This is a genomic window from Synechococcus sp. LA31 (genome assembly GCF_018502385.1).
Lineage (GTDB): Bacteria > Cyanobacteriota > Cyanobacteriia > PCC-6307 > Cyanobiaceae > Vulcanococcus.
On sequence record NZ_CP075523.1, the window covers coordinates 761676 to 818422 of the forward strand.

The 56747-nt window shown below is 61.7% G+C and carries 56 protein-coding genes and 1 tRNA gene (2 of these 57 cut by a window edge); 11 read left to right on the top strand and 46 right to left on the bottom strand.

The window, feature by feature from the left end:
* Window positions 1-1354, top strand: partial view of a glycosyl hydrolase family 18 protein gene (locus tag KJJ24_RS04070; protein WP_214343279.1) — the end only. The gene continues 1697 nt to the left of window position 1, outside the view; only the last 1354 of its 3051 coding nucleotides appear in the window; the start codon falls outside the window, past its left edge; it ends in the stop codon at window positions 1352-1354.
* A 13-nt stretch (window positions 1355-1367) separates the two neighbouring features.
* On the opposite strand, the gene KJJ24_RS04075 is transcribed toward KJJ24_RS04070, so the two are convergent.
* From KJJ24_RS04075 to KJJ24_RS04105, 7 genes are all read right to left on the bottom strand, one after another.
* The gene (locus KJJ24_RS04075; protein WP_214341396.1) at window positions 1368-2462 is read right to left on the bottom strand and encodes a type III polyketide synthase; all 1095 of its coding nucleotides are present in this window, start codon (window positions 2460-2462) and stop codon (window positions 1368-1370) included.
* Window positions 2453-3604 (bottom strand): NAD(P)/FAD-dependent oxidoreductase, encoded by a 1152-nt coding sequence (locus tag KJJ24_RS04080; protein WP_214341398.1) that lies wholly within the window; start codon window positions 3602-3604, stop codon window positions 2453-2455. The genes KJJ24_RS04075 and KJJ24_RS04080 overlap by 10 nt, the downstream gene beginning before the upstream one ends.
* Window positions 3604-4323, bottom strand: a complete 720-nt coding sequence (locus KJJ24_RS04085; RefSeq protein ID WP_214341400.1) for a class I SAM-dependent methyltransferase — start codon at window positions 4321-4323, stop codon at window positions 3604-3606. The genes KJJ24_RS04080 and KJJ24_RS04085 overlap by 1 nt, the downstream gene beginning before the upstream one ends.
* A 74-nt stretch (window positions 4324-4397) precedes the next feature.
* Window positions 4398-4847: a hypothetical protein gene (locus KJJ24_RS04090; protein ID WP_214341402.1), complete on the bottom strand. Its 450-nt coding sequence runs from the start codon at window positions 4845-4847 to the stop codon at window positions 4398-4400.
* Window positions 4848-4904: 57 nt separating this feature from the next.
* Entirely contained in the window at window positions 4905-5714 is an 810-nt protein-coding gene (locus KJJ24_RS04095; RefSeq protein WP_214341404.1) for a prohibitin family protein, read from the bottom strand.
* Window positions 5715-6071: 357 nt separating this feature from the next.
* Window positions 6072-7163: an alanine/ornithine racemase family PLP-dependent enzyme gene (locus KJJ24_RS04100; RefSeq protein WP_214341407.1), complete on the bottom strand. Its 1092-nt coding sequence runs from the start codon at window positions 7161-7163 to the stop codon at window positions 6072-6074.
* The gene (locus KJJ24_RS04105; RefSeq protein WP_250544906.1) at window positions 7160-8242 is read right to left on the bottom strand and encodes a DUF1611 domain-containing protein; all 1083 of its coding nucleotides are present in this window, start codon (window positions 8240-8242) and stop codon (window positions 7160-7162) included. The genes KJJ24_RS04100 and KJJ24_RS04105 overlap by 4 nt, the downstream gene beginning before the upstream one ends.
* A gap of 403 nt (window positions 8243-8645) precedes the next feature.
* Between KJJ24_RS04105 and KJJ24_RS04110 the strand changes: the two genes are divergently transcribed.
* Both KJJ24_RS04110 and KJJ24_RS04115 read left to right on the top strand, forming a co-directional pair.
* On the top strand, window positions 8646-9395 hold the full coding sequence (locus KJJ24_RS04110) for a phytochelatin synthase family protein (RefSeq protein ID WP_250544907.1): 750 nt from the start codon (window positions 8646-8648) through the stop codon (window positions 9393-9395).
* 150 nt (window positions 9396-9545) lie between these two features.
* Window positions 9546-9986, top strand: coding sequence for a 4Fe-4S dicluster domain-containing protein (locus KJJ24_RS04115; protein ID WP_250544908.1), 441 nt, complete (start codon window positions 9546-9548; stop codon window positions 9984-9986).
* 449 nt (window positions 9987-10435) lie between these two features.
* On the opposite strand, the gene KJJ24_RS04120 is transcribed toward KJJ24_RS04115, so the two are convergent.
* The 4 genes from KJJ24_RS04120 to KJJ24_RS04135 form a co-directional block, all read right to left on the bottom strand.
* Window positions 10436-10621, bottom strand: coding sequence for a hypothetical protein (locus tag KJJ24_RS04120; protein ID WP_214341416.1), 186 nt, complete (start codon window positions 10619-10621; stop codon window positions 10436-10438).
* 153 nt (window positions 10622-10774) lie between these two features.
* Entirely contained in the window at window positions 10775-11032 is a 258-nt protein-coding gene (locus KJJ24_RS04125) for a hypothetical protein (RefSeq protein WP_214341419.1), read from the bottom strand.
* A gap of 140 nt (window positions 11033-11172) precedes the next feature.
* Window positions 11173-11466 carry a DUF1651 domain-containing protein gene (locus KJJ24_RS04130; protein WP_214341423.1) on the bottom strand — a complete coding sequence of 98 codons (294 nt, stop codon included), beginning with the start codon at window positions 11464-11466 and terminating at the stop codon, window positions 11173-11175.
* A gap of 3 nt (window positions 11467-11469) precedes the next feature.
* Window positions 11470-11748: a galactose oxidase gene (locus tag KJJ24_RS04135; RefSeq protein ID WP_214341426.1), complete on the bottom strand. Its 279-nt coding sequence runs from the start codon at window positions 11746-11748 to the stop codon at window positions 11470-11472.
* 184 nt (window positions 11749-11932) lie between these two features.
* Here KJJ24_RS04135 and KJJ24_RS04140 point away from each other — a divergent pair, with 184 nt between their 5' ends.
* The gene (locus KJJ24_RS04140; protein ID WP_214341429.1) at window positions 11933-12247 is read left to right on the top strand and encodes a hypothetical protein; all 315 of its coding nucleotides are present in this window, start codon (window positions 11933-11935) and stop codon (window positions 12245-12247) included.
* A 157-nt stretch (window positions 12248-12404) separates the two neighbouring features.
* Here KJJ24_RS04140 and KJJ24_RS04145 read toward each other — a convergent pair whose 3' ends face one another.
* From KJJ24_RS04145 to KJJ24_RS04180, 8 genes are all read right to left on the bottom strand, one after another.
* Window positions 12405-13085, bottom strand: coding sequence for a hypothetical protein (locus KJJ24_RS04145; RefSeq protein ID WP_214341432.1), 681 nt, complete (start codon window positions 13083-13085; stop codon window positions 12405-12407).
* 481 nt (window positions 13086-13566) lie between these two features.
* Window positions 13567-13640 (bottom strand) — tRNA-Met (locus KJJ24_RS04150).
* A gap of 55 nt (window positions 13641-13695) precedes the next feature.
* Complete coding sequence (locus tag KJJ24_RS04155; protein ID WP_214341434.1) at window positions 13696-14730, bottom strand: M23 family metallopeptidase; 1035 nt, start codon at window positions 14728-14730, stop codon at window positions 13696-13698.
* 134 nt (window positions 14731-14864) lie between these two features.
* Window positions 14865-15341: a tRNA (cytidine(34)-2'-O)-methyltransferase gene (locus KJJ24_RS04160; RefSeq protein WP_214341451.1), complete on the bottom strand. Its 477-nt coding sequence runs from the start codon at window positions 15339-15341 to the stop codon at window positions 14865-14867.
* Window positions 15341-15922, bottom strand: coding sequence for a bifunctional adenosylcobinamide kinase/adenosylcobinamide-phosphate guanylyltransferase (locus KJJ24_RS04165; protein WP_214341454.1), 582 nt, complete (start codon window positions 15920-15922; stop codon window positions 15341-15343). The genes KJJ24_RS04160 and KJJ24_RS04165 overlap by 1 nt, the downstream gene beginning before the upstream one ends.
* Window positions 15912-17051, bottom strand: a complete 1140-nt coding sequence (gene pxcA / locus KJJ24_RS04170; RefSeq protein WP_214341457.1) for a proton extrusion protein PcxA — start codon at window positions 17049-17051, stop codon at window positions 15912-15914. The genes KJJ24_RS04165 and pxcA overlap by 11 nt, the downstream gene beginning before the upstream one ends.
* A gap of 7 nt (window positions 17052-17058) precedes the next feature.
* Window positions 17059-17742 carry a photosystem II repair protein Psb32 gene (gene psb32 / locus KJJ24_RS04175; protein ID WP_250544910.1) on the bottom strand — a complete coding sequence of 228 codons (684 nt, stop codon included), beginning with the start codon at window positions 17740-17742 and terminating at the stop codon, window positions 17059-17061.
* Between the two features lie 33 nt (window positions 17743-17775).
* Entirely contained in the window at window positions 17776-18210 is a 435-nt protein-coding gene (locus tag KJJ24_RS04180) for a hypothetical protein (RefSeq protein ID WP_214341460.1), read from the bottom strand.
* A gap of 68 nt (window positions 18211-18278) precedes the next feature.
* Between KJJ24_RS04180 and KJJ24_RS04185 the strand changes: the two genes are divergently transcribed.
* Entirely contained in the window at window positions 18279-18941 is a 663-nt protein-coding gene (locus tag KJJ24_RS04185; protein WP_214341463.1) for a cofactor assembly of complex C subunit B, read from the top strand.
* Here the strand turns inward: KJJ24_RS04185 and lptC are convergent.
* Entirely contained in the window at window positions 18874-20037 is a 1164-nt protein-coding gene (lptC, locus tag KJJ24_RS04190) for an LPS export ABC transporter periplasmic protein LptC (RefSeq protein WP_250544911.1), read from the bottom strand. The genes KJJ24_RS04185 and lptC overlap by 68 nt on opposite strands.
* 10 nt (window positions 20038-20047) lie before the next feature.
* On the bottom strand, window positions 20048-21616 hold the full coding sequence (gene metG, locus KJJ24_RS04195) for a methionine--tRNA ligase (RefSeq protein WP_214341466.1): 1569 nt from the start codon (window positions 21614-21616) through the stop codon (window positions 20048-20050).
* Window positions 21617-21696: 80 nt separating this feature from the next.
* Between metG and KJJ24_RS04200 the strand changes: the two genes are divergently transcribed.
* Entirely contained in the window at window positions 21697-23418 is a 1722-nt protein-coding gene (locus KJJ24_RS04200) for an FAD-dependent oxidoreductase (RefSeq protein WP_214341468.1), read from the top strand.
* A 155-nt stretch (window positions 23419-23573) separates the two neighbouring features.
* Here the strand turns inward: KJJ24_RS04200 and KJJ24_RS04205 are convergent, their stop codons facing one another.
* The 6 genes from KJJ24_RS04205 to rpmG all read right to left on the bottom strand — a co-directional run bounded on the left by KJJ24_RS04205 (window position 23574) and on the right by rpmG (window position 29837).
* Window positions 23574-24923: an FAD-binding protein gene (locus KJJ24_RS04205; RefSeq protein WP_250544912.1), complete on the bottom strand. Its 1350-nt coding sequence runs from the start codon at window positions 24921-24923 to the stop codon at window positions 23574-23576.
* 1109 nt (window positions 24924-26032) lie between these two features.
* Window positions 26033-26680, bottom strand: a complete 648-nt coding sequence (locus KJJ24_RS04210) for a hypothetical protein (RefSeq protein WP_214341470.1) — start codon at window positions 26678-26680, stop codon at window positions 26033-26035.
* Between the two features lie 25 nt (window positions 26681-26705).
* A complete protein-coding gene (locus KJJ24_RS04215; protein WP_214341477.1) occupies window positions 26706-27185 on the bottom strand; it encodes a nucleoside deaminase in 480 nt (159 codons plus the stop codon).
* Window positions 27186-27308: 123 nt separating this feature from the next.
* Window positions 27309-29267: a ribonuclease catalytic domain-containing protein gene (locus KJJ24_RS04220; RefSeq protein ID WP_214343288.1), complete on the bottom strand. Its 1959-nt coding sequence runs from the start codon at window positions 29265-29267 to the stop codon at window positions 27309-27311.
* Window positions 29268-29352: 85 nt separating this feature from the next.
* Window positions 29353-29574, bottom strand: coding sequence for a 30S ribosomal protein S18 (rpsR, locus tag KJJ24_RS04225; RefSeq protein ID WP_010308434.1), 222 nt, complete (start codon window positions 29572-29574; stop codon window positions 29353-29355).
* A gap of 68 nt (window positions 29575-29642) precedes the next feature.
* On the bottom strand, window positions 29643-29837 hold the full coding sequence (gene rpmG, locus KJJ24_RS04230) for a 50S ribosomal protein L33 (protein ID WP_214341479.1): 195 nt from the start codon (window positions 29835-29837) through the stop codon (window positions 29643-29645).
* Between the two features lie 116 nt (window positions 29838-29953).
* On the opposite strand from rpmG, the gene pheT reads away from it, so the two are divergent.
* Window positions 29954-32416, top strand: coding sequence for a phenylalanine--tRNA ligase subunit beta (pheT, locus tag KJJ24_RS04235; RefSeq protein ID WP_214341482.1), 2463 nt, complete (start codon window positions 29954-29956; stop codon window positions 32414-32416).
* Between the two features lie 21 nt (window positions 32417-32437).
* Here pheT and rlmD read toward each other — a convergent pair whose 3' ends face one another.
* On the bottom strand, window positions 32438-33820 hold the full coding sequence (gene rlmD / locus KJJ24_RS04240; protein ID WP_250544913.1) for a 23S rRNA (uracil(1939)-C(5))-methyltransferase RlmD: 1383 nt from the start codon (window positions 33818-33820) through the stop codon (window positions 32438-32440).
* Between the two features lie 87 nt (window positions 33821-33907).
* Here rlmD and KJJ24_RS04245 point away from each other — a divergent pair, with 87 nt between their 5' ends.
* Complete coding sequence (locus KJJ24_RS04245; RefSeq protein WP_214341484.1) at window positions 33908-34402, top strand: allophycocyanin subunit alpha-B; 495 nt, start codon at window positions 33908-33910, stop codon at window positions 34400-34402.
* Window positions 34403-35459: 1057 nt separating this feature from the next.
* Here the strand turns inward: KJJ24_RS04245 and KJJ24_RS04250 are convergent.
* A complete protein-coding gene (locus KJJ24_RS04250; RefSeq protein WP_214341487.1) occupies window positions 35460-36527 on the bottom strand; it encodes a J domain-containing protein in 1068 nt (355 codons plus the stop codon).
* A gap of 25 nt (window positions 36528-36552) precedes the next feature.
* On the bottom strand, window positions 36553-38163 hold the full coding sequence (locus KJJ24_RS04255; RefSeq protein ID WP_214341490.1) for a DUF3370 family protein: 1611 nt from the start codon (window positions 38161-38163) through the stop codon (window positions 36553-36555).
* 205 nt (window positions 38164-38368) lie between these two features.
* Between KJJ24_RS04255 and KJJ24_RS04260 the strand changes: the two genes are divergently transcribed.
* Window positions 38369-38551 (top strand): sigma factor SigF, encoded by a 183-nt coding sequence (locus KJJ24_RS04260; protein WP_214341494.1) that lies wholly within the window; start codon window positions 38369-38371, stop codon window positions 38549-38551.
* Here KJJ24_RS04260 and KJJ24_RS04265 read toward each other — a convergent pair.
* The 6 genes from KJJ24_RS04265 to KJJ24_RS04290 form a co-directional block, all read right to left on the bottom strand.
* Entirely contained in the window at window positions 38508-39245 is a 738-nt protein-coding gene (locus tag KJJ24_RS04265; RefSeq protein ID WP_214341496.1) for a sigma-70 family RNA polymerase sigma factor, read from the bottom strand. The genes KJJ24_RS04260 and KJJ24_RS04265 overlap by 44 nt on opposite strands.
* 35 nt (window positions 39246-39280) lie before the next feature.
* Window positions 39281-40147, bottom strand: coding sequence for an ATP adenylyltransferase (locus tag KJJ24_RS04270; RefSeq protein ID WP_214341500.1), 867 nt, complete (start codon window positions 40145-40147; stop codon window positions 39281-39283).
* The gene (locus tag KJJ24_RS04275; RefSeq protein WP_250544914.1) at window positions 40147-41028 is read right to left on the bottom strand and encodes a SpoIID/LytB domain-containing protein; all 882 of its coding nucleotides are present in this window, start codon (window positions 41026-41028) and stop codon (window positions 40147-40149) included. Before KJJ24_RS04275 ends, KJJ24_RS04270 begins: the two co-directional genes overlap by 1 nt.
* A gap of 71 nt (window positions 41029-41099) precedes the next feature.
* A complete protein-coding gene (locus KJJ24_RS04280; RefSeq protein WP_214341506.1) occupies window positions 41100-41984 on the bottom strand; it encodes a PhzF family phenazine biosynthesis protein in 885 nt (294 codons plus the stop codon).
* On the bottom strand, window positions 41984-42913 hold the full coding sequence (locus tag KJJ24_RS04285) for an NAD(P)H-dependent glycerol-3-phosphate dehydrogenase (RefSeq protein WP_214341509.1): 930 nt from the start codon (window positions 42911-42913) through the stop codon (window positions 41984-41986). Before KJJ24_RS04285 ends, KJJ24_RS04280 begins: the two co-directional genes overlap by 1 nt.
* A 7-nt stretch (window positions 42914-42920) precedes the next feature.
* On the bottom strand, window positions 42921-43328 hold the full coding sequence (locus tag KJJ24_RS04290; RefSeq protein WP_250544915.1) for a DUF2237 family protein: 408 nt from the start codon (window positions 43326-43328) through the stop codon (window positions 42921-42923).
* A 106-nt stretch (window positions 43329-43434) separates the two neighbouring features.
* Here KJJ24_RS04290 and KJJ24_RS04295 point away from each other — a divergent pair, with 106 nt between their 5' ends.
* Complete coding sequence (locus KJJ24_RS04295) at window positions 43435-43662, top strand: hypothetical protein (RefSeq protein ID WP_214341512.1); 228 nt, start codon at window positions 43435-43437, stop codon at window positions 43660-43662.
* Window positions 43663-43723: 61 nt separating this feature from the next.
* Here KJJ24_RS04295 and KJJ24_RS04300 read toward each other — a convergent pair whose 3' ends face one another.
* Genes KJJ24_RS04300 through KJJ24_RS04310 form a run of 3 tightly spaced genes read right to left on the bottom strand, consistent with a single transcriptional unit; the run spans window position 43724 to window position 48609 of the window.
* Entirely contained in the window at window positions 43724-43999 is a 276-nt protein-coding gene (locus KJJ24_RS04300; protein ID WP_214341514.1) for a DUF4090 family protein, read from the bottom strand.
* A gap of 60 nt (window positions 44000-44059) precedes the next feature.
* Complete coding sequence (metH, locus tag KJJ24_RS04305; RefSeq protein ID WP_214341517.1) at window positions 44060-47692, bottom strand: methionine synthase; 3633 nt, start codon at window positions 47690-47692, stop codon at window positions 44060-44062.
* The gene (locus KJJ24_RS04310; protein WP_214341520.1) at window positions 47692-48609 is read right to left on the bottom strand and encodes a branched-chain amino acid transaminase; all 918 of its coding nucleotides are present in this window, start codon (window positions 48607-48609) and stop codon (window positions 47692-47694) included. The genes metH and KJJ24_RS04310 overlap by 1 nt, the downstream gene beginning before the upstream one ends.
* A gap of 92 nt (window positions 48610-48701) precedes the next feature.
* Between KJJ24_RS04310 and cobN the strand changes: the two genes are divergently transcribed.
* Window positions 48702-52403, top strand: a complete 3702-nt coding sequence (gene cobN, locus KJJ24_RS04315) for a cobaltochelatase subunit CobN (RefSeq protein ID WP_214341523.1) — start codon at window positions 48702-48704, stop codon at window positions 52401-52403.
* On the opposite strand, the gene KJJ24_RS04320 is transcribed toward cobN, so the two are convergent.
* The 7 genes in view from KJJ24_RS04320 to uvrC are tightly spaced (at most 48 nt apart) and all read right to left on the bottom strand, a layout consistent with a single transcriptional unit that may run on beyond the window.
* Window positions 52400-52915, bottom strand: coding sequence for a hypothetical protein (locus KJJ24_RS04320; RefSeq protein ID WP_214341526.1), 516 nt, complete (start codon window positions 52913-52915; stop codon window positions 52400-52402). The two genes, cobN and KJJ24_RS04320, sit on opposite strands and share 4 nt — an antisense overlap.
* Window positions 52916-52943: 28 nt before the next feature.
* The gene (locus tag KJJ24_RS04325) at window positions 52944-53594 is read right to left on the bottom strand and encodes a PHP domain-containing protein (protein ID WP_214341529.1); all 651 of its coding nucleotides are present in this window, start codon (window positions 53592-53594) and stop codon (window positions 52944-52946) included.
* A gap of 4 nt (window positions 53595-53598) precedes the next feature.
* A complete protein-coding gene (gene hemJ / locus KJJ24_RS04330) occupies window positions 53599-54195 on the bottom strand; it encodes a protoporphyrinogen oxidase HemJ (RefSeq protein ID WP_214341532.1) in 597 nt (198 codons plus the stop codon).
* A complete protein-coding gene (locus KJJ24_RS04335) occupies window positions 54192-54425 on the bottom strand; it encodes a DUF2811 domain-containing protein (protein ID WP_214341535.1) in 234 nt (77 codons plus the stop codon). The genes hemJ and KJJ24_RS04335 overlap by 4 nt, the downstream gene beginning before the upstream one ends.
* Before the next feature lie 48 nt (window positions 54426-54473).
* Window positions 54474-56024, bottom strand: a complete 1551-nt coding sequence (locus tag KJJ24_RS04340; protein WP_214341538.1) for a cryptochrome/photolyase family protein — start codon at window positions 56022-56024, stop codon at window positions 54474-54476.
* Window positions 56021-56302: a hypothetical protein gene (locus KJJ24_RS04345; protein ID WP_214343294.1), complete on the bottom strand. Its 282-nt coding sequence runs from the start codon at window positions 56300-56302 to the stop codon at window positions 56021-56023. Before KJJ24_RS04345 ends, KJJ24_RS04340 begins: the two co-directional genes overlap by 4 nt.
* Window positions 56303-56328: 26 nt before the next feature.
* Window positions 56329-56747, bottom strand: partial view of an excinuclease ABC subunit UvrC gene (gene uvrC / locus KJJ24_RS04350; protein ID WP_214341541.1) — the final stretch only. It continues 1615 nt past the right edge of the window; 419 of the gene's 2034 nt are visible here — the last part of the coding sequence; the start codon falls outside the window, past its right edge; it ends in the stop codon at window positions 56329-56331.

Genomic DNA, 56747 nt, shown 5'->3' on the forward strand with positions numbered 1-56747 from the left:
TGCCTATTTCGAGGAATGGGGCATCTACTCCCGCGATTACCTTGTTCAGGATATTCCAGTTGGCGATCTCACTCACATTAACTACAGCTTCTTTGATGTGAAGGCCAACGGCGATGTAACCCTGTTTGATCCCTGGGCGGCTACCGACAAACGCTTCACAGCCGCAGAGCAGGTGACTCGTACCTTCAGTGCCACTGCCTGGTCTGAACTGAGTGATGAACAACAGCAGACCTACAGCTCAGGACAGACCTTCACCAGCCGCAGCAATGGGGATGGATCCGTCACGGTGAGCGGTGTTCCTGTTGGATGGGAGAACACCGACGCGCTTGCCGGCAACCTGGGACAGCTTGATTTGCTCAGCCAATTACACCCGGAGATCAACCTTGGCCTCGCGCTAGGCGGCTGGACCCTCTCAGATGAATTCAGCCTGGCACTCGATGATGCCAGTGGACGCGAAACGTTTACCGACAACCTGATTACCACACTCAAGACCTACGACTTTTTCAACACCGTTGACTTTGATTGGGAATACCCAGGCGGTGGTGGCCTCGATGGCAATGCTGCCAGCAGCCAGGATGGTGTGAATTTTGCCGCGACGCTGCAGCTGCTACGCCAAAAACTCAACTTGCTCTCGCGTGAAACGGGCGAGCAGTATGAAATCTCCGTGGCAACAGCTGGCGGTGCGGACAAGCTGGCCAACCTGAATCTGAGCGGGTTGGATCCCTACGTGGACTTCTACAACGTGATGGCCTATGACTTCCACGGCGGCTGGGAGAACAGCACGGGCCATCAAGCGGCAATGACCGCCGACCCGGGCGGCTACGACGTTGTGACCGCCATTGACCAATTTCGCCAGAACGGCGTTGCCTTGGACAAGGTTGTCCTTGGTGCGCCTGTCTACACGCGGGCGTGGGGCGAGGTGTCCGCAGGCGATCGATATGGCCTTGGCCAAAGCGGCAGCGCCAGTGCGGCACCGGGGTCGTTCGAAGCTGGAAACTACGACCAGAAAGACCTCATCACCGGCATCGAGAATGACTCTTTTGATCTGATCTGGGATGACGAGGCAAAAGCCGCGTTTGCTTACAACGACAGCAGCCGTCTCTGGAGTTCGGTGGAAACCGCGGCCACCATTGCCGGAAAGGCTGCCTATGTCAATGAAGCTGACCTTGGCGGGATGATGTTTTGGGCTCTTTCCAATGATGCAGTTGACGATCAAAGCTTGATCGCTGCTGCCTCGGATGTGCTGTCGGGTTCCATGACCGCCGAGCTGGTCGCGCAGCGTGGCCCGGAGTTTGATGCGGTTCTTGGTGGCGATGGCGCTTTCGCCATGAACGATTTCATCGCTCTTGCCTAACGGGTTCGAGCGATCAGTCGGCGGTCAGGCGCAATAGTGCAGCTTCGGCGCAAAGCCCTGGGCCGAAGGCCAGCGCCAGGCAGGGTCCGTGGCTGGCGGAGTGGCGGAGTCGTTCGAGAATGAACAGGATCGTGGCACTCGACATGTTGCCGTGCTCATGCAGCACGGCTCTGGAACACTCGAGTTGATCTGGTTTCAATCCCAGCGCCTCGCCACAGGCCGACAGGATTCGAGGGCCGCCTGGATGCATGGCCCAGCTTGTGATCGCCGCTGGATCGAGCCCCCTAGGGCTCAGCCAGTTGTCCAACCAGGGGCGAAGGGCAACGGCCACGGTTTGCGGAACCCGTGGCGAAAGGCCCATGGAAAAGCCGTGGTCGTCGATTCGCCAATGCATCAGATCGGCCGTGCCGGGAATCACGGTGGAGCCGTTGGCCTCCAGAACCAGAGCGGGCTTTGGCCCCGACCGTTCAGCGGAGGCCACCACGGCGGCAGCCCCATCTGCAAACAGGGCGTTAGCCACAACCTGCTCAGGATTGCCGTCGTATTGAAGATGCAGGCTGCAGAGCTCCACGCAACAGATCAGCACCACGGCATCGGTATCCGACTCGGCGAAGGCACGCGCCACGCGGAGCCCATTGAGAGCGCCATGGCAGCCCATAAAACCAACATGGGTTCGCTGCACCCCAGGCGTCAGTCCCAGCTGATCGATCAACGCCAGATCAACGCCTGGAGCATCGAAGCCGGTGCAGCAGACCGTCACCAGATGAGTGACGGCTCCCACCGGCAGGGCTGCATCGGCAAGGGCGGCGCGACATGCTTTCAGTGCCAGGCCTGCGGCTTGGTCATGAAAGACCCGCATCCGCTCAGCCGTGGATGGGCTGCTGTGGCCGTAGAAGGGCACACGGTCGAGAAACGAGGGCTCACCCTGGTCTTCGGCGATCAGCACACTGCTTCGGCTGCGCACGCCACTGCGTTGGTGGATGCGGTGCAACAGCGGCAATGGCGTGCTCGCCGCGTCGCTGACGTGGCCGGACAGGACGACCGCGTCATCGAGGCTGACGCTGCCAGGGGGAACAGCTGTGCCGATGCCGTGCAGGGTCAAAGGCATGGGTAGAGGTCCGCTGTGGGCAGCTGCACATGATTGAGTCTGGCCACGATTCGCTCGGGCAGCTGCGGCCATCGCCTGCAGAGGCTGAACAGCCCCTCGGTGAGCATGGGACGACGCAGCACTGATGCGAGGGAACGGCAGATCCGTTGGCGGCGCACAACCAGTCGTTCGAGGGTTTGCTGCCAGCGCTGCTGGAGATCAGGGGACCAGTCGGCCTGCGCCTCGATCACGAAGGGGGCGGCAGCCGCCCCGGCCGTGAGCGCCCATGCCATCCCCTCACCTGTGAATGGCTCGACATAACCTGCCGCATCGCCGATCAGAAGACAGCGAGAGGTCGCCAGCGCGGGTGGACGGCGTGTCAGCGCAGGGGTGAGCTGCCAGCGGGAGTTCATGAGATCCGTTGGCAGTTCAAATCCGGCTGAACAGATCAAAGAACTGGCGGCTGCAGCAGCACCTCCTCGGGCGCGGAGGAGTGAGCGATCAAAAGCGGCCGCGAGGTTGAGAGCACCGTCCTCTCGCCGGACCAGGCCGACATAGCCACCGGATCCCACCGCCATATGAATCACGCTCTCGGCGTAGGCGTGTGCCGCTGCAGGCAGAACACAGCCGGCACCGATCCGCGACGCGCCGGTATGACCCAACGAGCGTTGCTCGGGGATGCATTGGTTGACGAGTCCTGCAGCTACCAGCACCACCCTCGCCTGCACCACTTCAGACGATCCACCCGAGGTCGAAAGCAGGCGAACGGAACGGGCGTTCAGGCCCACGTCCTCAAGCTGTCCGCGCGTTTGGAAGCGAACCGTCGCGCCTGCCTGCGACGCGGCCTGCAGCAGAGCCTGATCGAAACGCTCGCGGGAGAGCACCCAGCCCCCGGATAACGACAGATCGGCGTTTCGACCATTGAGTCCGATGCGCAGTCGCCGAAGTGGATGAGCACCGCACCGTTCCATCAGATCACCCTGCCCAACGGCGTCTAGGACCGCCTGCGCCTGGGCGTTGAAACAGCAACCACACACTTTCCAACGCGGAAAGGAACGTTGTTCCACGACGAGAACATTCAGACCCTTTCGGGCGCAATCGAGCGCGGCCAGCCCACCGGACACGCCGGCTCCGATCACCACCACATCCCAGATCATGGCCATCACGCCGAAGGACTCCAGGTCAAGCGCTGTCGCTCTGGCCAGAACCGCACGAGACGGGCTGTGCTCAGGCCCGCCTGTTCAGCAAGGCGGCGCAGCTCTGCCGGCGTGAAGGCAGCCCGCACGGAGAGTGGCCCATCGGTGTGGACAACCCAGGATCGGCTGAGCAGTCGCGTACCACTCCAGGCGAGCGCGTAACCCAATCTGCTGCGGATCAGGTCATCCACTACCACAAGCCGCCGCGCCCTGGCGGCCATCACCCGCAGCAGCTTCACCACATCACCATCGTCGAGATGATGGGCGAACAATGTGCAATAGACCACATCAACCCTTTCGGGCCCAGGATCCTCGAGCGCATCGGCAACGAAAAACTCCACCGCTGATGCCCTCTGGAGAGCGTTGCTTCGCGCAATGCGGATGGCCTCTGGATTGAGATCGCAGGCGCGGATCGTGAGCTGTAACCCTCGCCGGCTGGCCATCCGCTCCAGATCAATGGCGGTATCACCACCACCACAGGCCAGCTCTAGAACACTGAGGGGAGCATGATCCTCAAGTGCAGGCAGTGCCAGAAGCGATGAGAACACGCCGGCAGAACTGCGACTGATCGCATTGATCCGACGCAGACCGTGCAGGGCGCGTTGGTGATCAGCCGGATCCAGTCCCGGCTGATCCATCACTTCAGGCTGACGATCGCGATGATGCAATGCCTGGCCCCAGCTCATGCAATTTCCAGGTGATGAATTAGCGGTGTGTAGGCAGTGATCATCCTAATTCAGCTGCCGCTGAGCATGACCAATCACGAATCGAGGCGTATGGGTGCTGATCCAGGCAGAAGGTGAAAAAATCTCGTGAGATACAAGACAAAACAAAGCGTGCCATCAGCTCGCCTCTCGATGACCCACTCCTCTCCAACCACAGCTTTAATCACGCTGCAGTCCGAGGCAGGATTGCCGCGATAGCGAGCTTGCCAATACACGGTGCCTAAGGCTTGAACGCGCCAGGGATTAGCACACAGGGTTGTGAGCTTGAAATCACCCATCTGATGCGATTCATCGGTCCATCGTCGATGCAGTAATCGGTGATACTCTAGAGAGAACGCTGTACCATCAGGCGCATGAATGCGCGCTTCGGAATCAGAGAACAGCCTGGAAAGGGTGATAGGTGATTCATCGGATGCGACGCCACGGAACCAGACATCTGCAAGAGCTAAGACTTCTTCCAGCGTGATGCAATGGGGATCCGACACGGATGAAACACCTATGGTGTTACTGCCACATCACACTAGCCACAAGTTCGTCGTCGTTCAGCGCCGCCCGTTCACGATCACCGACTGACCACCAGCCTGGGCGGAACTTGGTAGAGCAGGCACAACAGAAGTTTGGCCATCCCACTTATCGAGGAACAACTTGTACAGCACCTGGTCGTCGAGGCTGGAATTGAGTGTTTCATAACGCTTGGCCTCTTGTTCCGCGATCAGCACCTCCGTTTGCGCCCGAAGTAGCTGCTGTTCAGCGATCTGCTTTTGCTCAATGGCGGCGCGGTATTCCTCCGCGATTTGCAGACCCGTGAGGTCAAGACCTTGAACTGTGACGTAATCGAACTTACGGAGTTCATCGGCAACCTTCTCCTGCACCAGCTCGGAGATGGAGTTCCACTCTGTGGCAATGGTGACGAGCTCGTATTGCGAAAAGACCGATTTGAGAGCCTTCAATAGCGACGGTTGGATGACACGTGGATAGATTTGCTGATCGTCGGTGGCGATCGTTTCGTAAATCCGCCCGGCTTCGGTCGACTTCATGGCGTACTTCACCGTTGCAGTGGCCTGAATGACTTGCAGGTCTTTGGTGAGGGTGGAGAACTGTTCGGGGCGCACCTGCGTTCGCACATCAAACAATGAGGTGTTCTGCACCAGAGGAGCTTTGATGTTGGCACCAGGGTTGCGCGGTAAACCGGTGACTTTCCCCAAGGTGGTGACCACCGCCACATTGCCTGCGGGAACGATGAACACGGTTTGGCTCAGCAGAATTGCTAAGCCCAGAGCAATCGCAATGATCAGGCTAAGGGACGCGCTCGGCCCCTCTGGACTGCCGGCGGATCGAAGGGGCGACTGCATGGCCATCACTAGAGCGTTCAACAATCCTAGGAAGGTTGATGGCTGATCGAGGCCTCAAGATTGCGGTTTTGAAGCGATAGGTAGTGAATCACGCGTTCAAGTCTGGCGGCCACAACGTGCGACCTACAATCTTCAGGCTGACCCCATTGCGCACCGAGATACATAGGGGCCTCCAATTGATGCTGTGATGTCTTTGCACTTCCTCATCATTTACTCGTTTTGTTCCCAACCCCAAGAGAGCAGGCTCTCAATCACTGAGTTTGGCAATAAACTCAGTGGAGATGGCGACCTACCCTGCTCTTAGACTTCCACAAATGATGACAAGTCTGAGCTCAAGTAAACAAGCAGCTCAGCGAGTTAAGACTCATCACTGACGAAACAATGACTCACAAAGGGAGATGTCATGGCTCGCAACAGGGCGCTGTAGCTGAGCTGATAGCGCTGTTCATCACCAACCTGTGGCCTCACACCCTGGCATCCCACAATCAGATGATCACTGGAGGCGCCGTGGATAAGGACACCATTGGGTGGGCTCAACCCTTGTGGGTCAACGTCCTGTTCGCCCAGCGCTAGCAGCACCCGATGTTCATAACCTGGCGCGGCTGATGTTGGCTTTGGCTCTGGCTCTGGAACTGCTGCCGCAAAGCTTGTGCGTTGGCGTTCGCCCCAGGGTTGGTTTGGTTTCAGCTTGGCTTCGATCACTTCAGCCACCAACGTGATGGCATTGGTGAACAGGCCCGGGATGGCTGTGCGCCTGAGGGGTTCTCGGCCGAGCAGCAGGGCCTCTCCCAGGCGCAAGTGATTGAGGCGTCCGGGTTCTCCTCCGGCGGCCAACCAGGGCAAATTGGCAGAATTTCCGCCCGAGCACCAGGGCAAATGCAGGCCAAAGCGACGCTCCAGGGCGTTCGTGAGCCGGGAGAGTTCAGCCATGTTCAGCGCATCGGGGACAACCCCGTGCTGACAGCCCAGATTGGTGCCGATTCCCATCAACTGCAGATTGGGCAGGGCCAGGGTCTGTTGCGCCATCGCTTCGAGATCGTGAGCCAGGATTCCTTCCCGCAAGTCGCCCAGCTCCACCATCAGCAACACCCCATGGCAAAGCCCTTGGCGCTGGGCCGCTGCAGACAAGGCCTGCAGCACGCTCAATTCGCTTTTGCAGCTGATGGCCGCGTGGGCCACCACGCGTTCCACCTGGCTGAGCATGGGGGAGCGGATCAAGAGCATGGGCACGCCAACCCCAGCCGCTGTAAGGCCTTCGATGCTCTCGATTCGGGATTCACCAATCGTGGCCACCCCCGCATCCACCCAGGTGTGCACGATTTCAGGAAGGCCCAGCGTCGCCTTACTCACACCCGTCACTGCAATCCCCTGCAGGGCAAGACGGTCCACCAAGGTTTTGGCGTTGTGGTGCAGTCGCCCGAGATGGATCTCGAGCCGCGGTGCACTCACGCGCTCAGCAGTCGTTCAACGCTGAGTTGCGGGAAGGCACGCACCACCATCGACACCAGGTTGGATCCGGGGCGACTGACTGCATCGGTCACCGGAATGGCGAGCTCGGCCTCGTAGAGGGCGATGGCGGCTGTGAGTTCAGCATCATTCATGCCTTCATGGTTAATGGTGAGACCGATCACACGGGTGGGCGCAAAGGCCTCAATCAGCCGAATTTCACTGGCTGGTGAAGGCATCGGTAGAAAGGGAAAATCACTCAGATGCCGTCGAGCCGGCGCATGCTGCAGGATCACGGCCTGGGGCTGAGATCCGCGCAGGATGAAACTCGAGGAGAGGTAGGCGGGGTGGCTTAGAGCACCTTGGCCCTCGATCACGATCACGTCTGGCTGCTCACTCTCGTAGGCCTCCACAACCGCCGCCTCAACCTCGCCAGAGCAAAACTGCGATGGGATGGCGTCAAGGGGAACGCCAAAGCGCCCCCCCTGGATCAGCCCTGTCTGGCCAGTGCTCACCAGCACTGCGTTGATGCCATGAGCTTGTAGCGCCTGCACAAGCAGGGTTGCGGTGGTGCGTTTCCCGATCGCGCCATCGGTGCCCAGCACAGCGATGCGCAGGCAGCACGCCCGGCTGATCGAACCATTGAACAGCTTGAGATCTTTGAGTGGAGCCGGTCGTCGCACATCCCGGATCGTGACCTGATGGCGGGCAGCTACTGCCACAAACTCAGGATCGTCCGTCAGAAATTCGCGCATGCCACTCACAAGATTGAGGCCTGCGGCCATCGCATGTCGCAACACCTGCCGATCCTCCGCTCGGTAGAGGCCGTCGGCAGGGGCCATTCCGTAGATGAAGGTGTCTGGAGCGTCGCCGGGCAGATCTTGGGCTTCCTCCAGGCTGCAAACAATGGGTATGCCGCTGAACACGCCATCAAGCAACAGGCCAGCATCCATTCCGGCGCAGTCACTATCAATCACAGCGCGAATTGTGTAGGCCTCACAGTGACGAACCAACCCGTGGGCTGTTTTGCCGTCGAGTCCAGCGAAATGACCTTCGCAGTAAACGATGGCCGCTGGGCGCACGGTTGGGATCAACCGGTGCGTAGCGATGGGATTCAGGTCAACGACCTGAGTTGGAAATGCCAAAAAAGCCAGACCACTCCGGCAGCACAGTCGTGGCGGCTGGATGGCGTGGGTGCTTCAAATCTAGGCGGGATTGTCTTCAGAAGGGGGTCATGATCTTGCGCTCGCTGGCCAGGACAATGTCTCACGGGTGGGCGTCATGACGGCGGGTGCAAGGTCCGCACTCTGGTGCTAAACAGTGCTTGGGCTTGGACGCACGAGCTGAGTCATGCGCCTGACCCGTCCTGCAACCGCATGGAGGCCATTTGTGGTGATCAGGCTTCTGAGATCGGTGGGTACGACTGTTCAGCCCAGGCCAGTGGTGGTTCGGTCGCGGTTTGCAGTACCGAGCCCTGCTCCAACAGTGCGCAGCCCTGACGCCTGGGCATTTCTGCATCCACGCCGGTGGATCGGCCCTGGGTTGCTGTGTTCAGCGCTGGCATGGGAGCTCACCACGGCGGTCTTCGCCAGCAATGCGCTCACCCCCCTGGCCGAACCCGCTGGCCTCGAGCTCCTCAGCAGTAGTCGCCAGCGGGCCGATTACGGCGCCTTGGCCGAGACCTTTCTCACCCAGGCCAACCTCACCTACTGCGGCGTAGCTAGCAGCGTGATGGTGCTCAACTCCCTCGCGCTGCCGGCCCCGGCGGCACGTGGCTACGGCCGCTACCGCTTCTGGACCCAGGACAACCTGTTCAGTTCAGATGCCACCCGCGCTGTCCTGCCGCCGGAGCAGGTGGCCAAGCGCGGCATGACGCTGCAACAGCTGCAAGCTCTACTGGTGAGTAACGGCGCCAGGGCCCACGCCATTCATGGCAGCAGCCTGGATCTGGCGGCATTCCGAACGCTGGTGATGGCCAATCAGACCAATCCCCACGACCGGTTACTGGTCAATTACCTGCGCAGCAGCATGGGGCAGGAGGGTGGTGGACATATTTCGCCCGTCGCTGCTTATCACGCCCCCAGCGACCAGGTGCTGATCCTGGATGTAGCGCGCTATCGCTACCCCTCGGTATGGGTGCCGTTGCCGGACCTGTGGCGGGCGATGCGCACCACCGATGGTGACTCCGGGCTCAGCCGAGGCCTGGTTGTTGTGCAGCGGCCCATAACACCATGAGACCTGCCTGAGTCAGCGGCGTGTCCGGAGTTTGGGGCCAGAACTGTCCAATAAAAGGCACCCACTTCAGTCAGAGTTGCGGAGCTCATTCGCTCATGGGGCTATCCAGCCTAGGCATCAACCAATCTCAGCCCAGGTGCAAGCAGCGAGGTGTTGCATGTCCCCATAGCCATCAGCGCTGGATTAGGTCAGCTTGGAAAACACGGATCGATCATCACTGCTGAATATGGATCCAATATTCGATTAGCCACTGTTTTAACCGATTTGCCTCTTACAAGTGACAAGCCACGTGATATCGGGGTCGACGACTTCTGCACCAATTGCAAAGTCTGCGAAACAAATTGCCCACACCATGTCATTTACTCTGAAAAGCAACTAGTCCGTGGCGACCGGCGTTGGTACGTTGACTTCGATAAATACATCCCGTACTTCGCAGAGACCAGAGGCTGCGGCATTTGCATTGAAGTCTGCCCTTGGAGTGAATCAGGAAAAGGTCAGGCGCTGATGCTGGACCTTCTTGCCAAACGGAGGGGAGCAACCTCCAACAAGCTACAGGCCGAGAGCAGCAATGCCGAAAGTATTGAGATCTGATCGATAAGCAATCAAAAACCCCCGAGCGATGCCCGGGGGGCCTGAACCAATCAACATTCCAATGGCTGTAGATGGTCGAAGCTGCTGGCGTTGGCGCCTGGGGCCGAACGTTCCAGGTGTGGGTTGTTTGCTCTCCTGGGGCACCTGTGGCGGTGCAAACGGAGTGTCGATCAGTCAGGCGCACAGGTTGAGGCGGCTGTTGATGCAGTTCCTCCTCTTGCCCGGCTGAACGACCTGCCCACGTTTGGGTGAAGACTGTTGGAGCAGGGGCCTGCAGTCAGCGTGCTTCTGGCTGGTAGCGGGGTGGCGTGTCGTCCATCCGGGCGCCTCCTTGGTTGATGCATACACATTCGCCCCGCCGCTGGCGCTGAGCAATCGGCGTTTACACGCATTGCCTTGGTGGCCGAGTGGGAGCAAGGTGGCCTTTGGCTTGTGCCTCTGGCCTGGGTCTACGTGGTTAGAGCGCGCTCCAGTAGACAGGCCGCGAGATTGCTCAGCGAGCGACCCTCCTCAAGGCTGCGGCTTTCAAGGTCGCGGAAGGTGCTGTAAGGGATCGTGATGGTGATCCGCTTGCTCGCTCGACTGGATCGCGACTCTCCGCGACAGTCAGAGGGATTTGCGTAGGCCAAGGACAACCTCCATGGCTGAAATCTTTACTTTGTTTTCCGGTTGAGCCCATCACGCCTGTGGCTTCACAAAAGGTCTCGCATCTGATGCATGGTGGCCCGATCCAAACAGGTGATCGGAGTTACGGCAGCGATGCAGCAGAGCGCTGCAGTCTGCAGCCTTTATTCAGACAGAGAGGGTGCATCATGCGATCGAACATCCTCGACAATCTCCACGCAGGACTGAGAAAGAATGTGCTCAATCAGTTCTGGCAGTGAGCGATGACTGCGCCCTGCCTGCCGCATCAATTTCTCCAGCAACTCCTCAGGAAGATCAAGCTCAAGCCGCTGCGGCATACGGCTTGGATCGAGTTGAAAGCGAGGATCCTGTTCGCTTGCAGCTGACTGGGATGGAGGCATTTCTATGGAGGCGTAGGCCATTGGTGGAGATCAGCTGGCTATAGCAACGGCTGCAGTCCTTATTTTTGGAGCACGAAACTAAAACGTGACCAATGCTCTTCAATGGCGCGCTATGAGTTTCTTAACGCTCGGGCTTAGGCGGTGCACGCGGTGTCGCGTGTTCAGCGTCCCCATCTCGGCTCCAGCGGTGGCGGTGGTTGCCATTGCGGCGTGCACGGTTTCCACCCCTCAGCCAAGCGCTGACGCCAGAGCTCAACCGCTCGCTCGCGGCTCAGCCGCACACGCCGCTGCAGCAACGGCACTGCTTGATCCCGCAACACCTGGCCACTGGTGATCTCCAGCTCCTGCTGCCACTGATTCCAGATCGCGGGCTTGAAGTGCAGCACTTGGCGGCCATCACTCAGCCAGCCCTCAGCCGGAGCTGACGGGATCTTCTGACCCTTCTGAACGAACACCCCTCAGCCCACCTCCGGCGCCCAACCCCGTTGGCGAACCATGTCATCCGTCCAGCCCTGGCAGCGGCGGATCAGGTGCTCGCCCTGGGCGATCTGGCCGCGGTGCAGCTGGCAGGTGAGCACGGGGATGCACTTAGCACCGGCGTGGTGCCTGAACCAGTGGCAGGTCATGCAGACCTTGCGGCTGCGGCTGGGGCGCAGCACGCCCTCATCCAGAAAAGGCCAGGCCTCACAGTCACTGCTTGCAGCCACCGTGGTGGGCCGGATTCGAGACGCAGCCATCAACCCTCTCCATGCGTACACCTGCACTAGCAGGGATTGGGTGGGTTGGCTCGGGCTCTTTGGGCATCGACTGCCCCTATCAGCCACGCCCGCTGACGACGTCGGAACCCTTCTGGGCCTCACGCCATCCCCTTTGCTCGCCTTCTTCCGATCACTTCTGCCTCTAGTCCCAACTCTGCTGCCGATGCTCAGCTGGACGCGCTCCTGTCTGACGCCCCCAGCTCTCCAGCAAGACCAAGCCAACGAGCTCACGCTTCCGCCCTTCCAGCAAGACCACGCTTTTGCCGCCTTTGAGCAGGGGGACTGGTTGGCGGAACTGGATCTCCTGCAACTGGGCACAGCCCTGCAGCGCAGCGCCATCGCCCGCGGCGGTTACGACGGCCGCTCCTTCGATGTCATGGTCGCCATCGCCGACGTGTTGGCAGCCGATCACGGCTGGAGCTTTGAGCAGTCCGATGCCTGGCTCGAGCGCATGGGGCTCTGGGAGGAGGAGGTCTGAGGGTTCTGCCTGAGCCCTGAGTCGCCCGCGGCCGAGCCTCAACCGAGGCCGGCCGCTTTCAATTTCATGGCCATCTCGAGCAGCTCGGTTGTGATCCCCTCAGGCAGACAAATGGGTGGCTCCGAAGGCTGGCCAGGGGTGAACGGCTGGATCCGGTTCAAAGCAGCCCCGCCACCACGTCGCCGCTGCAGGGATTCCTTACGGCCACGTTGTTCACCGCGATCTTGACGCCCGACACATCCGCAAAGCGAACGGTCCAACGGCCATTGAGCTGGCCATGGAACTGCTCCCAGTTCTGGCCCAGGCCATAGCGCTCCACCCAGGCCTCCGGTACCGGTGGTGCAAAGTGCTCGCCGGTCATGGTCTTCATGTCGCCGGGGATGCTGATCCACCCCTGGCTGTCGATCCCTTCCGCGTGCCAGAGCTCATGGGGGCGGAGCCCGTAGGTGGCGATGCAGCCGAACACCCACTGGTGGAACGGCTCCAGGCGATCCAACCAGTGCTGCAGGTCCTCATCGCCTGGAATCACCCGCACTCGCATTGATGACGCCTTGCGGATTTTCTCGGCGGCTCCCTTGGGGCGCATGGCCCGTAACTGATCAAGAACACTGCCGAGGTCGAGCAGTCCACTGCGCTGGATCTGGGAGAGCGTCTCTATTCGCCGGTTGAAGCTCTTCAGACGGGTGATGGGATCCAGCTCCAGGACCCAGCGCAGCAGGAGCTGTGCATCGACTGGATCACGGAAACGCGCGATCCGCAGTCGTAGGTCGTTGACCGCGTGAACCCTGCTGCCTTCCTTTCGGATCCGTCGTTCGATGTCGGTCACGCAGGCGTCCACCAGATCCGCCCAGCTCTGGATCTGCGCGATGGGTCTTCCGAGGCTGTGTGCAGGCCATTGCCCAGCGCGGTGCCCTTCTAGGCACAGATCCCGAGCACGCTCGACGTCGACATCGTTCCGATGCTCCGTCGGGCTAAGCGAGAACTCACGCACCTGCTTGCCCTGAACCAGCTCACGCACATACACGGAAGGACTGCGTGGGTAGCGGCGGAGGCGGAAGCGGGATTGGCGAGCGACAAGCTCACGGGAGCAGCAGTCCCATGTGTCCAGTCGACGAGACCAAATTTGTCCCTTGGCGCGGTGGTGCAGGTGCGGGGAGTAGTCCCCACACCCGCCTGTCTCGGTTGTGAACTGGTTCACAACCAGCCGCGTCAAGCAGCTGCAAATCGCTACAAGGTAATCAAATGGGTCTCAGTTGTGGAATCTCTGAAACCCCAGTTGCAGACAGCAAAAAGCCCCGCCGAAGCAGGGCAAAAGGCTATGGCTCGGGGGAGACTTGAACTCCCGACCTTGGGGTTATGAATCCCACGCTCTAACCAGCTGAGCTACCGAGCCGCGGTAAGTGAATTGTAGAGGATCGTGTGGCGGGATCCCTTGGTGGGCGTGGGATTCAGGCCCTAGCTGGAAGGAACTGAAGGGGGTTGACCGCTCCACGACCGGCAGGAAGGATTTCGAAGTGCAGGTGGGGGCCTGTGCTGCGGCCTGTGCTGCCCATTTGTGAAATCACAGTGCCCTGGCTCACGTTCTGGCCCACACGAACCAGGATGCGGCTGTTATGGGCGTAGCGGCTGCGGGAGCCATCTGCGTGGCGCAGTTCCACCAGGTAGCCATAGCCACCGCCATCCCAGCCCGCGGTGACGACTTCACCCGAGCGGGCCGCCATGATCGGGGTACCCACGTTGTTGGCTACGTCGATGCCCTTATGCATGCGTCCCCAGCGCCAGCCGTAGCCGGAGGTGAACACGCCCTTGGTTGGCCACATCCAACCTGTGTCAGCAAACTCAGCGGATGGATTGCCGAAGCTGGGTTGATCGGGCCAGCTCAGACCACCGGAGCCGGTGGGCTTGAGACCGAGAATCATGCGACTGCGCCCCGGGGTGGAGTTGGCCACCCGGATCTGTGTGCCAGCAACAAGTCGGGCTGCCTGCAGACCTGGATTTAGACGCAGGAGCTCGCCGATGCTGAGGTTGTAGCGGTTGGCGAGTTTGGCCAGGCTGTCGCCAAGGCGTATGCGGGCCGGCTCCTGAGGCTCAGGCGGAGCAGCCAGGGGCGGGGTGCGGCGAAGTTCAGTGGTGTCGATTGCGGCCAGCTGCTTCGCCTGCTTGCTGCTCTGGCTGGGAAGTACGAGCCAGTCGCCGCTGCTGAACGCGTGGTCCTCGTCAACGTCATTGAGCGAGGCGAGCTTGGTTTCATCTTGAGCGAGCTTGGCCGCAAGCTCTTCGATGGAGATCGCGGTGCGCACCTTCACCCACAAGCGATCGGTGGTGGGCAGGGCAGCGATCAGCTGCTGGCTGGCAGCAGACGGTTCAGGGGGCAGGGAATATTCAGGACGCGAATCTGCAAGCGAGGGAGCGACCACCGTGCCGACAGCGCCGATAGCGCTTGTACTGGCCAGGGTGGTCAACAAAAATTGATACGGCTTCATGCAGTGCTTGGCCGAAGGTCAAAACTCAGCGGAGAAGCCAACATCCGCGAGCTGCGGGGAGAGTAACGGCCTGAACAAACAGGCGCAAGTGCTCGTGGTCACTCTTTTGGTTGACCAACGGAAAAAAGCCTGTGCTAGCGGCTGTTCTGCAGCTGACGGAGGGATTCGAACAACACCACGCCAGCGGCCGTGGCCAGGTTCAGACTGCGCACACCACCACCGTGTTCCACCGCGCCCGGCATCGGAATGGCGAGGCAGCCATCGGCATCGGCGACCACCTCCGGTGGCAAACCGCTGGTTTCGCGGCCGAACAACAGCCAATCGTCCGCCCGGTAGTGGATCTCGGTGTAAGGGCGGCTGCCATGCCGGCTCAGAGCCAGAAGCCGACCACCCCTGGCTTGTTGCTCCTGCCTGAAGGCGCTCCAGTCTGAGTGGCGGTGCAAATCCACCCAGGGCCAATAGTCGAGACCGGCGCGCTTGAGGGTGCGGTCACTGATCTCAAACCCAAGCGGCTCGATCAGGTGCAGCTCCGTGCATGTGGCGGCGCAGCTGCGCGCCACATTGCCTGTGTTGGGCGGAATCTCTGGCTGGAACAGCACCAAGCGGGGCATCAGCGTGACGGCACGGGATAAGACAGCTCCATCAAGTTGAGGGCACGCCCCCCGATCACTAGCCAAGCCGAGTGGCAGTGCTGCATCAGCAGCTGCTGCAGCGCCCCTAGACGGTCGCGGAATGCGCCGCCTACCGCAGTGGCCGGCACCACTCCCCAGCCGGTTTCTTCCACCACCATCACCACCGGACCTGGCTGGGCAAGGAGAGCCCCACGCAGCTGATCGCAACGCTCGAGCCAGCGGGCGTTGGTGTCATCCAGATGCCACGCCAGCCAGGTTCCGAGTGAATCCACCAAGAGCAAAGGGGCGACCTCAGAGGTCGATTCGCCTTTCAGCTGCTCGAGCTGATCCACCAGCTGCGAACCGACTTCGATCACGCTCCAGTGGCCGGGTCGACGCTCACGGTGGAGAGTCAGGCGGTCATTCCAGCTGGGATCCGATCCAGCTGATGGCCCCGTGGCCAGATAGCGCACGGGTCCAGTCCACAAGCTGGCGAGATGTTCGGCCCAGCCGCTTTTGCCCCCGCGGCTCGGCCCGCTGACGAGGATGAGCCCACGATTCGGTAGGTGCTCATCCACCATCCATGCCCCGCAACGTCGCCACAGCAGAAGGAGAGACGCGGTTGAGGTAACGGAAGATCCAGTATTTGAAAATCGTGGCCAGCACCACTGGGAAGGTGGCAATAAAGAGAAGAATGAAATTCTCTTCGGCTGGGAAACCGAGGTGGTTGGCAATGCCATCGAGCAGCACGGTCCATCCCTCCGGGCTGTGGAATCCCACGAAGATGTCGGTGAACAAGATGATGGCGAAGGCTTTGGCGCTATCGCTCAGGCCATACACCGCCTCATCGAGAAAGCCGCGCAGCACCTGCAGATCACGCCGGCCGAACACGCACACCAGGCTGAACCCCACCAATGCTGCGAGATCGGCCAGCACGTTCTTGGTGGCCTCAAGGCCTTCATCATCAGCGTCTTGCTTAAGTTGATTGGCACGCGCCATCAGCGCCGTTTGCAACTCTTCAGGAGATGGAGGCGCTTTCCCTTCCAGCAGGGCCTCGAACTGGAGCTCCTGTTGGTAGATGCGCAGCTTGTTCACAGCCTTTTCTTGCAGGTGAGGCTTGGAGTAGCTGAGGAAGGGAAGATCGGGTGCGAAACGATCCAGCAGCGGTGAGAACACAAGGGTGCGGGAGGTCTGCTGCACGATCAAGGGCACCAGGATCAACAGCAGAAAAATCCGCAGCGATACAAGCGTGGAGCTCCGCCGGCGGCGGAAGCCCTCCAACACGGCCGTTTCAGCTTGGGGATCCAGCTGGCGACGAACGCCATCAAAGACACCCAGCAAGCTGCGTGGGAGCAGATTGGGGGTGCGTGAGAGGGTGGGTGCACCGTTGCGGCGTTCGTAGCGAGCCGCCACTGAGAGGATCAACTGGAGCTGGCGCAGCTCCTGGCTGTCCAGCTCGTTGCGGTGGCTCTGCAGGGTGGGGATCACCTCCTGGCACACCTGCAGCGCAGCCCTGAAGCGGCGCAACATCTGCGCCTGGGCCTGCTTTGGAATACTGAGCTGAAGCTCAGGTCGCACAGGCCGGTCGTTGTAATACTCCAGCTCAAGGCTCTGAATCAGCAGCGCCGCCTCATAAGCACGCTCCAGATTCAGGCTCAGATCGCTGTTGCTGGCGCGGTCAAAGGCGCCCATCCAGTCGGTCAACCCCATGGCTGGTTCAGCGGGAGAAGACCCACCAAGTGATCATTGGCACCAGTGTGCCGGCCACAAGCAGCACCACAACCCACAACAGCGCGTTGCTGGATTGGGTTTCCTCACGGGTGGGGATATTGGTTTCGATCGGAAGGCGCTCCATCAGCTGGGGCGGCCCTGGATCTTCACCTCCATCGAGCACAACACCCAGACGATCGAGCGCATCGAGACTGGCTTGGCGGTAGCGGGCTCCTTCCCGGAGTGGCAAACCCATGGTGCTGATCGCCGTGCTGGAGAGCAGCTCGCTGGGAAGTTGCCCTCTCAAATCCGATGAGGCCACCACGGCGGCGCTGTTGTTCTGGGATTCGATCAACAGCAGCAGCTGGCTGGTGCTTCCCGTCTGGTCACCCCAGCGCTGCACCAGCTGATCACCGAGGGCGTCGAGGCTCAGGCCGTAATCAAGGCGCCGCAGAGTGATTAACCGGGCATCGATGCGGTCGCCACCGAAGTCCTGCAGGCGGCGATCCAACTCGCCGTCAGCAGCGCGGCTGAGCAGGTCGGCCTGATCGATCACGTGGCTGGCTGGCGGAGCCATCGGAAAATCGGCAGCGCCGGTGGCCCAGGCGGCGCCGGGCATCACCAAGCCGGGGATCAGCAGCACTGCACTGATCAGTGCAGCCCAAAGACGAGCTCGAAACACGTGCCCCACGAATCCAGTCGAACGGATCGCCACAGTCTGCCGTTAGTGGGCCAGGCTGTCGCGGTTCAGGATGGCTATCACCTCAAGAATCACCCTGGCGCGATCAGGTTCGATCGCCAGAGCGGAGCTGAGCGTCTGCAGGAAGGTGAGCTCCGCAGTCGATTCCACATGATCGGCCTGGGTGAGGGAAGCCGCCACTGCCAGTGCCGTTTCGGCTGTGTCGGCTTGCAGATGGGGAGCGGCCAGTTGCACAAGCCCTTGCCAGCCCTGTTGGCGCTGCAACAACAGAAGCTTGTCGAGTAGGGCAGCCATGGCGGCATCACCGAGTTCCCGGTAGGGATGGCGGAATTCCAAGTGCTGGCGCAAGCTGCGGGCCTCGGAGCTGGCCAGTTCGCCGTCGCAGGCAACGGCTGCCAGCGCGATGGCTGCAAAGGCTTCGGCCGCATCGGCGATGGTGCTTGGGGCGGTAACAGCCATGGCCGGGGCACAACGCGTGGCAACCGCCACATTGTGAGAGGGTTCTGCCATCTGTGCATCCCCGTTCGATGGGCCTTGCCGCCCGCCTCTGCCTCAGTGCCGGTGTGGCCGGCCTTGTCTTGTGCGTGGCGAATCAACTCACGGCAACGGCACTGACGCCGGCTTTGGAGCGGGCCGGCGTGCTGGCCAGTTTCCTGGCGGTGGGCTTGATGTTGGTGGCGATCCTCTGGACGCGGGCCATGCCCGTGGCACCCGAGCGGGTGGAGCTCGAGGGTGAGCAGGGGCTTCAGCTGGCTGAAGATTTGCCGGAGGCGCTGCGGCAGGAGTTGGCGTGGGGCAGCCAGATGTTGCTCACCGCCACGCCCGCCGCCACCGTGTTGCTGCATTGGCAGGGACGCTGCCTGTTGCAGCGGGGTGTGCTGGGCCACGGCGGTTTTCAGCCCGGTTCGATCACAAGGCGGGCCTGGGACACCGGTAAGGCGATTGGCCTGGTGAACCTCAAGCTCTACCCAGGCCGGGATGAATTCCAGGGCCTGCCAGAAGGAATTCCTGCTCTGATCGTCCAACCGCTTGGCCACGATGGGGTGCTGCTGCTGGCGGGATGGTCGCCGCGTTGCTTCAGCCGTAGTGATGAAGCGTGGCTGGAGGGGTGGAGCCTGAAGCTCAGAAGCTCACTGCAGGAGCTGAACGCGTCTGCTGTTTCGAACCCTTCTGGGGTGGCGGAAGCGTGACCTGCGAATTCACCCGAGCACCGGGTGAACTGAAGACCGCAGTTCCGTCGTTGCCAATGCTGCCTCTCAGTTGGCTTGAGCGGGTGATCTGTTGATAGGTGTCGCGGCGTAGTTCCACATCACCCTGGGCCTGGAAGCGACCGCTGGGCCAATTCCACTGGCAGCGTTGTGCAACAAGCACCTCACCGGGCTGACGTAGGCGACAACCCTCGGGAATGAACACCGTGCTGTTGGCCAGGTTCACCTTGAAGCGCTGCCCCTCGCCCCTCAGTTTGTTGAAGGCACCTTGGAAGGGTTGATCGCTGCTGAGCTGTTGATCGTTGATCAACCAACGGGTTTGCTGTGCGTTTAGCCATCCCTTTCGTTTGGGATCACGCACTTGCACAGGCGCAATCAAGTCCACATAGCCCTCGCGCAGATTGCCACGCAACGCCGAGGCCGTGAGATTGAGCTGGCTGTCTTGATCGCGGCGCAAGCCGCGAACGCGCTGGGGAGCTTTGAGATCGCCTTGTTCAGGCCTCCAATCCACCAGGGCGGTCTGAACGCGTAAGGGCGCGGGCTTGGCGGTTGAGGTTTTCGGCTTCTGTTCCCATTGCTCAAGCACCGGCGAACCCCGCAATTCGATCAAATCACGATCGAGGTAATAGGTGGCCAGCTGAGCCGTGATGCGGGATCGACGATCAAGAGCTGCGGGCTTGCGATCGATCAGCATCAACGACTTTGATGGAATCCAACGGGCTTGCTCTCCGGTGATGCGTACCGGGTCTTTACCCAGCAACGTGATCACCACATCACTTTCCAGCTGGATGGCCTGGCCATCACCGATCACGGTGGCGCTGCGCGCACTGATGGTGATGTTGGCCTTGCCGCGTTTATAAACAGTGCCGCGAGGGCTGCGGGCTTGGGCCACCTGGCGGGTGATGTCGTAACGGGCCTCCGGGCTGCGCAAATCCCAGGCGGGCCGCCCCCTGGCATCCTGCTGCTCGAGATCGAGCGACTTGAACACAAACGGCTCCGCAGGCGCTGGCACCTTCGGCTTGCTGCTGACGCAACCACTGACCAACAAGGCCACAGCAACCGCGGTGAGACGTTTCACAGCAATTGGCTCACAGGGGCTCGCTCAGTTCAAGGCGTGCCATCACTGGCGATGGTTCAGGTAGAGGGGCACCACTCTGCAGCACCCCCCACTCCAGCCGTTCAAGCCAGGATCCATCGGGCTGGGCATGCGCGCCGCAATCCGGAACGCTCTGGCCCAGTTGCACCAGCATCCTCTCGCTGAGGTCGGGCAACAACGGCGCCATCAGCAGGGCGGTGATTCGGGCGGCTTCGAGCACGGCATAGAGGTCGTTGCCGACCTGCGCCTGTGTGCCCTCCTGTTTCATTCGGCTCCAGGGAGCCTGTTCATTGAGAAAGCCATTCGCCGCGATCGCCAGCTGCAGGGAAGCCTCAGCGGCGCTGCGGAAATCAAGCTGCTCGAGTGAGGTCAGCACGGTCTGGCGTGCTGCCGCAGCTGCAAGGGCCAGCGGATGGTCGTTGCCAGTGGCGGTGGTGGCCGGAGGGACACACGCGTCAAACCAGCGGCGCGCCATCGAGCTGGTGCGATTTAGCATGTTGCCGATGGTGTTGGCGAGATCGTTGTTCACCAGATCGCTGAAGCGCTGCTGCTGAAAATCGCCGTCATCCCCGAAGGGAATATCCCGTAGGAGATACCAACGCACCGCATCGCGGCCGCAACGCTCGAGCAGTTCCGCCGGATCGAGCACGTTGCCCAATGACTTGCCCATCTTTTGGCCCTCGCGGGTAAGGAAGCCATGGCCAAACACCTTCGCCGGGAGCTCAAGCCCCGCCGAGAGCAACATCGCCGGCCAATACACGGCGTGGAAGCGCAGGATGTCTTTGCCGATCACATGCACCGAAGCCGGCCAACCACGGCTGATGGCGGTGGCAAGGTCGGCGGCATCACCCTCCTCAAGTAGAGCCGTGATGTAGCCGAGCAGGGCGTCGAACCACACATAAAAGGTGTGGCCTTCGTGGCCGGGCACCGGAATGCCCCAGGGCAGGTTCACGCGCGAGATCGAGAAATCGCGCAGACCCTGTTTCACGAAGTTTTCCACTTCGTTGCGGCGGCTGGCGGGTTGGATGAAGCCCGGCTGGGCGATCAACGCCTCGATCTGCTCTTGATAACGCGAGAGCCGGAAGAACAGATTCAGCTCATCACGCCACTCCAGCGGCCGGCGATGGATGGAGCATTCAGGATCCTGGGCCTCGTGGGGGTCGTCTTTGAACTCCTCGCAGGCCACGCAATACCAGCCCTGCTGGCGGCCCTCCACGATGTCGCCGTTGGCCTCCACACGCGCAAAAAACTGTTCCACGATCCGCTGGTGGCGTGGATCGGTGGTGCGGATCAGGCGGTTGTTGCTGATCTGCCAGCGGTCCCAGAGCTCGCGGTACTGGGCGCTCACGCCATCGCAGTGGGCCTGGGGGCTGAGGCCGGCCGCCTCCGCGGTGCGCTGGATCTTCTGGCCGTGCTCGTCGCAGCCGGTGATGAACACCACCCGCTCCCCCTTCAGCCGCTGAAACCGCGCCAGCGCATCACAAGCCAGCGTCGTGTAGGCGCTGCCCAAATGAGGCTTGTCGTTGACGTAGTAGAGGGGGGTGGTGAGGGTGTAAGTCATCGGGCGGATCCTACGGAGTGGAGCCAGGCCCGACAGCGCCTGTTTCCTGCGAGGCTCTTGCTGATTCCAAGACCCGTTTCATGACCCAGGCCATCGACGCGGTGGACGTGCTGGTTTGGGGAGGGGGCACTGGCGGCGTCGCCGCCGCGATTCAGGCAGCCCGTGGTGGTGTGAGCACCCTGCTGCTCACCCCGGGCAGCTGGCTCGGCGGGATGGTGAGCGCCGCAGGCGTGTGTTGCCCTGATGGCAACGAGCTCACCCCCTGGCAAACGGGCCTCTGGGGCGCCTTTTTGCGTGAGCTGGAGCGGCGTGAGCCAGAGGGGCTCGATCACAACTGGGTGAGCTGTTTCGGCTACCGGCCCACTACGGCGGAGCAGATCCTGCAGGACTGGGTGGCGGGAGAGCCAAAACTGCTCTGGTGGCCGGGCTGCCAGTTGCTGGAGGTGGAGCGCGAAGGATCGCTCATCAGCTCGGTGCAGGTGGACGTTGGCGGTGAACACCGGCGTGTGCGCTGCAAGGTGGCGATCGATGGCAGCGATCGCGGCGATTTACTGCCACTGGCGGAAGCCCCATTTCGCCTCGGTTGGGAACCGCAGGAGCAATGGGGCGAACCGAGTGCCCCCAGCGCCGCGCGGATCGGTTCAGACCCTTTTTTCAAGGAGCACCCCGTTCAATCGCCGACCTGGGTGGTGATGGGGCAGTTGCGAAGCGATCGGCTCGAACCTGATCCAACGCTTGGCATCAACCCCAACGGCAAGCCTTCCTTACCAGCGCCATTTGAACAGGCCTGCGAAGCCTTTGGGCTTGAGCGCACCATCACCTATGGGCGCTTGCCAGGTGGCCTAGTGATGCTGAATTGGCCACTCCATGGCAATGACTGGCATTGGGGGTTGAATCGGGCGTTCAGCAACGATTCCACAAAGGAAGAAGAACTTTTCCACCAGATGCAGGCTCACAGCCTGGACTTCGCAAAAGCCTTAGAAGACGTGAGTGGAGGTTGGCTGCAGCTGGGGAATGCTTTCCCTACCGAATCAGGCAGCCCGGCCCCCTGGCTGGCCGCCATGCCCTATTGGCGTGAGGGCCGCCGGATGATCGGTAAACAAATGGTGATTGAACAGGATCTGCTGCCGCAAACAGAGGGTGTCTCTTCAGCGCCCTTGCCAATGAACGAAACCGGCGAGTTGCAGTCAATCGCCTTTGGCAACTACGCCAATGACCACCACTACCCAGGTCCTGATTGGCCACTGGCGCCGAAAAGCTGCCGTTGGGGTGGGCGATGGACGGGCACACCCTTCTGCATTCCCTACGGCTGCTTGGTCAGTGAATCGGTCGACAACCTGTTAGCTGCAGATAAAGCATTTAGTACGAGCCATATGGCCAACGGGGCCACACGCCTACAGCCACTGATCTTGAACGTCGGGCAGGCGGCGGGCGCTGCGGCCGCACTAGCGGTTCGTGTGGAGCAGCAACCCGGCAATCTTGAACCCAGATTGATACAGGACACCCTCGCCGCTGACCTCAGAGCACCAGCTTCAGTGTCGCCAGATTGGACTCTGTCGAAACGGCACCATAGTCCATCTCGAGAACGCATGATTGACGGTGTCGTTGTACCCGATGGAACGGGTAAGTACTCAGTTCTGTGCGGGAAGGATGAGCGCTGGCCACTGGTGACATTAGAGCCGTGCGTTCAGAACTGGCTATCTGGAGTGACACGCCCAACAACTGCTCGCCTGACTGCTTTCACGAACCCGTGGGGCCCATGGCTACGTGTAACCTCTGTCTTACAAGAGTTCAATGAATAAGACAGCCACTGGCGCAGCGACAGCGATCTCATGGAGTTCGACGACAGTCTGCAACGAAACTATTGGTAGGTCTCGATCACGTGTATGTTGCTCGCATTCGCTGCCGAGAAGTCTTTGTGAGTGATATTGATGCGCACCCTGTTGCAGCGGTCTATCTACAAAGACGGCAAGATTGAATCCGGATCCCACTGCCTCTTGAGCTCCCGTATTGCACTGAGATCAGAGCCATAAGCAAGTTCCAATTCGCGGCTGTAGCGACAGGTTCCAGGATGGCGTTCCACCAAGTAGACGTGACAGGCGATGGCCTCAAGTGCATCAAACACACCATCCGCCCAGATGCGGGATGCCCGCTCTGCAGATCCATCACCTGCAGCCCAGAAGCTCGACACCACAATTGACCATTCCGCCTCCCGGCCTCGGTAGGCGTTGCGTCCCATAAGGGGCTGCCTCACTGCGCCGCCGCTGTGCTGCAAATCGATGCGACAGAGCGGATTGGGTGCTTTGCAAATAGCGCTTTGCAGCAACGGGGCAAGAACGGAAATCTGGCCTGGTGAAATGCTGACGGTGTAGATCCACGAACGCAGTCTGCGATGCCGGTCGGGATCCGGTGGAATCTCCGGCGGGAGGGTTCCATTGCCGTATGGGATAGAGAAGCCCGGCAAATCCTCAAGACCTGCAACCTGGTCTTGCCATTCGAGTGCCTCAAGTTGACTAAGCTGTGCCTGCTGTTGCCAGTGCTGATGTTCCATCACCTCGTAACGCATCACAACAGGTTGAACCTGATCTGGTTGTACCCCCAACACAAACGAACAGGAGATATGACGTGGCATTGTCTCTGCATCCGTTAACGCCTGGGGTAGGTCCACCAGGGACAAGAGCTGTCGATTCACCCGTAATGGGTTGCGAGGATGGGTTCGCAAGGTCACCTCAGTGACAACCGCCAGAAAGGGCGCCGCACCGCGCAGATAACGCCACGCTGCAGACTGCTGATCAGTCTCATTCAGGCAAAATTGCTGCCCGGTGCCATCGACACCTCGCAGGGCCACGATGTTGTCCAGCGTGAGGCCAAAGCTCCGGCAGAGATGACCGAGACCACCCATGGTCAACAACCCGAATCCTGGAGAGTCGTGAGTGCCCACCGGAATCATTCGACCGTAGGGGGCAAGGCAGCGCAGCACCTCTCCCATGCTCGTACCACCTTGAATGGTGACCAGGTCAGCGTGAAGCGAAACAGCCCGGAAGTGAGCAGCAAGATCGAGCATCAGTACACCATCCCCGCTGCAGAAACGGCTGTGACCACCGCTGCGCACCCTGAGCTGCAAACCTTCCGATCGGGCACGCTCCACCGCCGAGGCCACGTCTTCTTCATTGCGCGGCTGGATGATGCGGGATGGCTCCATGGCAGCAGCATCACCATTGAACAGATCGTGGAGCACGCGCTCGTACCCCAATTCACCGGGGTTCCAGACTTTAGACGGCATCACAGATCCAAAAAGAGAGACCACTCCTTCATGCCTAGCCAGGCCAGCCTACGTAGGCTAAAAGAGGATGACGAGTTGTAATAAGCCACTCACTGAGTCGAAAGACCATGATTGTGGGTTGGAGATGCAGCGATTTCGATAAAGCAATCTGTGTAACACTTGAAGCATGAGCTCATCAGCATCAAAAAGTTCACGACGAAAGCCTTCAGTCTTAATCTGTACCCAAGCCAAATCCACTCTGATGCTGTTGTTAGAGCAACTCTTCAACAGAGCCTGAGCGATACTCTGCAGTGATCGCGGCAGTCACTGCGCTGCTATGTGCGGGTGACCAGCCGGTGGTCAAAAGCTGTGATGCCACTGCTGTCGAGTTGCGGACAAACGTTGCAGAGTCATTGTTTGAGCAGTAGATAGAGGCCCCAAGCGCTGAGCTCGCTGATGCACTGTTCGTGCTCGCTTGGATTGCAGAGAAGGGATTTGCCGCAGTGAGACCAGTCATCCCAAAGGAGACTGCCGTGATCGTCTCTCCCGCGATCCATCCGCCACGGAATTCAACAATGCTGAATTAAGCCCCCGCGAGAGACGGTTTCGCCAGTCCCGCTGGGACTGAGGCATCACCGAACCCACCATGTTCATTGAACATTCCGAAGCTGTGTATGTTTAGCGGGGCGCCCTCACAACAGCGTTGGCGTTGAGTACACCGGTGTGAACGCAGGGCTGGTGAAACGTGCTATTTCAGAGCGAGGTATTCTCTTGCAGACCTACACCCAGATCGATGTGAATTCGAATCCAATCGCCTGCTCACGATCAAGAACCGCCATCACCAATAATACCTGCACAGCATCTGCGATCATTGTTAATCTACCAGGCGATTGAGTTCTCCAATTCCCAATCCATACCAGCTCATCTGCAACGCGCCATCGGCTGGAAGCCCAACAGTCCCCACTCATTCCCCTGTTTAAACATGCTGGTTAGCGGCGGGTACTAGGATAACTGGTCAATCCAGTTTCTTTGAAGCGGCGCAACCGAAGAATCAAACCTTCAGAGCCCTGTCACCGAACCTGTATCGACAGGTCGCATTCTAGAAAATGACCAGATCGATAAAGCATCCAGTGGACCGACCACAAGTTGATTGGCTATTTCAGGTGGATAGTACTAAATGCGAGAAGAAACAGCATTAGAAAACCAACAATGGTCGTGCCATGAATCCAATTCCATCGTTGCGATCGATTCGACAACCAACCCTTGTAGACGCGGCTCAACCAGGGCACGAGCCACCAACCTGTAACAGCCACAGTGATCGCATTGCTGATCAACATATTGAGCGGTAAAGGCAATCGCCCAAGCGTGGTTTGACCAGCCAAAATCAGAATCATTACTGATGGGTATAACGCGAGCCATACCAGAAGGTTCACCTTCCAGGTGGGGGTGTGCTGGCCGCTCCTAACAGCAATCCATTGGTCAAATGATTGGGGCTCCACCATGGAGCTGTACCGGTACCCGATGGAAGTTTCCGCGTCTACCAGCAAGCGACGCCGCTCACTGCTGTCTAGCCAGGCAAGACAACGCTCCAGGCTCGTGAAGCGAATTCTTGCGGTGCAGTGCGTGAGCTCATCAGCTTGGTGTGGTTCATACAAGAGCTCTTGACCAAGATACCCATCAAAATGTTGAGCGGCTTGGTCTAAATCAACTTGGAGTTGTCTAAAGCCTTCCACCTGGCCTGCAGGTAGGTCGTTATGAAAGGTGTAAACAAACTCCTCATCACCTGCCGGCTGATCAGTCATCGTCGCAAGAGCTCCTTAGGCAGATTTAGTAGCGAGCTCCATCGGGTAATAGGCGGAATTCTTTCCAAACCGCAGTGGCTTCAGCCTGGAGTATCTGCGTCAAATGAATCTCGCGTTGATCTTTGGATTTCTGCATGTCTTCGTTAATTGCCTGATCAGAAAACAGATCAGAATAATCTGACCATGCTGCTGCATAAAACACCTTGCGAATGCCCGCCCAATAAGCAGTGGCGTAGCACATCGGACAGCATTCGCAGCTGGTATACATCACACAGCCACTCAGATCCCAGGTGCCAAGCGCTTTGCAAGCTGCACGGATAGCATTCACCTCCGCATGAGCACTAGGGTCAAGATCGCGCACAACGCTATTGCCAGCAGAAGCGATAACCTTGCCATTCTTCGCAATCACGGCTCCGAATGGACCGCCTGTTTTGTTGACAACACCCGCCTCGCGCATCAATCGAATGGCTTCTCTCATCAGGCCTTGATCCTGTTCTGATGTCATCGGTAGAGATGCAGTCTTAACGTCATGCTGCCCCAGAAGTTCTGATTTGCCAACCACGCAACCATTCATTGCTGGGCCACAAGAGCTCTTACACCTGATGGCAAACAGCGTGCTGTTGAGCGATCAGCTGGCTGAGGCCACAAGCTTGAGCTGATCCCGTAGTGAGTCCACCTGTTGAACACGCAGCAGCAACGCCTCTCCTGGCTGGGCGTTCTGCGGGCATTCAGCCGCCAGGTCCATGGCCAGATCATCGATCCGCACCAGGCCGAGCCGGTCTTGGGGACGAAGCCAGCGCAGGAAGTCAGCACGCCATTGGCTGCTTTTGTGGGCTTCAAACCACACCTGCTGCCAGTGGCGCTGGTCTTCGCGGGAGATGCCGATGCCCTCGCGCACTGCTCCATCAAAGCTGTTGAGCAGATCCTGTAATGCGTCTTCGCCCATGGGAGTGTCGCCACTGAGCTGAGCCAGAATCTGGCGCTGCACCACCAGATCGCCGTAGCGCCGGATTGGCGAGGTGGCCTGGGCGTAAGCAGGAAGCCCGAGGCTGAAGTGGGGTGAAGCCTGGGTTCCCATCAACCCGCGGCTGAGGCAGCGCTTGATCGCCGCAAAGCGCACGGCACCATCGGGCAGCGCGTCGAGCTCTGCTTTCGGTGGCAGCTCGGCCGGCAACTGGCTGCGGAAGGGCAGCGCTAGGCCATGCTCAACGCCGAACCGCGCTGCGATCGCACCAGCCAGGATCATCGCCTCAGCCACCATGGCGCGGGATGGGCTGGGCTCGCTGACCTCGAGCACGGGCTCGCCACCTTTGCTGCGGATGCGCCCTTCCGGGAGATCCATCAGCAGCGCTCCCTGGCGGACTCGCCATTGGCGACGGCGATTCAGCAGCTGATCGAGATCGGCAAGATCGCGCTCTTGCGGCGGCGCCAGATCGATCAAGTCATCGGCATCGCTGTAGCTCAACCGGTAGGTGGGCTTCACCCAGCTGCGCACGATGCCGTAGGCCGCGATGTCGCCCTCCGCATCGAGATCCACCCAGGTGCTCCAGGCGGCACTGCGGATACCGGCCCTCAGGCTGAAGGGGCCTGTGGTGAGGGCCAGCGGAAACATTGGTAGGTTTCCGCTGGCCAGATACAGGCTGCTGCCGCGGCGGCGCGCCTCCAGATCGAGCGGCGAATCCACGGGCACCAAACGACCTGGATCGGCCACATGAATCCACAACCTCAGGCTGCCGTCTGGCCGGCGCTCTAGGGCCAGGCCATCGTCGATGTCGCGGGTGTCGTCATCGTCAACCGTGACGCAGCGCTGGCCCGTGAGATCAAGGCGGCCAGAGTCGCCCGGAAGCTCTTGATCCTGTAAAGCGAGCACCCGTTCGGCCTCGGCCTCGAGCTCTGCACTGAAACCGAGGCTCCAAGTGGTGTCGGCCATCGACACCAAGTGGTGGCGATCCCATTGACCGAGATCCACCAAGAGATGTCGGAGATCGCCGCGGTCCTGAGCGAGATGGAGAGCGGTGAGGCTCTGGCGCAGCTCCGGTTCAAGTTGATCGAGCTCCAAGGCACCGGCCGCCAGTTGCTTCAGGGCCTCGAGCCGCTGCTGCTGCTCGGGTGGCAAACGATCGAAACTCACGGGCTGCCGAGCGCGGAGCAACTGCTGCCACTGCTGTTGACGTTGCTCTTGCAGCTGTTTGAGACGCCGATCGCGGCGCAGCGGTTTCAGCTCTGCGGCGCTGCGGGCCTGGATCTGACCCTGCTTGAACCGAAACCACTGCTGAGGCCCAACAAGCTTCAACCAGCAGCTCGCCAATTGGGCTGGCTCGGTGCCGCCACACGCCAGATCAGCAAAATCTCGAATCTCAAGCGTCTCGGTTGATTCAAGAAGCAGGAGCCAGGTTGCGCCCCAGCTGCGCCTTGTGAGACCTGCGTCGTTCAGGTCTTCGGGCTTGAGCGCCCAAGGCGAAGCCCCCAACCGCTGCGGTGCATCGGTACCGGAGGGCAGGGGGCAAATGAGCTCCAGCTGACGCTGAGGCACAACGGATGATTTGGCGTCGAAGCCAATGCGCAAGCGCACTTTGCTGCCCTGCACGGCTTCAACCACCGCAAGCTGCGCTCCGCGGGATTCCTGAACACCGACTAGGTCGCCGGGATGGAACACCGCGGAAGCCAGGGGATCAGCCCTCGGGGTTAACGAAGGGCAGCAGAGCCACGATGCGGGCACGCTTCACCGCATTGGTGAGGTCGCGCTGCTGCTTGGCAGTGAGGCCGGTGAGACGACGGGGAAGGATCTTGCCGCGCTCGGTGATGAATTTCTTGAGCAGATCGACATCCTTGTAGTCGATCGGATCACCGGGCTTGATCGGCGACAGACGCTTCTTGAAGAAGGAGCTAGCCATGAGAGAACGGGGGAAGAGAAAAGCAGAAGGCGCTGACTACACAGCAGGAGATGGCGTCACAGCCGAGATCACTTGATCTCTTTGTGGACCGTCGACGCGTTGCAGTGCGGGCAAAACTTCTTCAGTTCGATCCGTTCAGTGGTGTTGCGGCGGTTCTTCTGGGTGGTGTAACGGGACACACCAGGAGACCGCTTGGCGGGGTTGGACCGGCATTCGGTGCACTCGAGAGTGATCACGATCCGGACGCCCTTGTTCTTAGCCATAAAGGACGTTGCCTCGCTTTGGCGATGCGGGTTGGACAGCGATCAACCATAGCTTGTCGCCTGACCTCTCCCCTCAGGCCCTGTCCTTAGAGTCGGCCGATTACGGACGTCTTGACATGCGGGTCTCGCTCCAATGGCTGCAGGAGCTGGTGGCCTGCACGTTGCCGGTTGAGGAGCTCGCCGAACGGTTATCGGTGGCTGGCTTTGAAGTGGAGGAGATCGAGGATCTCGCCGCCCGAGCCGCTGGTGTGGTGGTGGGCCATGTGCAAAGCCGTGAACCGCATCCCAACGCCGACAAGTTGAGCGTTTGCACGGTGGCGATCGGCGCCGATGAACCGCTGCAGATTGTCTGTGGTGCCAAGAATGTGCGCGCTGGCATTCATGTGGCCGTCGCCACGGTGGGGTCGTACCTGCCGGCGGTTGATCTCACGATCAAACCTGCTGAGCTGCGTGGCGTGGCCAGCAGCGGCATGATCTGCTCCCTCTCCGAGCTGGGTCTAGCCGACAGCTCCGATGGGATCGTGATCCTCGATGAGGCCCTCGCCAGCGTGCCCGCCTTGGGCACTCCCGTTGGCCCGATGTTTGGGCTCGACGATCAAGTGCTCGAGCTGGCGATCACCGCCAACCGACCCGATGGCCTGTCGATGCAGGGCATCGCCCGTGAGGTGGCCGCCCTCAGCGGAGCGGCCCTAAACCTTCCCGCTGCGGCTCCGGCCATTCCAGTGCAACCACTGCCGGTCAGCGCATCGGTGCAGGAACGCATCGAAGCCGGCGGGTTGTTCAGCGTTACGGCGCTCAACAACCTCCAGGTGGGCCCCTCACCCCAGTGGTTGCAAAGCCGCTTGGAGCGCGCGGGCCTACGGCCCATCAACAACGTGGTGGACATCACCAATCTGGTGATGCTGGAGTTTGGCCAGCCATTGCATGCGTTTGATGCCGCCAAGTTGGCGGCTCTCAGTGGAGGCCAGGCCGATCCCTCGCGCCTGGATCTGCGCAGCGGCCACAGCGGAGAGGCCTTCAAGGCTCTTGACGCCAGCGAGCACAGCCTCAGTGATGAAGCTTGGGTGGTGAGCTACGCCGACCAGCCTGTGGCTCTGGCCGGCGTGATCGGTGGCGACAACAGCTGCGTGGATTCCTCCACCACCAGCATCTGGCTCGAGGCGGCGATGTTCGCCCCGCAAACGGTGCGCCGTAGCGCCCGCAGCGTGGGTCTGCGCACCGATGCCAGCAGCCGCTTTGAAAAGGGCCTTCCGCGTGAGGTGACCCTCAACGCAGCCGATCGGGCCGTGCAACTGCTGCAAGACCTTTGCGGTGCCCAGGTGGAGGGTCGCTGGGGGCATGAGCGCAGCGAAGCACCACGCCCAGCCCTGCAGCTCCGCAGCGACGCCCTGCACAACCTGCTGGGTCCGGTGGTGGATGCCAGTGGTGAGGAAGGAGACCTGCCCAACGCCGAGATCGAGCAGATCCTCACCGCCCTGGGCTGCCAGCTCCGCCCAGACGACGAGGGCTGGCAGGTTCAGGTGCCTCCCTCACGCGCCATGGATCTGCAGCGGGAAGTGGATCTGATTGAAGAAGTGGCGCGCCTGGTGGGCTACGACCGCTTTGCCAGTCATCTGCCCGATCCAACCGAACCCGGCGGTCTGAGCGACGCGCAGCAAGCCGAGCGTCGGCTGCGCCGGATGCTCGTGGATGCAGGCCTGCAGGAAACCTGCAGCCTCTCGCTCGGCCCGGCCGAATCAGATCGCCCTGGTGCGGATCCGCAGCGGCGCGTGGCGCTGGCGAACCCTCTGCTCGCCGATTACAGCCACCTGCGCGACAGCCTGGTGGATGAGCTGCTCCAGGCCGCACAACGCAATCTGCAGGCTGGTCGCAGTGGCTTCTGGGCGTTCGAGCTGGGCAACGTGTTTGATGCCACGGCCGCTGATGGCGGTCAGCGCCTGCAGCTAGCGGGTGTGATCTGCGGATCGCGCCAGGCTGAACTGTGGAGCAGCAGCGGGAAACCACAGGCGCTGGATTACTTCCAGGCGCGCGGTGTGCTGCAACAGCCCTTGGACAGTCTCAAGTTGCCTGTGGAGGATCGCCGCCTCAGCGATGAGCCGCTGTTGCATCCCGGCCGTGCCGCCCAGCTCGCGGTGGAAGGGCGGCCGGGCGGTTGGTTCGGCCAGGTGCATCCCGAACTGGCTGAGCGCTACGACCTGCCCGCTGCCACCTACCTGTTCCAACTGGAGATGGCGCAACTGCTCAGCGCTGCCACCCGCCGCAACCGCTGGCAGCCGGCCTTCGCCTCCTTCGCCACGGTGCCAGCCTCCGAACGCGATCTGGCGCTGGTGGTGCCTGCGACAACCGCCAGCGGTCAGTTACTGCAAGCGATCCGCAAGGCCGGTAAGCCCCTGCTCGAGCAGGCTGAACTGGTCGACCGCTACGAGGGTGAACAGGTGGCAGCAGGCAGCTGCAGCCAGGCCTTCCGCCTGCGTTACCGCGATGCCAAGCGCACCCTCACCGACACGGAAGTGGATGGCGCCCACGAGAAGATCCGTGCGGCGTTGGAGAAGCAGTTCGGAGCCCAGCTGCGGGGCTGAGTCGCGCGGCCGCCTGCCGGATCAGTCGCGCTCCAGCAGGGCCACGCATTCCACGTGGCTCGTTTGCGGGAAGAAATCCACCGGCTGGATTGGCCGGATCCGGTATCCCGCCGCACTCAGTAGGCCCAGATCCCGCGCCAGCGTGGCTGGATTGCAGCTGATGTAGGCAATGCGTTTAGGGGGCGCCTTCAGGATTGCGTCCATCACCTCCGGTGCCAGGCCCTTGCGCGGCGGATCCACCAGCAAGGATTCCGCCCAGGCCAAATGCACCGCCAGGGAAGCCAGTACATCGGCTTGCTCAAAACGCGCCTTGGGCAGCTCGTTGCGCTCAGCATTGGCACGTGCTTGATCCACTGAGGCCTGTTGCAGCTCCAGGCCCAAGACATCAAGGCCCGCAGCGGCGAGCGGCAAGGAAAAAGTGCCAATACCGCAATAGGCCTCGAGCACCTGGCTATCGGGTTGCTCCGAGAAAAACGCCACCAGCAGCGGAACCAGCCGCTCCGCCTGGGCGGTGTTCACTTGGAAAAACGTATCAGCGCCGATGTGCAACGCATGGCCGGCGAAGCTCTCCAGCAGCCAGGAGCGTCCGCTCACCTGAAACGTGTCCGGGCCCAGCACCACATTGTTGGCCTTCGGCTGGATGTTGAGGTTCACGCCCACCACCTCCGGCCAGCGTTGTTGCCACTGATGAGCCAGAGCTTCCAACCCCGGCAGGTTGTTGTGGCTGCTCACCAAGGTGATCAACACCTCGCCGCTGTGGTGGCCCACCCGTAGTGCCAGGTGGCGCAAGCCGCCGCCCTGGCTCAGATTCACATCTACTGGCCAGCGGGTGGCCTCCAGATCGGCCTTGATCGGTTGAATCAGAGCATCGATCCGTGGATCGAGCACCGGGCAGCGGTTCATGTTCACGATCTTGTGGCTGCCGCGGCGGTAATAACCGGCTCGCAATTGGCCTTCCGGGCTGCGCTCGAGCGGGATCAAGGCACGATTGCGGTATCCCAGCGGACTCGCTGCCTGGAGGATCGGCAACACATCCAGGTTCAGATGCGCGAGGCGTTGCAAAGCCTGGCGCACCAGATCTGTTTTCAGCTCAGCCTGGGCCGGATCACTGCAGTGCTGGAGCGAGCAACCCCCGCAACGCTCCACCAGGATGCAAGCCGGCTTACGCCGCTCAGGGGCAGGATCTTCAACGCCCACCAGGTCTGCTTCCAGATGCCGCTTGGCCTGGCGGCGCAGCCGGGCTAGCACCCGTTCCCCTGGCAGGGCGCCGGGCACAAACACCACCAACTCCTCGAAGCGACCGACACCTTGGCCGTCATGGCCCAGGCCATAAATCGTGACTTCGAAGGTTTGACCAAGCCGCAGTGCTGTTTTGGTGGCCATGGCACGCGCCCGTGGATGCATCGACCCTATCGGTGCGTAAACACCTGAGCTCACAAGGGCTGCTGGAGCTTCAGTCTCGATAAGATCGACGAGCAACAGGTGGTTTCGATGAGCGTCGTACGCGATCTGATCCTGCAGGCAGACGATCAGCTCCGCTATCCCACCGGCGGTGAGCTTCGCTCGATGGTGGATTTCCTCACCACCGGCGCTAGCCGCATGGCGGTGGTGAGGGCCCTCACCGACAACGAGAAAAAGATCGTTGACGAAGCGGCCAAACAGCTGTTCAGCCGCAAGCCTGAATACGTCGCCCCCGGCGGCAATGCCTACGGTCAGAAGCAGCGCGCCCAGTGCCTGCGTGATTTCGGCTGGTACCTGCGCCTGGTGACCTACGGCGTGCTCGCCGGCAGCACCGAGATGATCCAAAAAATCGGCCTGGAAGGCGCACGCGAGATGTACAACAGCCTCGGCGTGCCCATGCCTGGCATGGTGGAATCCATGCGCTGCCTGAAGCAGGCTTCCCTCGTGCTGCTCAATAGCGACGATGCAGCCCTGGCATCCCCCTACTTCGACTTTCTGATTCAGGGCATGCAGACCCCCTGCTGATCCATTCATTGCATCCGCATCAATCCGAGGCCGGCACAGGAGTGCCGGCTTTTTTTGTGAGCAGCGTTCTTAAGCGTCTTACCTAATGCACTGATTTGGTCTCAGGCTGTGTCCAACTACGGATATCTGCAGATATCCGTAGTTGGAGGCGTGATCTTGTCGCACATGCCGGTCTTGATCATCAGCGCGTGTTGGTCATCTCTCGGCACAACAGGATGCAGCGAACCATCGATTGTTTGAGACAGGGTGCACAGCTCATTGCTGCCGAGCTGCACCTGGAGAATCGGGTTGGCGCGAGTCTCGCTGTTCCAGTCTTCGTCGTATACCTAGACTTACGCTTAGACTAGAATGGGACCACCAAAAAAGCTTTTGCGTTCCTTGAGGTAGCCGCTCACCCCGCATCATCCAATGCTGTTTTCCGTGAAGCCGCTCATCCATTCGATGTCGCAACGAACGTCCTGCGCCAGTCGACATCCTCCAGCATCTGCTGATCCGAACCGAGGAAGGTCATCGAACCCAGCGTGCGTACCTGTGTCTACAGCAGGTACGCACGCTACAAAAGTCAGGTACACCGGTAGTTTCTGGGCAGTCCAGAATCTCTGGACAACGCCAGACTCATCTGGACATTGCCCTTGGCCGCAGCTGCATGGATTCGCCGGTCCACGCTGCTGCACGAGGAAGCCGAGAGGGGCAACAGCTCATCCAGCGACTTGCAAGATTCAGCGAGACCGCCCCCTAAAGCATTTGGCCCCGCTAGCAGATAGTTTTGCTGAAATTTTTAATTGTGATTCAAACCAGTTGCATCGAACACAGCGGGCGGTGGCGCCGGGCAACAGCGGAACAGAGCCTGTCTCAGTCATCTACACCGAGACGTGATTCGCGGCAGGGATCTAGTCCAGGTTGAGACGTGCGAGAACGTGAAACCATGCGCTCGCTTGCCCATGGCCAGTGGCCGTGCAGGGCATGGCTCCAGAAATCACGAGCCAAGGCGAGGCTCGCTAGTCCCATAAGGGTTGCATCTCTAGATCCAGCTCGAGTCGCAGTCTGGATCGATGATCTAGCCTGCTCGCCGGTAGCGCTCCTTCAGGAATTGATAGGCCTCATTGAGGCGACGCATGGCATCGGCTGAGCCACCTGCATCTGGATGCTGGCTCTGCGCTTGCCCTCGATAGGCATCGCGGATTTCCTTAAGGGTGTAGGGGCGATCCGCGATCGTGGGTAGTTGCAAGAGCCGCAAGGCTCCATGCACCGTCATCGACTGGTCGATGGCCTCAAATGAGGTGGTTCGTTTGTTGCGGCTGCGCTGTCGCTGAACAAAGCGGGTGATCAACGTCGGCACCCTGACGGGCAGGCTGCTGCCGCTGAATGGGTCTTCCAGAATTCCGGCGGCCGTGATCACGCGCGCGAGGCTGGGTTCACCCACAGGCCAGCTCGGTGCCAAGGAGAGCAGCACTTGTTGGGCTAGTCCCCAGGTGAAGGGCCGGGCATCACTGTGATCCGATTGCGGCCAGATGTCGCGCGCGAGCCAGCTCAACGCCGCATCGTCGACAGCGTCGCCAGGTGGCTGCCCGTAAACCTCTAGCCAATGCTCCTGTGCACGGTGCAAGGCATCGTTCACCGTTTCTGGAGCAATCAAGGCCAGGTCGGAGCCGCGGTCATCTGGCGTTGGCGTCGCCTGCTCAGCAAGGCTCCGCTTGACCGCGCGGGCCTGTCGTCGCACAAAACCAGGCAGCTGAATCCCCCCAGCGGCCACGGGTGAACCCAGCCCTGTCTTAACTGTCTTATCCGAGTCCCGGTCCTGGTCTTGTAGCGAGACAAGGGTGGAACCGATCAGAACAATGGCCCGCGTCTCGTCGAGCTCTCCAGGGTCTGGGCTGAAGCGCTCTGCGGCGAGATCGAGCGACGCGTACGCACTGCCCTCATCTGCTGTGGCGGTCTCAGACTCGTTGGCGATCGGATCTGAATCGGCATCATCCTGTTGCGGCAGGAGCTCGCGCAACAGCTGATCCACGATCAGGCCGCGGTTGCGAAAGCCCATCTGAGATTTGAGGCTATCGATCCAGCTCAGCAGGTCTTCGCTGAGCTCCAGGGTGATCCGCCGTTTGTCGGAACCGCTATCCGCCACGCCTGGCTGCTGATGCCCCTTGAGGTTATCGGCCCATCAGGGAATTCATCAGCTGCTGCTGTGCCTGCACTGCCTGTTGGTAGCGCTCCATCAGGCTCTGGCTCATCCGCGTTGGCGTGATCACCGCTGGAGGCATCCCCTGCAGCACTGGAACCGTGGGCAAGGGGTGCATCCAGCCAGGTGTGGCCGTAACGGCAGGTGCGGCAGGACGAGGCTTGCTGACCGGCTTGGCAGCGAGAGGTTTTGGGGCAGTGGGTTTGGCGGCGGCGGCGGCAGCCGGTTGTGCCTGCACCGGGGGAACGACGGGAGCCGGTTTGGCTTGCTTGGCTTGGGCGGCCGCAGCGGCCAGCAGATCCTCACGCTGGCGCAACTGGGCCATCTGCTGGTCAGGCACGACGCTGAGGAGATGACCCGGCGTGGCATCGGCGGGATAAACCAAGCTCACCTTCACCGGGTTGCTCTGGCCGGGCTTGAGGTTGAGTGAAGCAATCGGCAAGCTCTGGCTGGAGCGCATGCCCACATGCACCTCCCGGTAGCCCTCATCGGTTTCGATCCCAATCGATCCACGGAAGGCCGTGAAATGCTTGCCATTGGGGGTGGGATGACTCAGCACCAACTGGTGCGGGCCTGCGCCCTGCAGATTCAGCTGCACATCGAAGCGAACACCGTAGGTGCCCACGTTGTCGAGCGATGAATCAATCATGCGCGAGGCCAACTGATTCACTTGCACATCGCGTGTGCCGAAATGGTGGCGATTGGTGCTCGTGAGGGGCACGTGCAAGGCCCCTTGGCCCAGGTCGTGGTTGAGGCTCGCCGTGTAAGTGTCGCCCAAGGCCACACCAGCCACACGGGAAAAGACGGTTCCGTTCTGGATCTGACGGATGCGGCTCAGGTAGATCCGCCCAGGGGCGAGGCGGCGACTGTCGAGAACAGCCAGGATATCGGCATCGTTACGCGGCTCACGTGCCGCCACGACAGCCATCTGAAAGGGTCCGTCGCTTCGACCGCGTAGCAGCCCATTCGCGATGCCAAGGGCTGGAAGAGCAGTGCTGAACAGCACGATCCGGCTGTGGGCGGGAATCGTGATCTCATCCTCAAGGCGGCGATCCAGTTGCCCGCGCAACATCTGCACCGCTGTGGCATCACCAGGGCCCGTGTTCCAAGGCCGTGGGCCGAGGGGTTTGACACCCATCAGGTTGTTGGCCAGATAAGGGGCTTCGAAGCTGTTCCGCACCGCTCCCTTCTTGAAGCGGATGTGGACGGGATTCGATCCAGGGTTGATCAGGATTGTGGCCAGGGTGAGTTCGCCCCGACGGCCGTTGGACCCGCGGATGCGGCTGCGGTCGGCGGGGTCGTACTTGTGGTGAACGTGAAGCCCAAACTCACCGTTGAAGGTGTAAGTGGCGTTGGCCAGCGGCTGGTTCGTTTCCGCTGCGATGCCTGAGCCAGGGCGTGTGTCGACCAGGATTCCGGGACCCAGTACTTCCTCGGGCTGGTTGGAATGCAGCACAGGCACGTTGTTGAACGCGCCATTGAGCGGCCTGGCGCTCTGACCAGCCATCAACGCCACGTAGGCCTGCGCTGGGACGGGCACCACGATCACGCTGCCCAGCAACGCCACAACCAAGCCTTTCATTGCTGCTCCAGGACCCACTGCTCTCACCTTGCGATCAAAGCCACACGGGGTTGCTGGCTGTTTCGTTTTCCTTTAGCTCTCTCGGCATAAAAATCAGTAAAGACGGTGCTTCTGGCCCCAGTGATGAGGCTTGGGCTTGATCTGGAACCATTCCCGCGGTCGGCCGTTGTCGACCGCTAGAACATCAACTGGTGACCATTTTCTCATGTTCCCGCCATTCTTTGGCTGCGGTGACAGCTCCACACCTCAGCAGTGCCGGCGTCGCCATCAGGAGCGCAAGCTGCACACGCTCACCTTCTGGCGTGACGGCCTGGAGCGACAGCTGGCAGCGATCAATGCCGCCATCAGCACTCTGGAGAGGCAGATGCACGACTCAGCTGACGCCTGAGCTCAGCCAACGCCTGATGCAAGATCCGATGCACGGTGGCGGCACTGCTCCCCTGCCGCTCTGCCACTGTGCGCAGGCTCTGGCCCTGTAGGACTACAGCTTCCACCACAGCGCGCTGCCGCCGGTTGAGCCGCCGCAATGCAGCCAATGCCTCAGCACCGCTCTCCAAAAGGGCAGACGAGGATTGCTCCCGTTCTGTGTCCTCCATCCTCAGCTGCTCATCGAGGAGCTGCCCGGGAGGCAGTAGATGCACACAACCCTCCCGGGCCATCAGCTCGAGTGCCTGCCATTGGCGATCGCTCAAGCCCATCTGCCGTTGAAGATCCACATCCGCTCGAGGCGCTTCAGGGCACCAATCAGCCCGCTGGCGCATCTGTTCCACCTGGCGTCTGCGCTCCTGCAGTCGCCGCGACACCCGCATCAGTGGGGCCACATCCCGCAGATAGTGCAACACGGCGCCGCGCACGTGAGGCCTGGCGAAGGCTGAAAAGGGCACGTTGGTAGCGCAGTCGTACCGCTCCGCAGCGCGGATCAAACCCAGGACCGCCACTTGGTGCAGGTCATCCGATCGCTCACGGCACCGCGCGGCGTAATGCTTCGACACCTGTTGCACAAGCTCGAGGTGGTTCAGCACACGTTGATTGCGCTGCTGAAGCGATCGAGGCGCGAGCTGGCCTGGGGATATCGGGGTCACAGAGAAGACTCAGGGCTCCTTCAGCCAAACCGCGGTCAGCGCTGCGGCGCATCCGTGCGGCCACGCAAACGGGTCCGGGGCTCAGCCACCGCCTCCAACAGGGCGTAGGGGCCGTGGTCTTGCAGCCAGTCCGTATCTGATTGCGGCGTGACCAGCAGGCAGCCAGCAAAGCCCAGGGCATTGATGCTTAGGCCCGCCCAGTGCTCGCGACGCCGCACGACAGTCATGAACCAGGCCGGGTCTAACAGCACGTTGTACGGGGCAACCGGCGCAACCTGATGACTGGGATGTCCCAGGCCCAGGTGCTTTTGGTGGTCGTGATACAGCTCCTCAAGTTCCGCCGCTCCATCGCTGCAACCGAAGCGGCGGCGAGGACTCAGCTTGTAGAGCCAGGGCCAGGCCGGTTGCGTGCGCGCCAATTGAGCGAGCACACCGGCCGCCAAAGGGCAGCTGGCTTCGCCTGGCGCTCGCGGTAGTAGCTGCAAGTGGCGATGAGGTTGGCTAGCGCCGGCAGCGGCGCAACTGTTGAAGAACCACAGCCCGGCGGTATCGGCCTCAACAGCGGCTAGGGCCTGCCAATCCCTGGTCTGCAACCATCCGGACTGAGGCTGCCAGCTCTGCGTGATCAACAAGACATGGCCACGCTGCACCGGAAACTTGTTCAGGATCAGCACGTGCTCGGTGCCCAACAACTCCACCTGCAGAGCCGGATCCCAGGGCAAGAAGGGATTGGGCTTTGGTCCGGCACTGCGCAGATGCTTGGGTGTGTCGGAGAGCAGACGCCGCACCACAAAGGGAGCGCAGCCCGCCAGCTCAACACGCTCCGTGTGGAGCGGCACCAAGGCTCCAGAGCGCTCAGCTGCATCAGAACAGCGAAGGGCGGCCTCGAGGTAGCGGGGCATCAGCCGGAGCCCTGCCGAAGCCGGGCGAGTGCCGCGCCGCGGTAGTAGTGAGCAAGGATCTGGTTGTAGCGCTGTCCGCTGTTTGCCAGGGCCTGAGCGCCATGCTGACTCATGGATGCTCCCAGATGCCCATGGGCCTCCATGCTGATCTCGCTTGTGGCGGCATAGAGGCTTTCCACAATCCCGCCCTGGTAGCTGAGGATCAACCCTGTTGTGGCGGCTGCCGCCTCGCGGGTGCGATTGGTGCTGCTAGCTAAACCGCGGTAAGCCTGCCAGCGCGTAGTGCTGCCCAGATGCCAGTGGCGGCTGGCAGGGCGGGCCATGTGTGCAAGGGCATAGGAGCGGGCAGCCACGGCCTGGGCCTTCAACGCCTCCATGCTCCAAGAACTGGGCATCTCAGCACCCACCACAGAGGCCACATAGTCCTCAAGTGGCAGGTGATTCACAGCCAGCAAGTGTCCACTCTCCCGCAAGATCCGCAGTCGGCCTGCATACGCCCCGCCGTTCACCCGCACGGCATGGCCGGCATTGGTTTCAAGCCACAGCTCGGATGCTCCAGCCTCGGTGGTCGTGAGGCTCATCGTGGATCCAGCGGCGCCCTGGCGGAGCACGGTCCCATCGGCACTGCGTAACCACCAGGGCCCATCGCTGGACAGCTCTAGCTGCTCGGCGCCGCGGACCACCGCCACGCGGATTTCCAGCTCCAACGGTGTGCCGCCAGCGGGCTCGGCCAACGCAAAACCGTCAGCTGTCGGGGTGCGCTCCGCAGCCAGACCCTTTAGATCCTCAGCCGCTGATGGCTGCGGAATGGCGTGGGGCGGCGGACTGGTGAGCATTGCGTCCAGCAGCGGCCCATTGATGCCAGAGCCACTGGGAAGCACCGCTTGAGCCCAGAACCCCAACCCCACAGCTCCTAGACCCAGCGGGGCACCCAGGCACAGCTGCCGCCAATTCACAGAGGCACGGCCCGCTGCCAATTGAGCGGATCGCAGCCAGCGCCTGAGCTGTTGATCTGTCCGTCCCATAGGAGCTGACCGGCACCACTCAACCGGACCAGGCCTGGTCCGGCGTCGTCGCAACGCATTCCACCACGGCGCGCCGACGCCTGCCAGCCGCGCACCTGGGGACGACCCAGCTGCTCCATCCACCAAGGGGCCACAAGCGCATGGGCCGAACCGGTGACGGGATCTTCCTCGATGCCAAGGCCTGGAGCAAAAAAGCGCAGTTGGTAATCACAGGGTGTCCCCATGAGCTCTGGCCCATGGCCTTTGAGTGGCTGCATCAGCACCAGGCCCATTCGGTCTTGTCCCTGCAGCTGTGCCGCCGGATTCACAAGGTCTGCCAGAGGGGCCGCAGCGTGGAGCAGTGCCACCCGATAGCCCAGGGGGGACCCCCAGTAGCGCTCAATCCTTTGCCCGAGCAAATCTTGGAGCGCTTCGGGAACCGGCAAGGGCTCCAGACCGCTGCTGGGCAACACCAAATGGCCTGCATCCTGCCAATCAGGATGCAGGCCCACCGTGAGTGGGCCGCTGCGGCTGGCGAGCTGCACGCTCTCACCACGCGTCAACTCGCCCCAGTGGGCAAGCGCCAAGGTGGCAGCGAGGGTGGCGTGGCCGCAAAGCTCCACCTCACAGGTGGGTGTAAACCAGCGCAGGCGCCAGCGGTCTCGCTCATCGCGATACAAAAAGGCGGTTTCCGATTGCTTGAAGCTGCCCGCCAGCCGCTGCATCCAGGCCGCCTCAGCAGGCTGCCGCAGCCGCACCACAGCCGCACCATTGCCCTGGAGCGGCTCACTGGTGAAGGCTTCCACGAGCACCGCTGGTAACCACTCCGCCATCACGCGACCACCACCAGGTCCTCGGCTTTGAGCCCTCGGCCCATCAATCGACCCACGGCTTGATCTGCTGTGATCTGCCCTGCCATCAACGCTCCCACCTGCTCACAGATCGGTAGATGCCACCCGTGGCGCCCAGCCAGAGCAAGCACTGCCTCGCAGGTATGGGCTCCCTCAACCGTGGCGCCCACCTGCGCCAGGGCTGCATCACGGGTGAGACCTTCTGCCAACGCCAGCCCAAAGCGGTAGTTCCGGCTGAGCGGGCTGTTGGCAGTGGCCAGCAGATCGCCCAAACCAGCCAGGCCATAGAGGCTTGCGGCCTCACCACCGAGCCCTTGGATCACCATCCCCATTTCCACCAAACCCCTGCAGAGCAACGATGCTTTGGCGTTCGCTCCCAGGGCTAAGCCGTCGCAGACGCCAGCGGCAATCGCCATCACATTTTTCAGGGCGCCGGCCGCCTCGGTGCCGATCGGGTCGGTATTGGTGTAAAGCCGCAGGCGGTCACTACTCAGAGCCTGTTGCAGCACCCCGGCGACTGGAGCCCAATCGCTGGCCAACACACTGGCAGCCGGCAGACCTTGCTGCAGCTCACTGGCCAGATTGGGACCGCTGAGCACCACAACCTGGAGCTGCGGCAGTTGCTGCAGCCAGAGCTGGCTGGCGGTGCAGAGGTCGTGCAGATCGATGCCCTTGCTGCAGCTCAGCAACGGCACACCCTCTGGCCACTGGGGCGCCAGTTCGGCAGCCAGGCTGCGCACACCGCTGAGGGAGGTGGCCATCACCACAAGCTCGGCCGTAGAGAGCACAACGCTTGGATCACCGCCCTGGCGACGGCTCCAGCCGCTCACCTGATGGCCCTGATCGCCGAAGAGCCGGGCCAGGGTGGAGCCCCAGGCCCCAAGACCGATCACCGCGATACGCAGGCTCATGCGGTCATCATGCGCCAGCGACGGCGTTCTCCCGCAACAGCTCCAGGGGGATCACCTCGAGAGCGCTCTGCTCACAAGCTTCCAGGCGAACGGGCGGCGCCATACCGTCTTCGTAGGCCTCCAACCATCGCCCAGCACACACGCACCAGTGGTCGCCGGGCTTAAGGCCTGGAAAGCCGTACTGGGGCAGCGGCGTACTGAGGTCATTGCCTTGGGCACGGGTATAGGACAGGAATCGCTCATTCACCACACAACAGACCGTGTGGCGGCCGAGGTCAGCCCCGTCCGTGCGGCAGTAGCCGTCCCGATACCAACCGGTGATCGGCTGGCAACCGCACTCCTGCAAGGGCTGAGCCAGCACGTTCAACGCTGGTTGTTGGCTGTTGAGTTCGGCGGCGGTCACGGCGCTGGACAACGCTTTGCTGGCGTGCAGTCTGACGACGGAGTGGCACAAATCGCGATCAGATAGTTGACGGACCCAGGGGGGCAGGCGTTAAAGGTCATTCAGCAGACCCCCCTACATGAGCTGGGACTTCACAGAAGACGGCGCCTTCCTGGCCCTGTGCGATGCCTTCAAGGAAAGTGGCGAGAGCTCGGCGATCGAGTTTCTGGCCAACGGCGAAGGAGCGTTCCACTTTCAGGAACTGGCTCAGAACGCCGCTGGTGAAGGCATTGATCTCTCCGACTCCACTGATCTCGAGCAGTTTCAGCAGCAGGTGATCGAAACCCTGGAAGATCTCTGCAGCTAAGGGTTTGCGACGACGCGGCAACACGCCCCGCCGCACCACCGCGACGCATCACCGTGCCAACTCAGGCGCCGTAGAAAAAGGCGATTTCCTTGGCCTTCAGACCCTCCCAGCCCGCGGCTTTGAGGCGTGCATCGAGGGTTTGCTGGTCGAAGTGCTTCGAACCGGTCTTGACGATTCGGTTGCGCATCGATTTCTTCACGCCGCTGCGGGCGCGCTGGCTTTCAAGATCCATCACCTCGTTGTAGAGGCTGAGCATCTCGGTTGGGATGGGGGTGCCATCGAGATCAAGGCCTGCAGCGATCGCGTCATCAACGCCGCCGGGTCCGGCAATGGCCATGCAGAGAGAACAATCTGGGCAAGCCGAGGCTAAGCGTGCCCAGATTGTGCTGAGCTCTGATCAAGCGGAGAAATAACGTGCCTGGCTGTGCAGGGCCACCAACGCTGTAGTGCTCTGTTCGGGTTCCAGCTGATCGCTTTCGTCCATCGACAGGCCGATGCGGTCACTGCCGAGCCAGGCCAGCTGCTGGCGTGAATCAGCCACGTTGGGGCAGGCCGGATAGCCAAACGAGTAACGGCTGCCGCGGTAGCGCTGGGCGAGCACATCGCGCAGGGGCATGCCCTCAGGATCAGCAAAACCGAGTTCAGCGCGGATGCGGGCGTGGGTCCACTCCGCCAACGCCTCGGCCATCTGCACCCCCAGCCCATGGAAATAGAGGTAGTCGCTGTACTGGTCGCCCTTGAACAGCTCCTGGGCAAATGCGGTGGCCTTCTCACCCATGGTCACAGCCTGCATCGGCAACACGTCGGTGGGTTCACCACCAGCGAGGTCGGTGTAGAAGTCGGCGATGCAGTAGCGGTTGCCGGCGCGCTGACGCGGCAGGGCGAAGCGGCCCAGCTCCTGGTTGCGCTGTTCGGGATTGAACACCACCACGCTGTTGCCTTCACGCCCGCAGGGGAAGTAGCCGTAAGCCACGCGCGGGGTGAGCAGGCCCTGATCAAGACAACGGGCCATCCACTGCTGCAGCACCGGCTCGGCCTTCTCAGCCAACATTGCCTCGTAGTCCTCGCGGGATTGCCCCTGCGCTTTGCGCAATTGCCATTGACCGGCGAACAATGCATTGCGATCGAGGAAGGCAAACACGGCCTCCAACGGGATCTCGGCTTCCGTGAGCACCTGACTGTCCCAGAAGGGGGGCATGAGCGCCGCTTCTGGAGGTACTGCCTCGGAGCGGTGGTCATTGGGGTCGGCGGCGGTAGCAACAACGCTGGAAGCGACTTCAGGTGCCTTTTCGGCGCCGTTAGAAGCCGGTTCACCCGCAGCCTCGCTGTCTGACGCCATCTCCAGACCCAAGCCCTCTGGCGCACCGGCAAGGAAGCCATGCCCGTTATCCCACTGCTCGGCATCCCTGGCTGCCACGTAGGCATCCATAAAGCGCAGATCTGCGAAGGCATCGCGGCCGTAAATCACCTGGCCGCGGTACACGTCGCGGCAATCCTTGTTCACGAAGCGAGGCGTGAGGGCGGCGCCACCCAGGATCACGGGCACGTCGATGCCGGCCTCGTTGAAGGCAGCAAGATTGTCTTTCATGAAAGCGGTCGACTTCACCAGCAGACCGCTCATGGCGATGCAATCAGCGTGATGGGTGCGCTGGGCTTCGATGATCGCTTCCACCGGCTGTTTTATGCCGAGGTTGATCACCTCATAGCCATTATTAGTAAGGATGATGTCAACCAGGTTCTTGCCGATGTCGTGCACATCACCCTTCACCGTGGCAATCAAAAACTTGGCCTTGGCATTGCTCTCGCCTTCCACCTTGTCCATCAGTGGTTCAAGAAACGCCACCGCAGACTTCATCGTCTCGGCGCTCTGCAGCACGAAGGGCAGCTGCATCTGGCCTGAGCCGAACAGCTCGCCCACCACCTTCATGCCATCAAGCAAAAAGGTATTAATAATCTGCAGCGGCTGATAAGACTCCAGCGCGATCTTGAGGGCGTCTTCCAGACCAATGCGCTCGCCATCGATAATGTGCTGCTTGAGGCGCTCTTCAATCGGCAGATCACTCAGCTGCGGACCGGCGGCGCGAGCTTCCTTGGCACTGACCCCCTCAAACAACCTGGTCAGTTCAGTCAGCGGGTCGTAGATGCAAACGCCGTTGTCGAAGCGGCGGTCATCGTTGATCAGATCACGACACACCTGCTGATGTTCCTCGCTGATCTTCACCAGCGGCAGGATCTTGGCCGGGCTCACGATCGCCGCATCCATGCCCGCTTCGCAGCAGTCGTGCAGGAAGACGGAATTGAGCACAATCCGAGCCGCCGGCGACAGGCCGAAGCTCACGTTGCTCACCCCCAGCACCACATGAACACCGGGCAGGTTCTGGCGGATCATGCGGATCGCCTCCACCGTGGCTAGAGCGTTTTCGCGGTCTTCCTCGATGCCGGTGGAGATCGGCAGGGCCAGGGGGTCGTAAAAGATCTCATGGGCCGGGATGCCGTATTCGAGTGCATCGCGGTAGGCACGCTGGGCGATGGCGAATTTGCGCTCCGCCGTGCGGGCCATGCCCTCTTCGTCGATGGTGCCTACGACCACACCCGCGCCGTAATCGCGGGCAAGCTCCAACACCTTGAAGAAACGCTCGTCGCCGTCTTCGTAGTTGGTGGAATTGAGGATGCACTTGCCGCCGACCATCTTCAGGCCGGCCTCCATCTTCTGCCACTCGGTGGAATCGAGCATCAGCGGCAGGTTCACGTTGGTGACCAGCCGGCTCACCAACTCGCGCATGTCGCGCTCGCCGTCGCGCCCCACATAGTCGACGTTCACATCGAGCACGTGGGCGTTTTCCTTCACCTGGCCGCGGGCCACGGCCACCAGGCCATCCCAGTCTTCTTCGGCCAGAAGCTCGCGCACCTTCTTCGAGCCGCTGGCATTCAACCGCTCACCAATGATCAGGAACGAGTTGTCCTGCAGATACGGCGTGGTGCCGTAGATCGAGCTGGCGCTGGGTTCGTAGGCCAGGGCCGGGCGTGGATCCTCGCTGCTCTGGCGCAGTTCAGGGGTGCGCACACGGCGCAGGGCAGGCTTGAACTCCGCGGCCAACTCCGCCAGGGCACCGATGTGGCCAGGGGTGGTGCCGCAGCAGCCACCGATCACCTGCACGCCGAGGTCTTCGACGAAGTGCATCAGCTGCATCTTCATCTCCACCGGCGTGAGCCGGTAGTGAGCCACACCGCCGATGTTCTCGGGCAGGCCAGCATTGGGAATACAGCTCACCACAAAGGGGCTGTGCTCGCTCAAGTAGCGCACGTGTTCCTTCATCTGCTCGGGGCCCGTGGCGCAATTGAGGCCGAGCACGTCAATCGGGAATGGCTCCAGGATCGCCACCACGGCGGCGATGTCAGAACCCACCAGCATCGTGCCGGTGGTTTCCATGGTTACGCTCACCATCAGCGGTCGCCGCTGACCGGTTTTGGCGAAAGCCTGTTCAATGCCCTGCAGCGCTGCCTTGATCTGCAGCACGTCTTGGCAGGTTTCCACGATGAACAGATCTACGTCGCCTGCGATCAGGCCTTCGGCCTGCTCCGCGAAGGCGTCGCGCATCTCGTCAAAGCCAATGTGCCCCAGGGTGGGCAACTTCGTGGTGGGCCCCATCGAGCCCGCCACAAAGCGAGGTTTCTCAGGGGTGCTGTAGGCATCGGCCACCTCACGCGCCAGCTCAGCGGCCCGTTTGTTGATGGCAAAGGCCTGATCCTGCAGGTCGTATTCCGCCAGCACGGTGGAAGCGGCACCGAACGTGTCAGTTTCGATCACATCGCAGCCCACCTCCAGGAACTGCCGATGCACCGCTTGCACAGCATCTGGGCGGGTGAACACAAGGTTCTCGTTGCAGCCCTCGAGGGCCGCACCGCCGAAGTCCTCGGCGCTGAGATCCATTTGCTGCAGCGAGGTGCCGGTAGCGCCATCGAACACCAGCACGGGATGCTCCGGGCTGTGCAGACGCTCCAGGAAACCGATTCGTTGTGTAGCGAGCATCAACCGTTCAAGCGCACGCGGGTCACCCAGTGATCGAACGCCGGATCACGGCCTTCTGTAATGGCGGTGATGCGATCTCTAATCGCATGCATCACGGGGCGATCGCTCGTCAAATCAGTCGTTTCGATGCGGCGCACCGGGGTCACCTTGGCGGCGGTCCCGCTGAGGAACACCTCATCGGCAATGAACAGCTCGCTTTTGTCCACCGGGCGCTCAAGGGTGGGAATCCCCATCGTCTTAGCCAGTTCAAGCACGCTGGCGCGGGTGATGCCCTCAAGGATGTCCTGATCCACGCCGGGCGTAATCAACACCCCATCGCGCACGATGAACAGGTTCATGCCGCTGGCTTCACTCACCTTGCCGCGGCTGTTGAGCAACAGTGCCTCGTCGAAGCCGCTTTTCACGGCTTCGGTTTTGGCCAAAGAGCTCGTGATGTAAGCCCCGCTGATCTTGCCGCGCAGGGGTAAGGAGCGATCTTCCTGGCGGGTCCAGGAGCTGATGCGGCAGCTCACCCCTTCGGGCGAGAGGTAATCACCCAGTTCGAGGCCGTAGATCAGGAAGTCGGTCTCGATGTTATGCAGGCGGGGCGCAATGCCCAGATCGCTGGTGTAGACGAACGGCCGCAGATACACCGGGCTGATGGGTTTGTTGGCCTGCAGGAACTGATGAATCGCGCTGTGGATTGTGTCCTCGCTCAGTTCCGTGAGCAGCAGCCGGGCGCTCTGACTGAGGCGGCGCGCATGGCGATCAGCACGAAACAGCAGGATCTCGTTGGCATCCGCCGGATTCGGCAGAGCGCGCATGCCGCCAAAGGCACCCGTGCCGTAATGCAGCGCATGGGTTGCCACAGACAGGGTGGCTTCGGCAAACGGCACGCACTTGCCACCGAACCAGGCGTAAGGCAGAAACTGATGCATGGGGTCGGTGGGCGGCGCGGCCACTGCTGCAACTGATCTTCTCATCGGCAGGGGTCTGTCCGTGGCCCGCAAGCGCCCGCCAGGATGGTGCGATGCATCGCCTCGCCGCCGTTCCAGGCAGTCACAGCCCCGGCGACGGGGTGCTGTTCATCGAGCAACCCGCTGCCGCGGTGGTGCTCCTCAGCAGCGCCGATACCGACCTCTCTGCCCTAGCTGCACTGCTCGATCAGCAGCCTGAGCCCCTGGGTGCCAAGCGGAGCCTTGGCGCACTGAATCTCGCAGCGTTGCAGCACCCGGCGGTGCTCGATCACTACATCCGAGCCAGCCTGGGTGCCACTCAGCTGGTGATCGTGCGGCTTCTTGGGGGCCGTGGCCACTGGAGCTACGGCCTGGAGCAGCTGCAAGCTTGGGCCGCTGAACAGCATGGCCGCCAGCTTCTGGTGTTGGCAGGTACAGCCGAAGAAGATCTCAGCCTGGTGGAGCTCGGCACGGCTCCACTCCCGCTGGCCCTGGCCTGCAGCCGCTGTCTGCGTGAAGGCGGTTCAGCGAACTGGATGGCTGTGCTCGGCAGCCTGGCGGCCCTCCTGGACGGTGCGGAGCCCGCGTTGCCGGCCCTGCAGGCCATTGCTGATCCGCAGCCCCACGACTGGCGTGATGAGTCAGGTCCACGCGTGGGTGTGGTGCTCTACCGAGCGCTCCTGCAGGCGGGTGATCTCGCCTTCGCCGACGCATTGCTGGAGGCGATGCGCAACGCGGGCCTGGTCCCTCGGGCCCTGTGGCTCAGCAGTCTTCGCGATCCGGCTGTCCAGCAGGGGACCGCTGATCTGTTCGCCAGGGAGCAGGTGCAGGCGGTGCTTTGCACCACATCGTTTGCCTCGGTGCAATTCAGCGAAGCAGGCATGGGAGCCCCCCTTTGGGATGGCCTGGATGTGCCGGTGTTGCAACTGCTTTGCAGCACCCAGGGCCGCAACAGCTGGGAGTTGAGCAGCGTGGGCCTGGCGCCGCTCGATCTCACCCTGCAGATCGCCTTACCAGAGCTCGACGGGCGGATCACCACCCGGGTGGGTGCGTTCAAGGAATCAACCCAGACCGATTCGAGGCTGGCGACAGCTCTTCCCCGCTACCAGCCAGACCTCGAACGACTGGCCTGGGTGGCCCAGCTGATCGCTCGCTGGTGTGAACTCCGGCAGACCCCCGCCGCTCAGCGTCGCCTCGCCTTGGTGCTGGCGAACTACCCAACCCGCAACAGCCGCCTCGCCAATGGTGTGGGCCTCGATACCCCCGCCAGTGCGGTGTCGATGCTCCATTGGCTGGACCAGTCCGGCTACCAACTCGGCCCCACAGCCCTTCCCACGGATGGCGACGCCCTGATTCAGCTCTTGTTGGCAGGCCGCAGCAACGACCCCGAGAGCATGCATCGGCCGGTGCAGGCCCACCTGTCATTGGCGTCCTATGAGGCCTGGTATCAAACGCTTCCAGACGATGGCCGGCAACGGCTTGAGCAGCGCTGGGGGCCACCAGCAGCTGATCCAAACCTGGACCCTCAAGGCTTCCCGATCCAGGTGTTGCGCTTTGGGCACATCAGCGTGCTGATTCAGCCGGAGCGCGGCTACGACCGCGATCCCAGCCTCAGCTACCACTCACCCGATCTTCCGCCCCCACACGCCTACCTAGCCCAATACCTCTGGCTCCGGCAGGAGGCCGCCGTTCAGCTGATCTGCCACGTGGGCAAGCACGGCAATCTCGAGTGGCTGCCGGGCAAGGGCCTTGGCCTATCCAGCAACTGCTTCCCGGAGTGGGCCCTGGGGGCGATGCCCCACATCTACCCCTTCATCGTGAATGACCCCGGCGAGGGGTCGCAGGCCAAGCGCCGCGCCCAGGCCGTGATCCTCGATCACCTCACACCACCGCTAGGCCGCGCCGGCCTCCACGGCGATCTACGAGAGCTGGAAAGCCTGATCGACGAATACTGGGAGGCCATGCAGTTGGGCAGCTCTCGCAGCGAACAGCTGCGCAGCGCTGTGTTGGAACAGTTGGCGACCCTGCAGTTGCCTGATCTGCTCGGCGGCAAAGAGAGCTCCGATCCTCTGGATGCGGCTGACGGCTATCTCTGTGAGTTGAAAGAAGCCCAGGTGCGCACTGGGTTGCATCGCTTTGGTCAATTACCGGAGCCATCAGCCTTGGCTGAGCTGCTGGCTTGTCTGGCCCGCCCACCGCAGCAGCAGGGGTTGGGTCTGACCCAAGCCCTGGCACGCGATCTGGGTTTGGAGCTTGACCCCTGGGCCGATCACGAGGAGCAACCCCTCAGTGCTGCCGATCAAGTGCGGCTCACAACTCTGGGCGTTCCTCAGCCTCGGCTTGTTGGAGACGCGGTGGAGTGGCTCGAGGGCCAAGCAGCCCAGCTGTGCGCAGCCCTGTTGGTCGGTGATCAGCCCGCTGCTGATGCACACACTGCTGTTGTGATGCAGCGGCTAGCAGCTGGGCTTGTGCCGAATCTGCTGGCCTGTGGTGAGGCTGAACAGCAGGCCTTTCTCAAGGCCGTGGCCGGTGGCCGCATCCCAGCAGGCCCCTCCGGTGCACCCACCCGTGGCCGGCCTGATCTGCTGCCCACCGGTCGCAATTTCTACAGCGTGGATCTAAGGGCACTACCCACCGAAGCCGCCTGGGACCTCGGGCGACGCAGCGCTGAGCTGTTGCTCGATCAACACCTGATGCAGGAGGGTGAACCCCTACGCCACTTGGCTCTCTCGGTCTGGGGGACCAGCACCATGCGCAATGGAGGCGAAGACATTGCCCAGGCTCTGGCGCTGCTCGGCGTTCGGCCTGTGTGGGATGGCCCCAGCCGGCGGCTGGTGGATCTTGAGTTGATTCCACTGACCCAGCTGGGACGGCCACGGGTGGATGTGACCGTGCGGATCTCGGGTTTGTTCCGCGATGCCTTCCCGCAGCTGGTGAGCTGGCTGAACCGTGCCACAACGCTGGTGGCAGCTGCTGATGAACCGGAGAGCGATAACCCACTTGCAGCGGCAGCCGGCCGTGATGGACACGCCTGGCGGGTGTACGGATCAGCACCGGGGGCCTACGGCGCCGGGCTGCAAGGGCTGATCGACAGCGGCGAATGGGAGGAGCGGGGCGATTTGGCGCGCGCCTACCTCAACTGGAGCAGCTGGCGCTACGAGGGCCTTGGTGGGGCCGATGGAGGTAGCGCCAGCCTGGCGATTCAGAACGATCGCGCAGGCTTTGAGCAGCGGCTTGGTGCGGTGCAGGTGGTGCTGCACAACCAGGACAACCGCGAGCATGACCTGTTCGATTCCGACGATTACTACCAATTCCAGGGGGGATTAGCTGCTGCGGTGGAGAGCGTTTCAGGCCGATCGCCAGCGTTGTGGTTCGGCGATCATTCCCGTGCCCAACGGCCGCGCGTGCATCGTTTGGAGCGTGAATTCGACAAAGTGCTGCGCTCCCGCGTGCTCAACCCGCGTTGGATCGAGGCCATGCAACAGCACGGCTACAAGGGCGGCTTTGAGATGGCCGCCAGCCTCGACTATGTATTCGCCTACGACGCCAGCACGGATCGGGTACCCGATTGGAGCTATGGCGCCATCACCGAACAGTGGCTTGGGGACGCTGCGGTGTTGAACTTCCTGCGCCAGGCCAATCCCTGGGCCCTGCGTGACATGGCAGAGCGGCTACTGGAAGCGCACCATCGTGGTCTCTGGCAAAGCGCACAAAAAAACCAGCTGGAGCATTTGCGCCAGCTGGTGCTTGAAGCGGAAGCGCTCGTGGAGGGTTAGAGGTCTTTCACCCAACCCTTGAAGGCGCCAATATCGCCGGGCTTGGATGCCTGTTGGCTGCTGATCTGGGGTTGCTCCTCGCTACCAGACTGAGCCTTGGGGCTGGCCGCGCCGGGTGTGTTCACCGCCACGGCGGAACCTTTCATGCGCTGCTCGAGCTCTCCCTTGCTCATTTGCTCCGCGAAGGTCTTCTTTACCGGCTTGGGAATGCCGCCGGTGAGATTGATGTCCTCCTGCTTCTCCTCCACACCGCCAAGGCCAGGGGTGGCCATCTCGCGGCGCATTTCCATCGAGGCCACCTCTTCCACCAGCTCCTTATCACCGGGGCTGCTGGCCGTCCCCGGGAACGTGTGACGGATGGTGTTGGAGCGCCGCATGAACTCCACGTTGCCCATGCTGGAGGAGGAATCGGCGTCTAAGAAGAACGGTTCTTCTTGTTGCTTGGCAGGTTTTGCTGGGCCGGTGACGCTCACCGCCTTGTTGCCACCGAGCAGACGATCAAACAGGCCCATCGGCGAGGGGTTGAATGCTCGAAGAACCCTAGCGACCACAAAGCTCGAGGCCATGGGTATCCGTGCCACAACTTCGCAGAAGTGCGTGATCGTCGAGCAACCGCGCGATGGCCTCACAGACCACGGGCGTGGGTTGCCAGTGGGGCTGCATGGCGTAGTCGTAGTAAGCCTCACCGCCATCGAAGCCAAGCCCGGCTGCAGCAGGGATCAGGCGCTGAAAGCTGAGGCGGTAGCGGCCGGGGTGAGCCAGCAATGCCAAACCCCCAGCGGCATGAATCCGTTGCACCACCTCGCGGGCCTGCAGAGCCTCACCCACCGGGGCCTGGCCCTGGCGATAGGGCTCTAGAGCGTCATGGCCGGATTCGAAGCCCAGGGCCAACACATGCACCAGGCAGCTCTCGAGCAGGCAACTAATCTCAACGCCGCTCCAGAGCTGTGGCACCTGGACCCCAGCAGCGGCCTGCTGATCAAACCAGGTCTGCAGGGGTGCGAAAGCAGCGGTGCTGTGGTGATCGGTGATCGCCAAGTGTTCGAGGCCGATGGCCAAGGCCTGTTGCCCCAGCTGCTCCGGCCGCAAGCTGCCATCGCTGTGGATGGTGTGGCAGTGAAAATTGAGCGTGCCGGGGCAGCTGCCTGGATGCACCTGTTCAAGCACCGGTCGCAGCGGATGCGCCGCCATGACGTCAGGCGGCCCCAGTGGCAGCTTCGCGCTCGGCCCGCAGGCGGCGCCAGCGGGCATAGAACTGAATGGAAGCAGCCATGAACACCACCAGCGCCACAATGAACCAGGTGGCCGCCCCTGTGGGGAACTGGTTCTTGAACACCACCAACATCACCACGACCACCAAGAGCAGGGTGGGCAATTCGTTGAGCGCCCGCAACTGTTTGGGGCTCCACGTGCATCGATCGCTCTGCAGCTGCCCCATCAGGCGATAGCAAAACGCGTGGTACAGCAGCAGAGCGGCCACAAAGGCCAGCTTGGCGTGCATCCAGCCCTGATGCAGCCAGGCCGGATTGCTCACCAGCAGCCCTACCGCCATGCTCACGGCCACCACCATGCCTGGCGTGGTGATGATGTTGGCCAGGCGCTTTTCCATTAGTGCGTACTGGGCCTGGAAGGGGCCCCGTAGGGCCGGCTCCAAGTCTTCGGCTTCCCGGTGATAAATGAACAGCCGTACGAGATAAAACAGCCCTGCAAACCACACGACCACACCAACGATGTGGAGGGTTTTGAACCAGAGATAAGCCTCAGGCGGAAGGGCTGCCAGGGGGGCGATCACAGTCCGGTGCCGAACAGGCCATCAAGGTAGAGCTCACGCACCTCAGGCCGGGCACCACCATGCTGCACCAGGAACTGGGCCAGAGCGGTCTGCAACAGACGGGCTGGGTCAAGTCCAGGTCGCTGCGCCACATAGGACTCAAGAGCCTGGGCCAGATCCACTGGCAGTTCCACGCCCAGCGCGTGCACCCCGACCGCTTGAGCACTAGTGGTGGTGGCGCCTTGGCTCATGAACCCAGATCTGGTGGATGTCAAGGATCCGCTGCGCCGCTGCGCCTGTCAAGCAACCGTTGCAACCATTTGGCGGCGATGCTGCTGAGCCGCCTCGCGGATCTGCTCCAGTTCCGCCTCAGGCAGCTTGTCCAGCTGCTTCATCACCAGGCCCATGCGTGGGTTCCGGCGCAGGGCTTCGGCGTGGCGATCGAGGAAATCCCAGTAGAGGCTGTTGAACGGGCAGGCGTTGGGGCCGGTTCGCTGCTTCACGTCATAGCGGCAGCCCTTGCAGTAGGTGCTCATCCGCTTGATGTAGTTGCCGCTGGCGGCGTAGGGCTTGCTGGCCAGGCGCCCGCCATCGGCAAACAGGCCCATGCCGAGCACATTCGTCTGCATCACCCAGTCGTGGCCGTCGATCAACATGCGGTGGAACCAGGCGGTGAGGGCCTGAGGATCAAGACCGGCAATCAGGCCGTAGTTGGCGAGCACCATCAGGCGCTGGATGTGGTGCACATAGCCGTTGCTGCGCAGCTCAGCAAAAACCGTGTCAAGACAGTTGAGGCCGCTGCCGCCCAGTTGATCGAAGCTCGGCGGCAGCGGCTGGTTTGCCCCGAAGTGGTTCAGGGCCGGATACTCGGCCCCAAACCAGTGATACAGGCCGTGGGTGTATTCACGCCAGCCAAGGATCTGGCGGATCACACCTTCCAGGCCCGCCAGTGGCACCTGCTGCTCTAGGCCCGCCTGCTCCAGCCTCCGGATCACCTCCAGCGGGTGGAGCAGGCCCAGGTTCAGGTAGGGCGAAAGCAGGGCATGCCAAAGGGTCGGCTCACCGCTCACCATCGCGTCCTGATAGGGGCCAAAGCCAGCAAGGCGAGTCGCGATGAAGTGCTCCAGCACCGCCAGGGCCTGCTCGCGGTTTACGGCCCATCGGAACGGCTCGAGAACTCCCGGCAGGGGGCCCAGCCCCACCTGTTCGCGCTCCCGATCAAACTCTTGCACCTTGGCAATCACGGCGCGGGTGATCGAATCGGGCTCAAACCAGAGCGGCTCAGGCCCCTGCAGACCCTTCGGCGGCGGTTTGCGGTTGTCTGCATCGAAATTCCATTGGCCACCGATCGGTTGTGCCGTCTTGCCCTCTCCCTCCACAAGCACGCCAAAGCGGCGACGCCCCTCCCGGTAAAACAGTTCCAGGCGCAGTTGCTTGTACCCCTCCGCCCAGGCGCCGAATGCCTGGCGGCTCCAGAGAAAGGCGTTGCTCTCGATCCAACGCAGCGGCACCGGCAACTTGAGCGCTTCGATCGAGCGGCGAAAGCCTCGATCAGCCGGTTCCATCACCCGCAATTCACGGATGCCAGTCCGCTCAACCCAGGTGGGCAATGCCGATGAGAACTGACGGCACTCGAGGTAATCCACCTGCCAACCGGCTGCACGGAGCTCTTCAGCGAAATGGCGCATGGCACTCCACACCAACACCATCTTTTGGCGGTGATAGGCGCGCCGATCCAGAACCGAAGCACTCTCCACAAGCACCACACGAGCCTGTGTTGGATCCACACCAGCCAGAGCGCTCTGCCCGGCATTGAGTTGATCCCCAAGCACCCAGATTCCGATCGTCATGCCGTGGGCGCTTCTCCAGCCAAACGGCAGGCTTTTCGGGCCAGCGCCGCGGCATAACCCCGCTCCACCAGGCCAGCGGCTGGGCTGAGGGAGCCATTGCGGCAATCGACTGTGAGGCGCTCGCGATGCCCCTGCTGATCGCTCACCCGCATGCGCAGCTGAAAATGATGCTTCGCGCTGCGGGTGATCTCATCAGCGCAAATGGGCCCAACACAGAGGCCTGGGGCGGCTTGCACCGCCGGAGGGTGCCAGCCGCAAAGCCCCAGCAGCACCAGCAAGGCAAAGAACGCGGAGCGGAACTTGTTCAACCGGCCAGCTCCAGCGGTTGTTCATTCTCCTGTTCGGCCGGCACTGGCAGGTCTTGAGGATGGAAGTACTCCCACACAACCCGCGCCAGACCAGCCCCCATCCCCGGAGCAGCAGCCAGGCTCTCAACGCTGGCGAGCTGGATGGCATCAATCGAACGGAAGTGGGCCAAAAGCTCCTTGATCCGTTTCGGACCCAGGCCGGGAATATCCGAGAGACGGGAGCGCTTCATCCGTTCGCCCCGCTGCTGGCGATGGAAGCTCACCGCAAAGCGGTGGGCTTCATCCCGCAGGCGGCGCAGCAACTGCACTCCCAACTGCTCGGGCTCGCTCTCCAGCGGTTCCTTCACCCCTGGGATGAACACCTCCTCACGCTGTTTGGCCAGGGAGCACACCACCAGCTCTTCATCGAGATTGA

Coding starts and splice junctions, on each gene's coding strand:
- KJJ24_RS04080 (WP_214341398.1), bottom strand. CDS start 3,604: ATGGCCATGATCTGGGATGTGGTGGTGATCGGAGCCGGCGTGTCCGGT.
- KJJ24_RS04245 (WP_214341484.1), top strand. CDS start 33,908: ATGAGCGTCGTACGCGATCTGATCCTGCAGGCAGACGATCAGCTCCGC.
- KJJ24_RS04320 (WP_214341526.1), bottom strand. CDS start 52,915: ATGGGCCTGTTTGATCGTCTGCTCGGTGGCAACAAGGCGGTGAGCGTC.
- KJJ24_RS04210 (WP_214341470.1), bottom strand. CDS start 26,680: ATGACTGATCAGCCGGCAGGTGATGAGGAGTTTGTTTACACCTTTCAT.
- KJJ24_RS04270 (WP_214341500.1), bottom strand. CDS start 40,147: ATGCCCCGCTACCTCGAGGCCGCCCTTCGCTGTTCTGATGCAGCTGAG.
- KJJ24_RS04135 (WP_214341426.1), bottom strand. CDS start 11,748: ATGGCTGCGTCTCGAATCCGGCCCACCACGGTGGCTGCAAGCAGTGAC.
- KJJ24_RS04335 (WP_214341535.1), bottom strand. CDS start 54,425: ATGAGCCAAGGCGCCACCACCACTAGTGCTCAAGCGGTCGGGGTGCAC.
- KJJ24_RS04140 (WP_214341429.1), top strand. CDS start 11,933: ATGCTCAGCTGGACGCGCTCCTGTCTGACGCCCCCAGCTCTCCAGCAA.
- KJJ24_RS04185 (WP_214341463.1), top strand. CDS start 18,279: ATGGGCCTTGCCGCCCGCCTCTGCCTCAGTGCCGGTGTGGCCGGCCTT.
- KJJ24_RS04200 (WP_214341468.1), top strand. CDS start 21,697: ATGACCCAGGCCATCGACGCGGTGGACGTGCTGGTTTGGGGAGGGGGC.
- KJJ24_RS04215 (WP_214341477.1), bottom strand. CDS start 27,185: ATGACATCAGAACAGGATCAAGGCCTGATGAGAGAAGCCATTCGATTG.
- pheT (WP_214341482.1), top strand. CDS start 29,954: ATGCGGGTCTCGCTCCAATGGCTGCAGGAGCTGGTGGCCTGCACGTTG.
- KJJ24_RS04075 (WP_214341396.1), bottom strand. CDS start 2,462: ATGCCTTTGACCCTGCACGGCATCGGCACAGCTGTTCCCCCTGGCAGC.
- KJJ24_RS04295 (WP_214341512.1), top strand. CDS start 43,435: ATGAGCTGGGACTTCACAGAAGACGGCGCCTTCCTGGCCCTGTGCGAT.
- KJJ24_RS04155 (WP_214341434.1), bottom strand. CDS start 14,730: ATGAAGCCGTATCAATTTTTGTTGACCACCCTGGCCAGTACAAGCGCT.
- KJJ24_RS04255 (WP_214341490.1), bottom strand. CDS start 38,163: ATGAAAGGCTTGGTTGTGGCGTTGCTGGGCAGCGTGATCGTGGTGCCC.
- KJJ24_RS04260 (WP_214341494.1), top strand. CDS start 38,369: ATGTTCCCGCCATTCTTTGGCTGCGGTGACAGCTCCACACCTCAGCAG.
- KJJ24_RS04310 (WP_214341520.1), bottom strand. CDS start 48,609: ATGCATCAGTTTCTGCCTTACGCCTGGTTCGGTGGCAAGTGCGTGCCG.
- KJJ24_RS04095 (WP_214341404.1), bottom strand. CDS start 5,714: ATGCAGTCGCCCCTTCGATCCGCCGGCAGTCCAGAGGGGCCGAGCGCG.
- rpmG (WP_214341479.1), bottom strand. CDS start 29,837: ATGGCTAAGAACAAGGGCGTCCGGATCGTGATCACTCTCGAGTGCACC.
- cobN (WP_214341523.1), top strand. CDS start 48,702: ATGCATCGCCTCGCCGCCGTTCCAGGCAGTCACAGCCCCGGCGACGGG.
- KJJ24_RS04285 (WP_214341509.1), bottom strand. CDS start 42,913: ATGAGCCTGCGTATCGCGGTGATCGGTCTTGGGGCCTGGGGCTCCACC.
- KJJ24_RS04160 (WP_214341451.1), bottom strand. CDS start 15,341: ATGCCCCGCTTGGTGCTGTTCCAGCCAGAGATTCCGCCCAACACAGGC.
- KJJ24_RS04085 (WP_214341400.1), bottom strand. CDS start 4,323: ATGAGCTGGGGCCAGGCATTGCATCATCGCGATCGTCAGCCTGAAGTG.
- KJJ24_RS04125 (WP_214341419.1), bottom strand. CDS start 11,032: ATGGCCTACGCCTCCATAGAAATGCCTCCATCCCAGTCAGCTGCAAGC.
- KJJ24_RS04180 (WP_214341460.1), bottom strand. CDS start 18,210: ATGGCTGTTACCGCCCCAAGCACCATCGCCGATGCGGCCGAAGCCTTT.
- rlmD (WP_250544913.1), bottom strand. CDS start 33,820: ATGCATCCACGGGCGCGTGCCATGGCCACCAAAACAGCACTGCGGCTT.
- KJJ24_RS04340 (WP_214341538.1), bottom strand. CDS start 56,024: ATGACGATCGGAATCTGGGTGCTTGGGGATCAACTCAATGCCGGGCAG.
- KJJ24_RS04300 (WP_214341514.1), bottom strand. CDS start 43,999: ATGGCCATTGCCGGACCCGGCGGCGTTGATGACGCGATCGCTGCAGGC.
- metH (WP_214341517.1), bottom strand. CDS start 47,692: ATGCTCGCTACACAACGAATCGGTTTCCTGGAGCGTCTGCACAGCCCG.
- KJJ24_RS04280 (WP_214341506.1), bottom strand. CDS start 41,984: ATGGCGGAGTGGTTACCAGCGGTGCTCGTGGAAGCCTTCACCAGTGAG.
- KJJ24_RS04165 (WP_214341454.1), bottom strand. CDS start 15,922: ATGGTGGATGAGCACCTACCGAATCGTGGGCTCATCCTCGTCAGCGGG.
- pxcA (WP_214341457.1), bottom strand. CDS start 17,051: ATGGGGTTGACCGACTGGATGGGCGCCTTTGACCGCGCCAGCAACAGC.
- rpsR (WP_010308434.1), bottom strand. CDS start 29,574: ATGGCTAGCTCCTTCTTCAAGAAGCGTCTGTCGCCGATCAAGCCCGGT.
- metG (WP_214341466.1), bottom strand. CDS start 21,616: ATGACTTACACCCTCACCACCCCCCTCTACTACGTCAACGACAAGCCT.
- KJJ24_RS04325 (WP_214341529.1), bottom strand. CDS start 53,594: ATGGCGGCGCATCCGCTGCGACCGGTGCTTGAACAGGTGCATCCAGGC.